Origin of the sequence: Methylobacterium sp. J-026 (assembly GCF_022829585.1) — a bacterium.
In the GTDB taxonomy this organism is placed as follows: Bacteria; Pseudomonadota; Alphaproteobacteria; order Rhizobiales; family Beijerinckiaceae; genus Methylobacterium.
The window spans coordinates 1-42,120 of sequence record NZ_JAKSYC010000238.1; the positions used below are offsets into that span (position 1 = coordinate 1).

At 71.5% G+C, this 42,120-nt stretch carries 41 protein-coding genes, 1 tRNA gene and 1 pseudogene; 20 read left to right on the forward strand and 23 right to left on the reverse strand.

Features of this window, described 5'->3' with window-relative positions; translation table 11 throughout:
- From MKK69_RS20670 to pabB, 6 genes are all read right to left on the reverse strand, one after another.
- The coding region (locus MKK69_RS20670) for a methyl-accepting chemotaxis protein (RefSeq protein WP_243970975.1) at positions 1-1,692 on the reverse strand (1,692 nt) is incomplete at its 3' end.
- A gap of 514 nt (positions 1,693-2,206) precedes the next feature.
- Positions 2,207-2,755, reverse strand: coding sequence for a ferritin-like domain-containing protein (locus MKK69_RS20675; RefSeq protein ID WP_243970977.1), 549 nt, complete (start codon positions 2,753-2,755; stop codon positions 2,207-2,209).
- A gap of 187 nt (positions 2,756-2,942) precedes the next feature.
- Positions 2,943-3,383 carry a DoxX family protein gene (locus tag MKK69_RS20680; RefSeq protein ID WP_243970979.1) on the reverse strand — a complete coding sequence of 147 codons (441 nt, stop codon included), beginning with the start codon at positions 3,381-3,383 and terminating at the stop codon, positions 2,943-2,945.
- Positions 3,380-4,243, reverse strand: coding sequence for an aminotransferase class IV (locus tag MKK69_RS20685; protein ID WP_243970981.1), 864 nt, complete (start codon positions 4,241-4,243; stop codon positions 3,380-3,382). The genes MKK69_RS20680 and MKK69_RS20685 overlap by 4 nt, the downstream gene beginning before the upstream one ends.
- Positions 4,230-4,844 (reverse strand): anthranilate synthase component II, encoded by a 615-nt coding sequence (locus MKK69_RS20690; RefSeq protein WP_243970983.1) that lies wholly within the window; start codon positions 4,842-4,844, stop codon positions 4,230-4,232. Before MKK69_RS20690 ends, MKK69_RS20685 begins: the two co-directional genes overlap by 14 nt.
- Complete coding sequence (pabB, locus tag MKK69_RS20695; RefSeq protein ID WP_243970984.1) at positions 4,841-6,217, reverse strand: aminodeoxychorismate synthase component I; 1,377 nt, start codon at positions 6,215-6,217, stop codon at positions 4,841-4,843. The genes MKK69_RS20690 and pabB overlap by 4 nt, the downstream gene beginning before the upstream one ends.
- 385 nt (positions 6,218-6,602) lie before the next feature.
- Between pabB and rimO the strand changes: the two genes are divergently transcribed.
- From rimO to MKK69_RS20710, 3 genes are all read left to right on the forward strand, one after another.
- A complete protein-coding gene (gene rimO / locus MKK69_RS20700) occupies positions 6,603-7,949 on the forward strand; it encodes a 30S ribosomal protein S12 methylthiotransferase RimO (RefSeq protein WP_243970986.1) in 1,347 nt (448 codons plus the stop codon).
- 117 nt (positions 7,950-8,066) lie between these two features.
- The gene (dinB, locus tag MKK69_RS20705; protein ID WP_243970988.1) at positions 8,067-9,149 is read left to right on the forward strand and encodes a DNA polymerase IV; all 1,083 of its coding nucleotides are present in this window, start codon (positions 8,067-8,069) and stop codon (positions 9,147-9,149) included.
- Positions 9,150-9,302: 153 nt separating this feature from the next.
- Entirely contained in the window at positions 9,303-9,560 is a 258-nt protein-coding gene (locus MKK69_RS20710; protein ID WP_243970990.1) for a hypothetical protein, read from the forward strand.
- An 88-nt stretch (positions 9,561-9,648) separates the two neighbouring features.
- Here the strand turns inward: MKK69_RS20710 and MKK69_RS20715 are convergent, their stop codons facing one another.
- From MKK69_RS20715 to MKK69_RS20725, 3 genes are all read right to left on the reverse strand, one after another.
- A complete protein-coding gene (locus tag MKK69_RS20715; protein WP_243970991.1) occupies positions 9,649-9,849 on the reverse strand; it encodes a hypothetical protein in 201 nt (66 codons plus the stop codon).
- Positions 9,850-9,948: 99 nt separating this feature from the next.
- Positions 9,949-10,575, reverse strand: a complete 627-nt coding sequence (gene pncA, locus MKK69_RS20720; protein ID WP_243970993.1) for a bifunctional nicotinamidase/pyrazinamidase — start codon at positions 10,573-10,575, stop codon at positions 9,949-9,951.
- Positions 10,576-10,585: 10 nt separating this feature from the next.
- Complete coding sequence (locus MKK69_RS20725; protein WP_243970995.1) at positions 10,586-11,563, reverse strand: quinone oxidoreductase family protein; 978 nt, start codon at positions 11,561-11,563, stop codon at positions 10,586-10,588.
- A 189-nt stretch (positions 11,564-11,752) separates the two neighbouring features.
- Between MKK69_RS20725 and MKK69_RS20730 the strand changes: the two genes are divergently transcribed.
- Together MKK69_RS20730 and MKK69_RS20735 are read left to right on the forward strand one after the other, a co-directional pair.
- Entirely contained in the window at positions 11,753-12,049 is a 297-nt protein-coding gene (locus MKK69_RS20730; protein ID WP_243970997.1) for a succinate dehydrogenase assembly factor 2, read from the forward strand.
- A gap of 12 nt (positions 12,050-12,061) precedes the next feature.
- Positions 12,062-12,292, forward strand: a complete 231-nt coding sequence (locus MKK69_RS20735; protein WP_243970999.1) for a hypothetical protein — start codon at positions 12,062-12,064, stop codon at positions 12,290-12,292.
- Positions 12,293-12,295: 3 nt separating this feature from the next.
- Here MKK69_RS20735 and MKK69_RS31385 read toward each other — a convergent pair.
- Positions 12,296-12,409 (reverse strand): annotated as a pseudogene (locus MKK69_RS31385) (BrnA antitoxin family protein); the annotation flags it as partial.
- 325 nt (positions 12,410-12,734) lie between these two features.
- On the opposite strand from MKK69_RS31385, the gene mfd reads away from it, so the two are divergent.
- Complete coding sequence (mfd, locus tag MKK69_RS20740) at positions 12,735-16,343, forward strand: transcription-repair coupling factor (protein WP_243971001.1); 3,609 nt, start codon at positions 12,735-12,737, stop codon at positions 16,341-16,343.
- Between the two features lie 125 nt (positions 16,344-16,468).
- On the opposite strand, the gene tmk is transcribed toward mfd, so the two are convergent.
- From tmk to MKK69_RS20755, 3 genes are all read right to left on the reverse strand, one after another.
- Positions 16,469-17,173, reverse strand: a complete 705-nt coding sequence (tmk, locus tag MKK69_RS20745) for a dTMP kinase (protein WP_243971003.1) — start codon at positions 17,171-17,173, stop codon at positions 16,469-16,471.
- 10 nt (positions 17,174-17,183) lie between these two features.
- A complete protein-coding gene (locus MKK69_RS20750) occupies positions 17,184-18,431 on the reverse strand; it encodes a D-alanyl-D-alanine carboxypeptidase family protein (protein WP_243971004.1) in 1,248 nt (415 codons plus the stop codon).
- Between the two features lie 169 nt (positions 18,432-18,600).
- Positions 18,601-19,941, reverse strand: a complete 1,341-nt coding sequence (locus tag MKK69_RS20755; RefSeq protein ID WP_243971006.1) for a septal ring lytic transglycosylase RlpA family protein — start codon at positions 19,939-19,941, stop codon at positions 18,601-18,603.
- A 990-nt stretch (positions 19,942-20,931) separates the two neighbouring features.
- Between MKK69_RS20755 and MKK69_RS20760 the strand changes: the two genes are divergently transcribed.
- From MKK69_RS20760 to dxs, 6 genes are all read left to right on the forward strand, one after another.
- A complete protein-coding gene (locus MKK69_RS20760; protein WP_243971008.1) occupies positions 20,932-23,076 on the forward strand; it encodes a sodium-translocating pyrophosphatase in 2,145 nt (714 codons plus the stop codon).
- Positions 23,077-23,182: 106 nt separating this feature from the next.
- Positions 23,183-23,797 carry a DNA-3-methyladenine glycosylase I gene (locus tag MKK69_RS20765; RefSeq protein ID WP_243971043.1) on the forward strand — a complete coding sequence of 205 codons (615 nt, stop codon included), beginning with the start codon at positions 23,183-23,185 and terminating at the stop codon, positions 23,795-23,797.
- A gap of 38 nt (positions 23,798-23,835) precedes the next feature.
- Entirely contained in the window at positions 23,836-24,396 is a 561-nt protein-coding gene (locus MKK69_RS20770; protein ID WP_243971045.1) for an HD family hydrolase, read from the forward strand.
- 51 nt (positions 24,397-24,447) lie between these two features.
- Entirely contained in the window at positions 24,448-24,960 is a 513-nt protein-coding gene (locus tag MKK69_RS20775; protein WP_243971010.1) for a tyrosine phosphatase family protein, read from the forward strand.
- A gap of 202 nt (positions 24,961-25,162) precedes the next feature.
- Positions 25,163-25,423: an exodeoxyribonuclease VII small subunit gene (locus tag MKK69_RS20780; RefSeq protein ID WP_243971012.1), complete on the forward strand. Its 261-nt coding sequence runs from the start codon at positions 25,163-25,165 to the stop codon at positions 25,421-25,423.
- 43 nt (positions 25,424-25,466) lie between these two features.
- A complete protein-coding gene (gene dxs, locus MKK69_RS20785; RefSeq protein WP_243971014.1) occupies positions 25,467-27,461 on the forward strand; it encodes a 1-deoxy-D-xylulose-5-phosphate synthase in 1,995 nt (664 codons plus the stop codon).
- A 144-nt stretch (positions 27,462-27,605) separates the two neighbouring features.
- Here dxs and MKK69_RS20790 read toward each other — a convergent pair whose 3' ends face one another.
- Both MKK69_RS20790 and MKK69_RS20795 read right to left on the reverse strand, forming a co-directional pair.
- On the reverse strand, positions 27,606-28,697 hold the full coding sequence (locus tag MKK69_RS20790; RefSeq protein ID WP_243971016.1) for a tartrate dehydrogenase: 1,092 nt from the start codon (positions 28,695-28,697) through the stop codon (positions 27,606-27,608).
- Positions 28,698-28,800: 103 nt separating this feature from the next.
- On the reverse strand, positions 28,801-30,732 hold the full coding sequence (locus MKK69_RS20795) for a chloride channel protein (RefSeq protein WP_243971018.1): 1,932 nt from the start codon (positions 30,730-30,732) through the stop codon (positions 28,801-28,803).
- A 170-nt stretch (positions 30,733-30,902) separates the two neighbouring features.
- Between MKK69_RS20795 and MKK69_RS20800 the strand changes: the two genes are divergently transcribed.
- From MKK69_RS20800 to MKK69_RS20820, 5 genes are all read left to right on the forward strand, one after another.
- Positions 30,903-30,979: transfer RNA gene (locus tag MKK69_RS20800), tRNA-His, on the forward strand.
- A 193-nt stretch (positions 30,980-31,172) separates the two neighbouring features.
- Entirely contained in the window at positions 31,173-31,739 is a 567-nt protein-coding gene (hpt, locus tag MKK69_RS20805; RefSeq protein ID WP_243971020.1) for a hypoxanthine phosphoribosyltransferase, read from the forward strand.
- A 168-nt stretch (positions 31,740-31,907) separates the two neighbouring features.
- The gene (locus tag MKK69_RS20810; RefSeq protein WP_243971022.1) at positions 31,908-32,273 is read left to right on the forward strand and encodes a response regulator; all 366 of its coding nucleotides are present in this window, start codon (positions 31,908-31,910) and stop codon (positions 32,271-32,273) included.
- Between the two features lie 113 nt (positions 32,274-32,386).
- Entirely contained in the window at positions 32,387-32,704 is a 318-nt protein-coding gene (locus MKK69_RS20815; RefSeq protein ID WP_243971024.1) for a hypothetical protein, read from the forward strand.
- An 83-nt stretch (positions 32,705-32,787) separates the two neighbouring features.
- Entirely contained in the window at positions 32,788-33,156 is a 369-nt protein-coding gene (locus MKK69_RS20820; protein WP_243971026.1) for a hypothetical protein, read from the forward strand.
- 269 nt (positions 33,157-33,425) lie between these two features.
- Here the strand turns inward: MKK69_RS20820 and MKK69_RS20825 are convergent, their stop codons facing one another.
- A complete protein-coding gene (locus tag MKK69_RS20825; protein ID WP_243971028.1) occupies positions 33,426-33,962 on the reverse strand; it encodes a hypothetical protein in 537 nt (178 codons plus the stop codon).
- Positions 33,963-34,011: 49 nt separating this feature from the next.
- Positions 34,012-35,022: a hypothetical protein gene (locus tag MKK69_RS20830; protein WP_243971030.1), complete on the reverse strand. Its 1,011-nt coding sequence runs from the start codon at positions 35,020-35,022 to the stop codon at positions 34,012-34,014.
- 717 nt (positions 35,023-35,739) lie between these two features.
- Here MKK69_RS20830 and MKK69_RS31390 point away from each other — a divergent pair.
- Positions 35,740-36,369 (forward strand): lytic transglycosylase domain-containing protein, encoded by a 630-nt coding sequence (locus MKK69_RS31390; RefSeq protein WP_409564854.1) that lies wholly within the window; start codon positions 35,740-35,742, stop codon positions 36,367-36,369.
- Between the two features lie 84 nt (positions 36,370-36,453).
- Here the strand turns inward: MKK69_RS31390 and MKK69_RS20840 are convergent, their stop codons facing one another.
- The 3 genes from MKK69_RS20840 to MKK69_RS20850 all read right to left on the reverse strand — a co-directional run bounded on the left by MKK69_RS20840 (position 36,454) and on the right by MKK69_RS20850 (position 37,579).
- Positions 36,454-36,615 (reverse strand): YqaE/Pmp3 family membrane protein, encoded by a 162-nt coding sequence (locus MKK69_RS20840; RefSeq protein ID WP_243971031.1) that lies wholly within the window; start codon positions 36,613-36,615, stop codon positions 36,454-36,456.
- 293 nt (positions 36,616-36,908) lie between these two features.
- Positions 36,909-37,091, reverse strand: a complete 183-nt coding sequence (locus MKK69_RS20845) for a hypothetical protein (protein WP_243971033.1) — start codon at positions 37,089-37,091, stop codon at positions 36,909-36,911.
- Positions 37,092-37,252: 161 nt separating this feature from the next.
- Positions 37,253-37,579: a hypothetical protein gene (locus MKK69_RS20850; RefSeq protein ID WP_243971035.1), complete on the reverse strand. Its 327-nt coding sequence runs from the start codon at positions 37,577-37,579 to the stop codon at positions 37,253-37,255.
- Positions 37,580-37,627: 48 nt separating this feature from the next.
- On the opposite strand from MKK69_RS20850, the gene MKK69_RS20855 reads away from it, so the two are divergent.
- Positions 37,628-37,792: a YqaE/Pmp3 family membrane protein gene (locus MKK69_RS20855; protein WP_238249468.1), complete on the forward strand. Its 165-nt coding sequence runs from the start codon at positions 37,628-37,630 to the stop codon at positions 37,790-37,792.
- A 129-nt stretch (positions 37,793-37,921) separates the two neighbouring features.
- Here the strand turns inward: MKK69_RS20855 and MKK69_RS20860 are convergent, their stop codons facing one another.
- Positions 37,922-38,128, reverse strand: a complete 207-nt coding sequence (locus tag MKK69_RS20860; protein ID WP_243971037.1) for a hypothetical protein — start codon at positions 38,126-38,128, stop codon at positions 37,922-37,924.
- A 115-nt stretch (positions 38,129-38,243) separates the two neighbouring features.
- Positions 38,244-40,676 (reverse strand): PAS domain-containing protein, encoded by a 2,433-nt coding sequence (locus tag MKK69_RS20865; protein WP_409564855.1) that lies wholly within the window; start codon positions 40,674-40,676, stop codon positions 38,244-38,246.
- Positions 40,677-40,965: 289 nt separating this feature from the next.
- Between MKK69_RS20865 and MKK69_RS20875 the strand changes: the two genes are divergently transcribed.
- Entirely contained in the window at positions 40,966-41,220 is a 255-nt protein-coding gene (locus MKK69_RS20875) for a hypothetical protein (protein WP_243971039.1), read from the forward strand.
- A 152-nt stretch (positions 41,221-41,372) separates the two neighbouring features.
- On the opposite strand, the gene MKK69_RS20880 is transcribed toward MKK69_RS20875, so the two are convergent.
- On the reverse strand, positions 41,373-42,120 hold a 748-nt coding region (locus MKK69_RS20880; protein ID WP_243971041.1), incomplete at its 5' end, for a response regulator.

Below are 42,120 nucleotides of genomic sequence, written 5' to 3' on the forward strand. Positions count from 1 at the left end.
GGCCTGGATGTCGCGGAGGAAGCCGTCGACCTCCTGCTTGACGGCCAGCGACTGCTTGGCCAGCTCGGCCGCCGCGTTCAGGACCTGCGTGGCGGCGCTGCCGGTCTCGCCCGACGCCGTCAGGACCCGGGCGACGTTGGCCGACACGTCCTGCGTCCCCTTCGCCGCCTGGCCGGCATTGCGCGAGATCTCGCTCGTGGCCGCCGTCTGCTCCACCACCGTCGAGGCGATCGCGCCGCTGATCTCGCTCACGCTGGCGATCGTGCGGGCGATCTGCTGCATCGCCTCCGCGGCCTGACCCGTGGCCGCCTGGATCGCGGCGATCTGCCCGCCGATCTCGTCGGTGGCCCGGGCGGTCTGGCCGGCCAGCTCCTTCACCTCGGCCGCCACCACGGCAAAGCCCCGCCCCGCCTCGCCGGCGCGCGCCGCCTCGATCGTGGCGTTGAGCGCCAGCAGGTTGGTCTGGGCCGCGATGCCGGAGATCAGCTGCACCACGTCGCCGACCCGGGTGGCCGCCTCGCTCAGCGCGCCCACCAGCGCCGCGGTCTGATCGGCCTCGCCGACGGCCTTCTGGGCGAGGTCGGTCGAGCCGGTCACCTGCCGGCTGATCTCCTGGATCGAGCTGCCGAGCTCCTCGGTGGCCGCCGCCACCGTGTTGACGTTGGCGGCGGCCTGCTCGGCGGCCACGGCCACGGCCGTGGATTGTTCGGCGGTCTCCTGGGCGGTCGCCGACATCCGACGGGCGGTCTCCTGCAGCGTGGCGGCCGCGGACGAGACCAGCCCGACGATGCCGGCCACCGCCCGCTCGAAGGCGTCGGCGAGGTCCATCATGGAGCGCTTGCGCTGCGCGGCGGCGGCGGCCTCGTCCGCGTGCCTGCGCTCCGCCTCTTCGGCGGCGCTGCGGGCGACCATGGCCTTGATGCCCTCGACCGCGCGGCCGACCGCGCCGATCTCGTCCCGGCGGGCCGCCACCGCGAGGGCGGTGCCGCTCTCGCCGCCCGCCATGCGCTGCAGGGCGGCCACCAGGCTGTCGAGGGGGCGCGTGACCCCGAGCACCGCGATCCCGCAGGCGACGCCGAGCGCGGCCAGCAGCCCGACCACGGCGGTGACGATCAGGATGGTGCCCGCGCGCTCGACCTCGGCCTGGGTGGCGCGCTTGCCGTCGTCGATCTGCCGTTCCACCTCCTGCATGTGGCCCTGCATCGCCGTGTGGAACGCCTGACGCATCGCCTGCGCGTCCTTCACCGAGATCTGGATGGCCCCGTCCCGGTCGCCCTTGAGGGCCGCGAGGTTGCTGCGCGCGACGATCTCGAACACCGAAGCGGCGGCCGCACGAATGGTCTCGATCTTCGCCTTCTCCGCATCGGTCTTCGATGCGGCGATGAGACGGTCGAGGTCGTCGAGCGTCGCCTTGGCGGCCTCGTCGTAGCGGCTCTTGAACGCGACGAGGTCGGCCTCCGGTTTTCCGATGATCATGTTGCGGTTCATGAGGGCGGCGTCGCCCAGATGGATCCGGGTGTTCTGGAGCCCCGTCAGGCGACCGGCCAGATAATCCCCGACGTAGCTGCTGCGTGCCTGGATCGAGGACATCGTGCTGAGCGCGTAGAAGACGGTGATCGCGCTGATCAGGGTCGTGATCGCCAGGGGCGCGACGATCTTCGTAAGAATCTTGATGTCGTCGAGGAGTCTCATCGGAAGCCAATCCAGCGGTGTCGGTCACCGTGCGCGCGGTCAATGCTGCCTGCGCCGGTCTGGCCGCTGTCGCGGTTGGCGTCGCCCTAGCACGCTGACTCTCTCTGCTCAATGAATAAGCATGATCGAATCTGCAGAACGGATTCCAATCTCGGACGAATGCAGTTGGCATCATCCGACAGGTAGGAGATATATTCGAGTATCGATTTAAATATTTTGGGTATTCGGCGGATCGATCGCGTTATTCGTCCCCGTCGGAAGATCGAGGCTGTCGTTAACCGGTCCTCTCGTCCGCGGCGCGTCCCGGCGGCGCAGGACGGGCGGGGCCGGCGGCGCCTAGCGCCGCGTCCTGGATATCGGAACCAGGACGCGGCGCTAGGCCCTTGGTTTGGCGTCATCTCTTTTCGAAAGCCGGAACGCACCGCTCGGGATGATGCGCGGGAGCGGCGCCTTCTCCCGGGGGCGTTCAGGCGGCCTTCTCGTCCTTGGCCTAGGCGGCCTTCTTGTCCTTGGCCTAGGCGGCCTTCTTGCCCTTGGCCTTCGGCGGCTCGGCCGGCGGCTCGGCATCGTCGCCGGGCGTGCCGGCGGTGTTGATCGACGTAGCGATCTTGGACAGCAGCGCGTCGGTCTTCTTCTCCTCCTGCAGGGTCTCGTCCAGGAGCTTGGCGGCGTCCGCGTAGCCGAGCTGGGACGCCCAGGTCTTCAGGGTGCCGTAGCGGGCGATCTCGTAATGCTCCACCGCCTGGGCGCAGGCGGCCAGCACCGCGTCGGCGGCGGGGCTGCCCTCGAAATCCTCGAGATCCTCCTCCATCTCGGAGACGATGCCCTGCATCGCCTCGCAGGTCTTGGCGCGGGCGGGCTTGCCGATGATCTCGAACACCTGCGTCAGGCGCTCCACCTGCTGGGCGCTCTCCTCGGCATGGGTCTCGAAGGCCTGGGCCAACTCCCCGTGCTCCGCCGCCTTGGCGGATTTCTTGAGGGCTTTCACCGACTGCTTCTCGGCGTAGTAGACGTCCTTCAGGGTCTCGTAGAAGGCGTCGTGCAGCGTCTTCTGCTTGGCCATGGCGGTCTGTCTCCGTTGCGGCGCCACCCTCGGATCGGCGGCCACCGGACGGGCAACGCCGGTCCGGCCAAGCGTATCCGGCCGATCTCGTCCCCCGCCGGAGGAATTTTTCGCCCGGCGGCACCGGGTCCTGTCCCCGGCCCGGGATCCCGGGATCAGGGCCTGCCAGGATCCTGGGATCCCGGGATCACGGTTTTCGGGCGATCCCGGCCGGTCTGCGGGATCGGCGGAACGGCCAGTCGATCAGGCCGCCGGCCCAGAGCGCCGCCCAGACGAAGACCGGCTGAAAGGCGAGCCGCGGGCCGTGGTACCACCAGGAATCCGGGATGCCGTCGACGTGGACATGGTCGAAGGCGTGCTTGAGGTTCGCCGGGTAGACGCAGACCGCGTAGAGGGCGAGGCCGATCGCCGCCGCCCGGCGGAACCGCCCGGTGAGGAGGCCGACCGCGCCGGCGATCTCGCACAGGCCGGTGGCCTGGAGGACGAGGCGCGGCGCCGGCACCCAGTCGGGCATCAGCGGCAGCATCGCGTCGGTGGCCACGAGGTGGACGACGCCGATGAACAGGTAGACGGCCGCGAGCCCGTAGCGCAGACGCCGCCGCCCCGTCTCGATCGCCTGATCGGTCATGCAACCCCGTCCTCCGGTACGCCGCAGGCCCGGGCCACCCGGGCGCGCAGCGCCGTCATGAGCCGGGCCGAGGCCGGGTGGCCGGCGCCGGGAAACGCCCTGTCGCCGATGGCCGTCACGGGCGCCAGCAGCCGCAGGGAGTTGGTCAGGAACACGGCCTCGGCGCCGAGGAGGTCGGGCAGGCTCAGGGACCGTTCCTCCGCGCGCAGGCCGCAGCCGGCGGCGAGCCCCAGAACCTCCGCCCGCACGATCCCGGCCAGCACCCCGTCGGTCAGCGGCGGCGTCGCCAGGGTCTGCCCGAACAGCGCGAACAGGTTGCCGGTGCCCGCGCAGGCGACGCGGCCCCGTGTGTTGCGGAACAGAGCCTCGTCGAAGCCCGCGGCGGCGGCCTCCCGGGCGGCCAGCACCGCGTCGAGGTAGCCCAGCGTCTTCAGCCGGGCGGTGGGCGCCGTGTCGTTGCGGGCGATGGCCGTGGGCCACAGGCGCAGGGGCGCGAAGGCCGCGCTCCGGGCGCTCGGCGCCGCGGTGGCGAACAGGGTCGGGTGCGGATCCTCCGGGGGCTTCAGGCCCCGCGGGCCGGAGCCGCGGGTGAGGGTGGTGCGGATCGCCAGCCTGTCCGTCTCCCCCCTGCCCTGCCCGGCGAGCGACCGCATGGCGGCGCGGATCCGCTCCGGCTCGGCCGGGATCCCGAGCGTCGCCGCGGAGGCGACGAGCCGGTCGACATGGGCGTCCTCGAAGGCGACGCGGCCGCCGAGCGCCAGCGCCGTGTCGAACAGGCCGTCGCCGAGCGTCAGGCCGCGGTCGGTGTGGTCGAGGGGCGCGTGCGTCCCCGGGACGATCGCCCCGTCACGCCACAGCATCGCGGCGTCCCTCCGGCTGCGCGCGCCAGGCGCGGGCTAGGCCCAGGAAATTGGCGAACAGGGCGTGGCCGCCCTCGGTCAGGACCGATTCCGGGTGGAACTGGATGCCGTAGGTCGGGTGGGTCCGGTGCGAGAGCGCCATCACCTCCCCCTCCGGCGAGACCGCGTCGACGGTGAGGTGCTTCTCCATGCCGGGCTCCGGCGTCACCACCAGCGAGTGGTAGCGCCCGACCGGCATCGGCGCCGGCAGGCCGGAGAACAGCCGCTCGCCCCGGTGGTCGATCGGGGTCGCCTGCCCGTGCAGGGGGCGGCGGGCGCGCGCGACCCGGCCGCCGAAGGCCGCGCCGATGGCCTGGTGGCCGAGGCAGACCCCGAGGATCGGCACCGCACCCGACAGCTCCCGGATCGCCGGCAGGGAGATTCCGGCCTCCGCCGGGGTGCAGGGGCCGGGCGAGACCACCAGGGCCTCGGGGGCGAGCGCCCGGATGCCGGGGACGTCCAGCGCGTCGTTGCGCACGACCCGGACCTCCTCGCCGAGTTCCTCCAGGTAGCGGACCACGTTGAAGACGAAGGAATCGTAATTGTCGAGGACGAGGATCATGCGAAGGCCTCGAACACCCGGGCGGCCTTGGCCAGGGTCTCGTCGTATTCCGGCCCGGGCTCCGACAGCAGGGTCACGCCGCCGCCGGCCTGCAGCACCGCCTGCCTGTCGTCCATGAACACGGTCCGGATCGCGATGGATGTGTCCAGCGCCCCGTCGAAGCCGATCCGGCCGATGGCGCCGCAATAGAGCTCCCTCGCGTCGCCCTCGATCTCCGTGATGATGTCCATGGCCCGGATCTTCGGGGCGCCGGTGATCGAGCCCCCGGGGAAGGTGCCCTCCAGGAGGTCGAGGGCGTCGAGCCCGTTGCGGAGTTGCCCGGTCACCACCGACACCAGATGGTGGACGTTGGCGTAGGTCTCCAGCCCGCAGAGCGTGGGCACGGCGACGCTGCCCGGCGCGCAGACCCGGGACAGGTCGTTGCGCAGCAGGTCGACGATCATGACGTTCTCGGCCCGCTCCTTGACGGAGGCCTGGAGCGCGGCGGCCGCCGCCCGGTCGGCCTCCGGATCGTCGAGGCGGCGGGCGGTGCCCTTGATCGGGCGCGTCTCCACCTGCCGGCCGTCGAGGCGGATGAAGCGCTCGGGGGAGGAGGAGGCGACGCGCAGCCCCTCCAGCTCGAGATAGGCCCCGAAGGTCGCCGGGTTGGTGGCGCGCAGCCGCCGATAGAGGCCGAACGGATCGAACCCGGCCGGCAGATCGGCGGTGAAGCGCTGGGCGATGTTGGCCTGGTAGATGTCGCCGGCGCGGATGTAATCACGGACCTTTTCGACAGCCAGCTTATAGCCTTGCCGGTCGAAGTTCGAGCGCCACGCGAGCGGTGTGCCCGGCCGGTCCGGTGCCGCATCCGCGGGCTCGGCGCTGCCGAGCCGGTCGGCGAAGCCGGCGAGCCGCGCCGCCGCCCGGGCCTGCCGGGCCTCCGGGTCGCGCTCGGGAAAGCCGGTGGCGACGAGCCGGCCGGTGCCGGCGGCGTGGTCGATCACCAGGGCCGTGTCGTAGAGGTTCAGGGCGATGTCGTCGGTGAGCCCGGCCCGCCGGGCCGGGGCGGCGACGCGCTCCAGGGCCGCGCCGAGATCGTAGGCGAGATAGCCGATCGCCCCGCCCGGGAAGGGGTTTTCGGGGTCGGGCGCGATCCGGTAGGGCGCGAGGCAGGCGCGCAGGGCCGCGAAGGGACCGCCCGGCACCGGGCGCCCGTTGAGGGTCGCGCGCCCGTCGCGGTAGCGGAAGCGGGCGAACGGGTCGGCGGCCACGATCGACTGGCGTCCCAGGGACTCGTGCCGCATGGCGCTGTCGAGGAAGGCGAGCCCGGGCAGGGACCGCAGCCGGGCCGCTGCCGCCACCGGGTCGATGAAGGGGATCTCTCGGGTCCACATGGCCGGGTTCGGGGCTGATGTCCTTGGAGACCGGGACGGCGCGTCGCGTCACGCTGCCGTCGCACAGGCGATGCCGTGGGGGAAGCGGCAGTTGCACGCAGGGGCGGCCGCGGCCCACGGGCGGGATCGGTGTCCGGGGCGCGGGACGGCTCCGGCAGGACTTGATGTGGCATCTGAAGAATCTCGCGCAAGACCTTGCCGTTCAAAAGAATTCGGCGTTTGCCAGCGGATTCGCGCCCGGGGCCGGTCTCCCCTGCGGCAGCCGGCCTCGCGCGAAGGCGCGGGAGCGGGTATAGGGGCGCGACCCCGAATTCCCGTCCTCGCGCTCCGGTCGACCGCGCCGCGGTTGCCCGCGCGGGACCGTCCGATCCGTCAGACTGTGCCCATGACCGCCACGCCCGCCCCCCAAGGCTCCGCTCCCGGAGCCGCCCCAAAGATCTCGTTCGTGTCGCTCGGCTGCCCGAAGGCGCTGGTCGATTCCGAGCGGATCCTCACGCACCTGCGCGCGGAGGGCTACGAATTGGCCCGCCGCCACGACGGGGCCGACGTGGTGATCGTCAACACCTGCGGCTTCCTGGATTCGGCCAAGGCGGAATCGCTCGCGGCCATCGGCGAGGCCATGGCGGAGAACGGCCGGGTGATCGTCACCGGCTGCATGGGCGCCCAGCCGGAGGAGATCCGCGAGAAATACCCCGACCTCCTGGCGGTGACCGGGCCGCAGGCCTACGAGTCGGTGGTGGCCGCCGTCCACGAGGCGGTGCCCCCGGCCCACGACCCGTTCCTCGACCTCGTGCCGCCGCAGGGGATCAAGCTCACCCCGCGCCACTACGCCTACCTGAAGATCTCGGAGGGCTGCAGCAACCGCTGCAGCTTCTGCATCATCCCATCGTTGCGCGGGAACCTCGTCAGCCGCCCCGCCGCAGACGTGCTGCGCGAGGCGGAGAAACTCGTCACCGCCGGCGTGAAGGAGCTGCTGGTGGTCTCGCAGGACACCAGCGCCTACGGGGTCGATATCCGCTACGCCGAGAGCCCCTGGCGCGACCGGAGCGTGCGGGCGAAGTTCTACGATCTCACCAAGGAGCTCGGCGAACTCGGGGCCTGGGTGCGGCTGCACTACGTCTACCCGTATCCGCACGTGGACGAGGTCATCCCGCTGATGGCCGAGGGCAAGGTGCTCCCCTACCTCGACATGCCGCTCCAGCACGCGAGCCCCTCGGTGCTCAAGCGCATGCGCCGGCCCGGCAACCAGGAGCGCCAGCTCGACCGGATCCGCAGCTGGCGGCAGGTCTGCCCGGATCTGGCGATCCGCTCGACCTTCATCGTCGGCTTCCCCGGCGAGACCGAGGCCGAGTTCGAGGAGTTGCTGGCCTGGCTCCAGGAGGCCAAGCTCGATCGCGTCGGCTGCTTCGAATACGAGCCGGTGGCGGGCGCCACCGCCAACGCGCTGGGCGACCTGGTCCCGCCGGCGGTGAAGGCCGAGCGCAAGCGCCGGTTCATGGAGACGCAGAACGGGATCGCGCTCCGGCTGCAGCGGGCCAAGGTCGGCAAGCGGCTGGCCATGATCGTCGATGCCGTCGAGGGCGGCGTCGCCCGGGGCCGGTCGAAGGCCGACGCGCCGGAGATCGACGGCACCGTCCACGCCGCCTTCCGGCGCCCGGTCCGGGTCGGCGACATCGTCACCGTGAAGGTCGACCGGGCCGAGGCCTACGATCTCTACGGCAGCGTGGCCTGATTTCTTCGGACTTCACGCGATCCCCTGTGCGCTACGGGACCGGGCCGGTTGACCCGGGCCTCCAGTCCTGTGTGTTTGGAACATAACAGGAACTCAAGCCCGGCACCCGAGGCGGCGATGGATCCGGAGGTCGCGCTCCGAAAGATCATCCACATCGACATGGACGCGTTCTACGCCTCCGTGGAGCAGCGCGACGACCCCGCCCTGCGCGGGAAGCCGCTGGCGGTGGGCGGCTCGCGGGAGCGCGGCGTCGTGGCGGCGGCGAGCTACGAGGCGCGGACGTTCGGCGTGCGCTCGGCCATGCCGTCGGCCACCGCCCGGCGGCTCTGCCCGGACCTGCTGTTCGTGAAGCCGCGCTTCGAGGTCTACCGGGCGGTCTCGGAGGAGATCCGCGACGTCTTCGCCCGGCACACGGCGCTCATCGAGCCGGTGGCGCTGGACGAGGCCTATCTCGACGTCACCGAGAATTTCTTGGGGCTGCCGACCGCCACCGCGGTGGCGAAGGCGATCCGGGCCGAGATCCTGGAGCGCACCGGGCTCGTCGCCTCGGCCGGGGTCTCGTACAACAAGTTCCTGGCCAAGGTCGCCTCCGACCACCGCAAGCCGAACGCCCTGTTCGTGATCACCCCCGCCATGGGACCGGACTTCGTGGCGGATCTGCCGATCGGCCGGTTCCACGGGGTCGGCCCGGTCACCGAGGCCAAGATGAAGCGCCTCGGGATCCACACCGGGGCGGATCTGCGCGCCTGGACGCCGGAGCGCCTGCGCGAGATCTTCGGCTCGTCGGCCGCCTACTATCACGCGGTCGCCCGCGGCATCGATCACAGGCCGGTTCGGGCCCACCGGGTGCGCAAGTCGATCGGGGCGGAGACCACGTTCTCGGAGGACACCGCCGCCTTCGCGGTCCTGGCCGCCCGCCTCGCCCCGCTGTTCGACAAGGTCTGGGCCGGGGCCGACGCCAAGGGCATGCGCGCCCGGACCGTGACCCTGAAGCTCAAATTCTCGGATTTCGCCCAGGTCACCCGGGCGAAGTCGCTCGCCGCGCCGGTCGCCGACCGGGCGAGCCTGGAACGGATCGGCCTCGACCTGCTCGCCGGCCTGTTTCCCCTCCGGCGCAGCGCGCGGCTGGTCGGCGTCTCGCTGTCGGGCTTCGCGCAGGGGGAGATCGAGGGGCCGATGCAACTCGGGTTAGAGCTATAGAGAGGCGATCAATTTTAGGTTACGGGTCCTATGCTGCGACGCAACGCCCATTGTGCGATGCCGCACTTTCGGTTCGGCAGGGCAACACCAGATTGGCGGCACGGCGTGCAGCACCGTACGGACGGGCGCCGCCGAGAGAGAAGGACCCTGTCCATGACGAAGCCCACTGCGCTGGTCGCGACCGCTGCCCTGACGCTGGCCCTGTCGGCCGGCGCCGCCCTCGCGGACGGCAATTCCGCCTTCAGCGCCTCCAACACGGCGCTGCTGATGGGCAACACCGCGAGCCCCGGCCGCCTCTATGTGCCGACTGAGAGCGACGAGGACCGGCTCTTCACCAACTCCATCGCCGCCCCCGCCCCTGCCGCCGCTCCGCATGGGCAGAAGGTGCCGGCCCGCATGCCGGCCCGCTGAACGAACCGCAGGCCCGGGCGCCTGCTCGACGCCCGGGACAACGTGAGGTTTGCATCGTTCGGGCGTTCTTGGCTCGGGCGTTCTTGGCTCAGGCGTTCTTGCGCGGCCGGTGGTTCGGATCGATGCCGCCGTCGAGCTTGGTCTCGTTGTCCACGTCGCCCTCGAAGGTCGAATCCGCCTGCAGATCGGCGGGGTCGGCGCCGCTCATGCCCTTCGAGGTGCCGATGCCGGGATTGCCCTTGAGGTCGGCGTCGGTGGGCGTCTCGGTCTTGGGGTGCTTGCCTGACATGCTGGCTCCTGTCGCGTTCCGGAGCGAGGCCAACGCGTCGGGGCCGATGCGGTCGCCCGGGGGCCGTGCGGCGGTTCGCCTCCGGGGCCGTGCGGGCGCTCAGCCGATCTCCGCCGCCGCGATCCGGTGCACCCCCGCCGCCCGCATCCGCGCCCAGGCCTGCGCGAGGGATCCGTCGACGTCGATCCCGCGGACGGCATCGTCCACCACCCAGACGTCGAAGCCCGCGTCGCGGGCGTCGAGCGCGCTCCAGGCGACGCAGAAGTCGGTGGCCAGCCCGCACAGGACGAGGCGGGTGATCCCGCGCTCCCGGAGCGCCCCGGCGAGGCCGGTGCGGGTGGTCCGGTCGGCCTCCAGGAAGGCCGAATAGCTGTCGACCCGGGGATCCAGCCCCTTGCGGATCACCAGCCCGGCCCGGTCGGTGTCGAGGCCCGGCGCGAAACCCGCCCCCTTGCTGCCCTGGACGCAGTGCCGGGGCCACAGCACCTGCGGACCGTAGGGCAAAGCCACGCTCTCGAAGCTTGCCCGTCCCGGATGATTGTCGGCGAAGGAGACGTGGTCGGCCGGGTGCCAGTCCTGCGTCAGGGCGACGTGCCGGAACTGTTGCTGGAGCGCGTTGACCGGGCCCACCACCGCGTCGCCCTCCGGGACGGGCAGCGCCCCGCCCGGCAGGAAATCGACCTGCACGTCGATCACGAGGAGCAGGTCGGCGCCGCCGGGCGTCACGGCTTGAGCCCTACGGCAGCATCACGATCGAGCCGGTGGTCTCCCGGCCCGCGAGGTCGCGGTGCACCTGCTGCGCCTCGGAGAGCGGGTAGGTGGCATTGACGGCGATCTTCACCGCACCGTCGCCGACCACCTTGAACAGGCGGGCGGCCGCCTCCTCCAGGGTCGCGCGGTTCGACGAGAAGGTCGCCAGCGTCGGGCGCGTCACGTAGAGCGAGCCGCGCGGCGCCAGCAGCCCCAGGTCGAGCCCGGTGATCGCCCCGGAGGCCGAGCCGAAGCTCGCCAGCAGGCCGAGCGGCGCGAGGCTGTCCAGCGAGCCCATCAGGGTCGCCTGCCCGACGCCGTCATAGACCACCGGGACGCCCTTGCCGCCGGTGATCTCGCGCACCCGCTTGGCCACGTCCTCCTCGCGGTAGAGGATGACGTGGTCGCAGCCGTTCCGCTTGGCGAGTTCCGCCTTCTCGGGGCTGCCGGCGGTGCCGATCACCGTGGCGCCGAGGTGCTTGGCCCATTGGCAGGCGATCAGGCCGACGCCGCCGGCCGCCGCCTGCCACAGGATCGTGTCGCCGGGCTTCACCGCGTAGGTCCGGTGCAGCAGGTACTCCACGGTGAGGCCCTTCAGCATCATCGCGGCGGCGGTCGTCGCGTCGACGCCCTCCGGGATCGGCACGGCCGCCGAGGCCGGGATCACCGGCTCCTGCGCGTAGCAGCCGTCCGCCACCGAGCCGTAGGCGACCCGGTCGCCCGGCTTGAACTGCGTGACGCCCTCGCCCACGGCCGTGACGGTGCCGGCGCCCTCCTTGCCGGGGGTGTAGGGCAGGTGCGGGGACTTGTAGGCGCCGGTGCGGAAGTAGATGTCGATGAAGTTGACGCCGATGGCCGCCTGCTTGACGCGGATCTGCCCGGGGCCCGGCTCGGCCAGGGGCACGTCCTCGAACTGCATCACCTCGGGGCCGCCATACGCGTAGACCCGGATTGCCTTCGGCATCGTCGTACTCCCGCTCGCCGCCCCGTTCGGGGGCGTTGCAGCCGCAGATAACGGAGCGGCCGCCGGAGGCAATTTCTTTTTGCTGTTCGCCCTGCGGTTGTGGCCCGATCCGGGCCCGGATCCTGGATCCGGCGCCCCCGGCCGCCTATCTTGGTTCTGCCCGCCCCTCCGACGCAAAAGCCCCAAACAATGTCCGGCACCACCCGCACCAGCGCCGATCTCGATCCGCGCCGCCGCCGCCTGCTCTTCCGGTCCTGGCACCGGGGCATCCGCGAGATGGACCTGATCATGGGCCGCTTCGCCGATGCCGAGATCGGCACCCTGACGGAGACGGAACTCGACCAGTTCGAGGCGCTGATCGAGGTGCCGGACCGCGACCTGTTCAAGTGGCTCACCGGCGAGGCCGAGACGCCTTCAAACTACGACACGTCGGTCTGGCAGCGCGTGCGGGCGTTCCACCGGCACGACGCGCCGATCCATTCCTGACGCGAGGCCGCCATGGACGAACCGAAGCCCAATTACGACCACCCCGCCCGGTCGATCGCCACCGAACTCGTGGTGCGCATCATGCTGGAGATGATGGAGCGCTCGGATCCGGCGCTGCGCGGCGCGATCCTGCGGCAGGCGACGGACCGGGCCGCCGCGATGACCGCGCACATGCCCAACGCGGATTTCTTCCGCGGCCGGGTCGAAGCGGCGCTGGCCGAGATCGTCGGGCCCGACGCGTAGGGCTCAGCGCCCCTTCCCGGCCGCCCGCATGTGGTGCCGCAGCACGGCGTTGATCCGGGCCTGATAGCCGCGGCCGGCTTTTCGGAAGTTTTGTAGCACGTCGCTGTCGAGCTTGAGCGAGACGGCTTCCCAGCGCCCGGCCGACGGTCACGCGGCGTTCCCCGCCGTACTCGCGTCGATCGTCCAACAGATCGAGCCGCGCGTCGTCGGCGAAAACCTCGGCCATATCCAACAGGTCGAAGTGCCGCGCCTCCAGCAGGAGCGCACGCTGTCCCGAATTGCAGCCAAACACGCGTTCCATGCTGGAGCGTCGCCGCCATATAGGGCACCGTCAGCCACCCCAACGCCGCCGGCGGGATGCTTTATCACGACGGCTCAATGGGCTAACGCCGGCCCGCGTCAGCCCTCCCTGTGCCCGGCGGGACTCCCCGCGAAAGACCCGATGGCCAAGCCCCAGCCGAAATCGTCCCCGAAGCCCCCTGCCCCCGCCGCCAAGCCGCAGGTCGCGCGCTTCGCCCTCCCGAAATCCTCGGCGCTCGCCCAGGCGATCGACGCCCTGAAGCGCGGCGACAGCCCGGTCCTGGCGAGCGCCCCCGAAGGGTTCGATGCCCTGGCGCTGGCCGACCTCGCCCGGGCCTTGGCGCCGACCGTCGACGCCCCCGCGGTGCTGGTCCACGTCGCCCGGGATTCCGGGCGCTCGGCGTCGTTCCAGGCGGCGCTCGGCTTCGTCGCGCCCGAGATGGACGTGATGAACCTGCCGGCCTGGGACTGCCAGCCCTACGACCGGGTCTCGCCGACCACGGCCACGGCCGCCGCCCGGATGACCGCTCTGGCCCGCCTGGCCCGGACCCGCTCCGCCGAGGACCGCCCGCGCATCCTCTGCACCACGGTCAACGCGCTGGTGCAGCGGGTGCCGCCCCGGGCCCACATCGCCCGGGAGGCGCTCTCGGCGGCGATCGGCAACGTCATCGCCATGGACGACGTGGTCGCCTGGGTGGAGGCCAACGGCTTCCTGCGCACGGGGACGGTGCGGGACACCGGCGAGTACGCGGTCCGCGGCGGCATCCTCGACCTGTCGCCGCCCGGCCTGCCGGCGCCGATCCGCCTCGACTTCTTCGGCGACACGCTGGAATCGATCCGCGCCTTCGACCCGGAGACGCAGCGCACCACCGGCCAGCTCCGCTCGCTCGACCTGATGCCGATGAGCGAGGTCCAGCTCACCACCGAGACGATCCGGCGCTTCCGCCAGGGCTACATCCAGAGTTTCGGCGCCGCGACCCGGGACGACCGGCTCTACGAGACCGTGAGCGAGGGGCGGCGCTACGCCGGCCTCGAGCACTGGATGCCGCTGTTCTACGACCACCTCGACACGCTGTTCGACTATCTGCCCGGCGTGCCGCTGGTGTTCGACCCGCAGGTGGAGGACGCCGCCGCCGAGCGGATCAGCCTGGTCCAGGACTATTACCAGGCCCGCGAGGGCGCGATGAAGACGCCGCAATCGGGCGTCGCCCCCTACAAGCCGCTGCCGCCCCGGGCCCTCTACCTGACGCCGAACGAGCTGAAGGAGCGGATCGGCACCGCCACCGTGGCGCGGCTGACGCCCTTCGCGCAGCCCGAATCGCCTGAGCGCGCCGTGATCGATTGCGGCGCCAGGGCCGGACGGACTTTTGCGCCGGAGCGGGCCGACGAGAACGCCAGCGTGTTCGACGCGGCGGTGGCCCATATCCGCGACCTCCAGGGATCCGGTCATCACGTGATCCTGGGAGCCTGGTCCGACGGCTCCCGCGACCGGCTCTGCGGCGTGCTCACCGACCACGGCCTCAGGAAGCCCGTGGCGATCACCCGGCTGACCGACGTCTACGCGCTGAAGCGCGGCACGGATTCGGCCGTGGCGGTCTGGGGCCTGGAGGCGGGCTTCGTCGCGGGCGACCTCGCGGTGGTGTCCGAGGGCGACATCCTCGGCGACCGGCTGGTGCGCCAGAAGCGCAAGGCCAAGCGGCCCCAGGACGTGATCCTGGAGGTCCAGGCGCTCCAGCCCGGCGACCTCGTCGTCCACGCCGACCACGGCATCGGCCGGTTCTCCGGCCTGAAGACGATCCACGCCGCCGGCGCCCCGCACGATTGCCTGGAACTCGCCTATACCGGCGGCCTGCTGCTCCTGCCGGTGGAGAACATCGAGCTCCTGACCCGCTACGGCTCGGAGGATTCCGAGGTCGCCCTCGACCGGCTCGGCGGCGGATCGTGGCAGGCCCGCAAGGCCAAGATGAAGCGCCGCATCCTCCAGATGGCGGGCGAATTGATCAAGGTCGCGGCCCAGCGCTTCGTCCGGAAGGCCCCGTCCCTCAAGGCGCCCGAGGGCCTGTACGAAGAATTCGCCGCCCGCTTCCCGTTCGAGGAGACCGAGGACCAGGCCAACGCCATCGACGCGGTGCTGGACGACCTCAATGCCGGCCGTCCCATGGACCGGCTGGTCTGCGGCGATGTCGGCTTCGGCAAGACCGAGGTGGCGCTCCGCGCGGCCTTCGCGGCGGCGATCTCCGGCAAGCAGGTGGCGGTGATCGTGCCCACCACCCTGCTTGCCCGCCAGCATTTCCGGACCTTCGCCGAGCGGTTCAAGGGGCTGCCGGTTCAGGTCGCCCAGCTCTCGCGCTTCGCCAGCGCCGGGGAGATGAAGCAGGCCCGCGCGGGTCTGGCCGACGGGACCCTCGACATCGTGGTCGGCACCCACGCGCTGCTCGCCAAGAACATCGCCTTCAAGGATCTCGGCCTGATCATCGTGGACGAGGAGCAGCATTTCGGCGTGGCCCACAAGGAGCGGCTGAAGGCGCTCCAGGCCGACGTCCACGTGCTGACCCTCTCGGCGACCCCGATCCCGCGCACGCTCCAGCTCGCCATGACCGGCGTGCGCGAGCTCTCGATCATCGCCACGCCCCCGGTGGACCGGCTGGTGGTGCGCACCTTCGTGACGCCGTTCGACCCGCTGACCATCCGGGAGGCGCTGCTGCGCGAGCGCTACCGCGGCGGCCAGGCCTTCTACGTGGTGCCCCGGATCGAGGACCTGGCCGAGGTCAAGAAATTCCTCGACGCCGAGATGCCGGAGATCAAGGTCGCGGTGGCGCACGGCCAGATGGCGGCCGGGCAGCTGGAGGACGTGATGACGGCCTTCTACGAGGGCAAGTTCGACGTGCTGCTCTCGACCACGATCGTGGAATCGGGCCTCGACATCCCCACCGCCAACACGCTGATCGTCCACCGGGCCGACATGTTCGGGCTGGCCCAGCTCTACCAGCTGCGCGGCCGGGTCGGGCGCTCCAAGGCCCGGGCCTACGCCCTGTTCACGACCCCGGCCAACCGCCAGCTCACCGCCCAGGCCGAGCAGCGGCTCAAGGTGCTGCAGAGCCTCGACACCCTGGGGGCGGGCTTCCAGCTGGCCTCCCACGACCTCGACATCCGCGGCGCCGGCAACCTCTTGGGCGACGCCCAGTCGGGCCACATCAAGGAGGTTGGCTACGAGCTCTACCAGCAGATGCTGGAGGATGCGGTCACCGCGCTCAAGGCCGGCATCGAGGACCTACCCGAGGAGGCGTGGTCGCCGACCATCGCGCTCGGCGCGCCGGTCACCATCCCGGAGGATTACGTCGAGGATCTGGGCGTGCGCCTCGCCCTGTACCGGCGGCTCGCCACCCTCCAGGACGACGCCGAGATGGAGAGCTTCGGGGCCGAGCTGATCGACCGGTTCGGGCCGCTGCCGCCGGAGGTGGAGCAGCTCCTCAAGATCGGCACGATCAAGATCCTGTGCCGCAAGGCCAATGTCGAGAAGGTCGAGGCCGGCCCGAAGGGCGTGGTGGTCCATTTCCGCGACCGGTCCTACGCCAACCCGCAGGGGCTGGTGGCCTACGTCGCCGAGCAGGCCTCCTTCGCGAAGGTGCGGCCCGACATGAGCGTGGTGTTCGTGCGCGAACTCAACACGGTCCCGGCCCGGCTCAAGACCGCCACCGAGGTGCTGCGCAGCCTGGTCAAGATCGCCGAGCGGGGGAAGAAGGCCGCCTGAGGGGGCGGGGGGCGGTGCAACATCCCGCCCGGCAATCCCCCTCCTCCTGAGGTGTGGCGAAGCCGCCGCGAAGGAGGCCTCCAGGGATCGCGCGATCCCCGGGAGCCTTGACCTCGGCGGCGCCCTCACGCCGCATCGCCGCGGCTGCCCTCCCCCGGGAGCAGGTCCGGCAGCCGGGTCGCGACGGCGGCGCGGATCGCGGCCTCCACCGCGTCGGGGTCGCGGGCCGCGTCGATCACCGCGCAGCGCTCGGGCTCCGCCCGGGCGATGGCCAGAAAGGCCGCCCGCAGCCGGACGTGGAAGTCGAGGGCCTCGGCCTCGAACCGGTCGGCCCCCTGCCCGCCGCCGCGCACCGCCGCCCGGGCGAGCCCGACCTCGGGGGGCAGGTCGAGGATCAGGGTCAGGTCCGGCCGGGTCGGGCCGACCACGACCCGCTCCAGGGCGGTGAGGACGCCCGGATCGAGGCCCCCGGCCGCGCCCTGATAGGCCCGGGTCGAGTCGATGAACCGGTCGCACAGCACCGTCTCGCCCCGCTGGAGCGCGGGGCGGATCAGCCGGTCGAGGTGGTCGATCCGGGCGGCGCAGAATAAAAGGGCCTCGGCGAAGGGGCCGTAGGGCTTGGCAACGCCGCCGAGCAGGGCGGCGCGGATCTCCTCCGCCCGGGGCGAGCCCCCCGGCTCGCGGGTCACGCAGACGCCCCGTCCGGACCGCGCCCGCAGGGTCTCGGCGAGGCGGGCGATCTGGGTCGACTTGCCGGCCCCCTCCCCGCCCTCGAAGGTGACGAAGGCGCCCCGCGCCTCCGCGGGATCCCCGAAGCGTGGCACGATCACGGCTGCGCGGTCACGACGGGTTGGCGGCCCCGGCCCCGGCCTTGTCGCCGCTCTTGTCGCCGCCGCCCCTGTCGCCGCCCTTGCCGGCCCGGTCGAGGGCCTTGCGCACGAGGCCGGTGCCGAATTCCAGCGCGGCGTCCATGGCCCGCTGCGGCAGCGTGCCGGGCTCCACCGCCGCCCCGGCGTAGAGCGGCTGGTCGAGGGCGACCGTGTCCCCGCGCTGGATGCGCAGGGCGCCGACCGGCTGGCCCTCCGCCACGGGGGCGACGAGCGGCCCGGTATAGATCGCCTTGGCGCTGACCCGGTCGCTGGAGCCGCGGGGCAGCAGCACCCGCACCGGCTTCTTCGCCACCAGCGGCACGGAGCCCGCCTGGCCGCCATACACGGAGGCCTCGGCCACCGTCTCGCCGGCCCCGAAGATCTGCCGCGTCTCGAACGCGCGGAAACCCCATTCCATCAGCTTGCGCGCCTCGGAGGCGCGGTCCCGGGCGGTCTTGAGGCCCGACACCACCAGCACCAGCCGCTGGCCGTTCTGCACCGCCGAGCCCGTGAGCGCGTAGCCGGATTCCTCCAGATAGCCGGTCTTGAGCCCGTCCGCGCCGATGTCGAGGGTCAGCAGCGGGTTGCGGTTCTGCTGGCGGATCTTGTTCCAGGTGAACTCCTTCTCGGAGAAGATCTTGTAGTAGTCCGGGTAGGTGTCGATGATGTGCAGCGCGAGCTTGGCCATGTCCCGAGCCGTGACCTTCTGGTCGGGGGCCGCGTAGCCGGTGGCGTTGCGGAAGGTCGAGTTGGTCAGCCCGATCTCCTTGGCGCGCTGGTTCATCAGCCCGGAGAACGCCTCCTCGGAGCCGGCCATGTTCTCGGCGATGGTGATCGCCGCGTCGTTGCCCGACTGCACGATCAGGCCGCGCAGCAGGTCCGACATCCTGATGCGGCTGTTGACCTGCGCGAACATCGACGAGCCGCCGCCCCCGGCCCCGCCGCGCTTCCACGCGTCCTCGGTGACGGTGAACTCCGTGTCCATCGACAGGCGGCCGGATTTCAGCGCCTCGAACACGATGTCGGTGGTCATCAGCTTGGCCATGCTGGCCGGCGAGAACCGCTCGTCGGCGGCCTTCTCGAACAGGACCGAGCCGGAATCCGCGTCGATCAGGATCGCGTGCGGGGCCGCGGTCTGGAAGCCCTGCGCGGCGGCGCCGGCGAGGCCCACGCCGAGCGCGCAGGCGGCTGCGAGAAGGGTGAGAAGGGTCCTGCGCATCGCCGCTCCGTCCCGCGCCTGTCGTCCGGCCGGAGGAGACCCCGGCCCTATCCCAATAACAAGCGTAACCATATTACGGTTTCGGCGCCGGATCGAATGCGAAATGTCTCATCGGCGGCCGGATCCGCCCCCGGGCTCCTCCCCCGGGCGGTCGGACGCCGCCGGGGCGTCAGTAGATCCCGGCCATCCGGGACGGCCGGGTTCCGGCGGCCGCCGTCCGGGTCGGTGCCGCGTTGGCCGGCGTGGCCTTGATCGCCGCCGCCTTGACGGCCGGGGCGGCCTGCGGGGCGGCCCCATGCACCGCCGTCCCGCGCGGCGCCGCGCCGGCCTTGACCGCCGCGTCCTTCACCATCGCGATCTTGACGGTCGTACCCCTGCCCGGCGCCGCCGCGGAGGCGAGGCGTGCCATGGCCTGCTTGGCCGGACCCGGCATCGCCGCCGGTGCCGCCTGGGCGAGCCGCGTCGGAACCGGGGCCCGGGCCGGGCCGGAGACCGCGGACGGCCGCCGGCCGGCCTCGGCCAGGGCGAGGCGGCCCGGTGCCGCGGCCTTCGGGGGGGCGCCATGCCCGGCCGCCTGCGGGGCGGCCTCGATGGCGGCCGGGTTGAGCCCCGCGACCTTCAGGTTCGCGCCTCTGGCGGCGATCGGGGCCGGGTGGAACTCCCGCACCCGCGGGGCCGTGGGCTGCACCGCCGCCGGGACCGTCACGGCGGCCGCGGCGAGCACGATCGGGGCCCGGACCGGCGCGGGCCGCGGCGCCGGAGACGCGGCGGGCTCCTCGGGCTCGGGGGCGGGCTTGAAGGCGAGGGGCGCGGGGGCGGAGCGTTCGTAGCGCTCCGGCTCCTCGGAGGGGCCGAGATCGGCCATCATCACGGCCGAGCGGCCGGCCGGGCGTCCGTCGGTGCGCAGGCTGGCCAGCAGCTTGCGGTCGTCGCTGCCGGCGACCGAGGCCTTGCCGACATACTCGACGCGGACATGCGCGGTGCCCTGGCGGTGGAAGCCCAGCGCGTCGGCGGCCTCCTCCGACACGTCCATGACCCGGCCCGCATGGTAGGGGCCGCGGTCGTTGACGCGCACCACCATCGAGGAGCCGTTGTCGAGGTTGGTCACCCGGGCGTAGCTGGGCAGCGGCAGGGTCGGGTGGGCGGCCGCGATCGAGTGGCGGTCGAACACCTCGCCGTTGGCGGTCATGCGCCCGTGGAAGGCGGAGCCGTACCAGGAGGCGAGGCCCTCGCGCACGTAGCCCTGCGGGTTCTCCTTGGGCACGTAGGTCTGGCCGGCGACCACGTAGGGCTTGCCGGTGTAGCGGCGGCCGCCGCCCTTCGGGATGACGTCGCCCTCGTTGTAGAGGCGCGGGCTCGCCTTGACCCCGTATTTCGGGTCGACCCCGTTGCCGGCTGCGAGCTTCTGCTGGGGCGCGGTGGCGCAATTGGCCGTGGCTAGGGCCACGCCCGAGACGGCCAGCAGCCGCAGGGCGACGCGCGCAGGCCGGGAAAGGGTCGTGCGCACCATCGTGGACTTCACCAAACTCTACGCGTGACCGGGGTCCGGACCGGACCGGACCCGGCCGCGCCAAGAGGGTCGCGACCGGGTCCACCCAGAATTGTAGCGATCGCGTAAAGGAAGCCTGAACGCTGCCGGCGGCGGGGGTTCGGGGGGGGGGGCGCGGCGGTGCCGAACGCTTCGCGCGCGATCTCAAGATCGACGGATAAGTCTTCATCTTAGAAGGAAAAAAATTGACACGGTGCAGCGCGCGTGCCTTCCGCATCTGCGGACATCTTTCCCCGCTGAGGCTATCGGATTCACACGTCCCGGTGTGGCACCAGCACTTGGAGAAAAGCGCGCCTTTCCCCGGCCCGCAGGGCTATGGTCGACACAGGTTTGAGCGGGCTCGCCTGTCCGCTTGAGGAGGCACGGGGGCCCTCTCGCGTGCCGGTCTGCGGAGTCACATAGCTGGCTCGGGGGCCATCGTTCGGTCTCTCGAAGGGGCGGTCCTGACTTCCCACGCGCCCTCCCTCCCCCCTCTGCGGGGGAGGGTGGCCCCTGCTTCAGCAGGGGTCGGGAGAGGGGAGCGCGGCTTCAGGAAATTGCGCGACCCGCATGACGGGCACGGCCCAATTCTGCACCGTCGCGCTGCCCCTCTCCCGACCCCCTTCGGGGGCCACCCTCCCCCGCAGAGGGGGGAGGGAGACGCGCTCGCACCCGAGCATTGCCCTCATCCGCCGCCCGCGGGGCCCGCATCCGATCACGGCCATCGGCTCGAAAACCGGCAGGATAATTCTCGATCGTCACCGCCTGCCTATCGCGCGGCGCGGCTTCCAGTTTTCGCGCTGCAACGAAGTGCAAGACAGCGTTTGCGCTCACCGGCGAAGTTTGGCAATCAAGGCATTGTTCTGGGAAGGAAAGCCCCAAAACCGCGCGCCACATCCCGTGACCGCTCTCAGCGGTCACGCTCGACACGCACAAGCCCCCGCCAGGCACGATAAGAACAAGGATGGTCGAATGATTCCCTTGATCCTCATCATCGTGGGCGGGCTCTGTGCCGTCGCCTACGGCATCGTCACGATCCTCGACGTGATGCGGCGCGACGCCGGTACCCAGCGCATGCAGGAGATCGCCGCCGCCATCGCGGAGGGCGCGCAGGCGTACCTGCGCCGGCAATACACGACCATCGGCCTGGTCGGTGTGGTCCTGTTCGTGCTGCTCGCGGTGTTCCTCGGGATCAAGGTCGCGGTGGGCTTCCTGATCGGCGCCGTGCTGTCCGGCGCGGCCGGCTTCATCGGCATGAACGTCTCGGTGCGGGCCAACGTGCGCACCGCCCAGGCCGCCGCGACCTCGCTCGGCGCCGGGCTCGACATGGCGTTCAAGTCCGGGGCGGTGACCGGCATGCTGGTGGCCGGGCTCGCGCTCCTGGGGGTGGCCCTCTACTACCTGTTCCTCACCCGCGGTGCCGGGCTCGACCCGTCGAGCCGCGAGGTGATCGACGCCCTGGTGGCGCTCGGCTTCGGCGCCTCGCTGATCTCGATCTTCGCCCGGCTCGGCGGCGGCATCTTCACCAAGGGCGCCGATGTCGGGGGCGACCTCGTCGGCAAGGTCGAGGCCGGGATCCCGGAGGACGACCCCCGCAACCCGGCCACGATCGCCGACAATGTCGGCGACAATGTCGGCGATTGCGCCGGCATGGCGGCCGACCTGTTCGAGACCTACGCGGTGACCGTCGTGGCCACCATGGTGCTGGCCGCGATCTTCTTCTCCGGACCCACCGGCAGCGGCCGGGCGGTGCTCGAGCCGATGATGCTCTACCCGCTGGCGATCGGCTCGGCCTGCATCCTCACCTCGATCGCCGGCACCTACGCGGTGCGGCTCGGGGCCAATCAGTCGATCATGGGGGCGCTCTACAAGGGCCTGATCACCGCGGGGCTGCTGTCGGTGGTGGCGATCGCCATCGTCAACCTGACCCTGCTCGGCGGCTTCTCGACGTCCTTCACCACCTCCACCGGGGTGACCTTCACGTCGGGCGGGCTGTTCGGCTGCGCGGTGATCGGGCTCGCCATCACGGCGCTGATCGTGGTGATCACCGAGTACTACACCGGCACCAACTTCCGCCCGGTGAAGTCCATCGCCGACGCCTCGGTCACCGGCCATGGCACCAACGTCATCCAGGGCCTGGCGATCTCCCTCGAATCGACGGCGCTCCCGGCCCTCGTGATCGTGGCCGGCATCATCGCGACCCACGCGCTCGCCGGCCTGTTCGGCATCGCCATCGCGGTCACCGCGATGCTGGCGCTCGCGGGCTTCATCGTGGCGCTCGATGCCTTCGGGCCGGTCACCGACAATGCCGGCGGCATCGCCGAGATGGCCGGCCTGCCCGCCGAGGTGCGCAAGTCCACGGACGCCCTGGACGCGGTCGGCAACACCACCAAGGCGGTGACCAAGGGCTACGCGATCGGTTCGGCCGGCCTCGGCGCCCTGGTGTTGTTTGCCGCCTACACGTCGGACCTGAATTACTTCATCGCCAATGCGAGCCCGACGCAGTACCGCTTCTTCCAGGGCGTCAGCGTCGATTTCTCCCTGTCCAACCCCTACGTGGTGGTCGGGCTGCTGCTCGGCGGCCTGATCCCGTTCCTGTTCGCCGGCATCGCCATGACGGCGGTCGGCCGGGCGGCGGCCGCGGTGGTCGAGGAGGTCCGGCGCCAGTTCCGGGAGAAGCCCGGGATCATGCAGGGCACCGACCGGCCGGATTATGGCCGGGCGGTCGACATGCTGACCCGGGCGGCGATCAAGGAGATGATCGTGCCCTCGCTGCTGCCGGTCCTGTCGCCGGTGGTGCTGTTCTTCGTGATCCAGCTGATCGCGGGCAAGAGCCAGGCCTTCGCCACGGTGGGGGCGAGCCTGCTCGGCGTCATCCTCACCGGGCTCTACGTGGCGATCTCGATGACCTCGGGCGGCGGCGCCTGGGACAACGCCAAGAAGTACATCGAGGACGGCCACCACGGCGGCAAGGGCTCCGACGCCCACAAGGCCGCGGTGACCGGCGACACGGTCGGCGACCCCTACAAGGACACGGCCGGCCCCGCCGTGAACCCGGCGATCAAGATCACCAACATCATCGCCCTGCTGCTGTTGGCGATGCTGGCGCATTATTGAGAGGCGGGAACCGCGCCGGGTCCGCTACCCGGCGCGATGCGCGTACGCCGGCACCCGCCCCGGTTCGGCGGTGGCGTTCCTCTCCTGTTCTCGCTACACCGGTCCGATGTCCGAGACCGGCCTGATCGCGCATCCCGATGGCTGCCCCCGCTGCTGGTGGGCGGGCCTCGACCCGCTCTACGTCGCCTATCACGACACCGAATGGGGCGTGCCCGAGCGCGACGGACGGGCGCTCTACGAGAAGCTGATCCTCGACGGCTTCCAGGCCGGCCTGTCCTGGATCACCATCCTGCGCCGCCGCGACGGCTTCCGCGACGCCTTCGCGGGCTTCGACCCGGAACGGATCGCCCGGTTCACGGAGGACGACGTGGCCCGTCTGATGGGGGATGCCCGCATCATCCGCAACCGCGCCAAGATCCTCGGGACGATCGCGGGGGCCCGGGCCTGGCTGCGGATCGAGGAGAGCGGCCCCGGCTTCTCCCGCTTCCTCTGGGACTTCGTCGACGGCCGCCCGGTCCAGGGCGCAGCCCGGAGCCGAGCCGAGATCGCCACCGAGACGCCGGTGTCGCGCGCCCTCGGCAAGGCCCTCAAGGCGGAGGGCTTCTCCTTCTGCGGCCCCACGATCGTGCACGCCTTCATGCAGGCGGTGGGCATGGTCAACGACCACCTCGTCGGCTGCCATCGGCACGGGCCCTGCGCCGGGCTCGGGCGGGCGCCGTGAGCCCGGCGCAGGACCCGCCGCCCCGGGCCTGGCAGCGGATGCTGTCCGGGCGGCGGCTCGACCTCCTCGATCCCGCGCCCCGGGACATCGAGATCGCCGACATCGCCCATGGGCTCGCCCGGGTCGCCCGCTGGAACGGCCAGACCCGCGGCCCGCACGTGTTCTCGGTGGCCCAGCACAGCCTGCTGGTCGAGGCGGTGGGCCGCCACCTCGCCCCGGGCTGCACCGATCCGGACAGCCTGGAACTGCTCCTGCACGACGCCCCGGAATACGTGGTCGGCGACATCATCTCCCCGCTGAAGGCCGCGATCGGCGACGCCTATCGCGGCGTTGAACTGCGCCTGCTCGACGCCATACGCCGCCGCTTCGACCTGCCGGCCCCGGCGCCCACCCTCGCCCGGCTGGTGAAGCGGGCCGACCGGGTCGCGGCCCATCTGGAGGCGGTCCGGCTCGCCGGTTTCGCCCCGGACGAGGCCGCGCTTCATTTCGGCCGGCCGGAAGAGTTGCCCGAGGCGGTCGTCGCCCTGGCTGAGCCCTGGCCCACCGCCGAGGCCGAGGCCCGATTCCGCGCGCGGTTCCAAACGCTCCGCCCGGGCTGACGGATCTCCGCCCTCGATCCGTCACGATCGCACGGCAGAGGCGCGCCCATCATGTCGACCCTCCATGTCTGCCCGCTCTCGCGCCTGCCCGAGACCGTCGCCGCCACCGGCGCGAGCCACGTGCTCACGCTCGTCAATGTCGGAACGCCCCTGGAGCGACCCGCTCTGATCGCGGCCGACAACCACGTGGTGATCGGGGTCAGCGATATCGCGGCCCCGCGGGAGGGCCACGTTTTGCCGGCTGAAGACCATGTCGCCGGCATCCTGGCCTTCGTCCGGGCCTGGCCCCGGGCGCAGCCGCTGGTCATCCATTGCTATGCCGGAATCAGCCGCTCGACCGCGGCGGCCTATATCGCGGCCTGCGCGCTGGCACCGGAGCGCGACGAGGGCGCGATCGCCGAGGCCCTTCGGGCGGCCTCCCCGTCCGCGACGCCCAACCCCCTGTTCGTGGCCATCGCCGACCGCATGCTCGGCCGCGCCGGCCGCATGGTGGCGGCGATCGAGCGGATCGGCCGCGGCGCGGACGCCTTTGAGGGCGTGCCGTTCTGCCTCACGCTCACGTGACCGGCCGCGCAGACAGACCCGGCGGCGGCCCCTGGACGACGGTGGGGCGGCGGTCTCGACCGGGGGGCGAGCGTGGCGGACAGTGTGGCGGAAACGTCGCCGCGCCGGGCCAAAACGGCTTTCGGCCGCCTTGCCCCCCGGTTGCCTGGGTTGTGGCGGTGGGGGCTGGCGCCGTAGAACCTGTCCAAAGGAAGTATCTGGGATGACCGTGAGCAGACCCGAGGCGGCCCCGGCCGCCGGCGACCTGCCCTTCGAGAAGGCGCTGGAACAGCTCGAGGAAATCGTGCGCCGGCTGGAGCGGGGCGACGTCCCGCTGGACGAGTCGGTGGCGATCTACGAGCGCGGCGAGGTGCTGAAGAAGCATTGCGAGGCGCTCCTGAAGCGGGCCGAGGCGCGGATCCAGCGGATCACCCACGGCTCCGACGGGCGGCCCGAGGGCGTCGCCCCGCTCGATATGTCCTGAGGCTCGGCGGTCCGACCGATCCCGTCCGTTAGAGGTTGATGCCGTGGCGATTACCCCCGAGCAGAGCGCACTTCTCGACCGTGTCCCGAATCCGGCGGCGTTGCGCCGTCTTCCGGAATCGGAGCTTGCGGCGGTGGCGGAGGCGGTGCGCGCCGAGATGATCGACGCGGTCTCGGTCACCGGCGGACACCTCGGCTCGGGGCTGGGCGTGGTCGAACTCACGGTCGCGCTGCACCACGTGTTCGACACCCCCGACGACCGGATCGTCTGGGATGTCGGCCACCAGTGCTACCCGCACAAGATCCTCACCGAGCGCCGCGACCGCATCCGGACGCTGCGCCAGGGCGGCGGCCTGTCGGGCTTCACCAAGCGCTCCGAGAGCGTCTACGACCCGTTCGGCGCCGCCCATTCCTCGACCTCGATCTCGGCGGCGCTCGGCATGGCGGTCGCCCGCGACCTCGACGCGGCCGCCGCCAAGGCCAAGGGCCGCGGCGTGACGCGCCGCAACGCCATCGCGGTGATCGGCGACGGCTCGATGTCGGCCGGCATGGCCTACGAGGCGATGAACAATGCCGGCGCCCTGCATTCGCGCCTGATCGTGATCCTCAACGACAACGACATGTCGATCGCCCCGCCGGTGGGCGCGATGTCGGGCTACCTCGCGCGGCTGGCCTCGGGGGGCACCTACCAGTCCCTGCGCGAGACCGCCAAGCAGCTCGGCAAGCTCCTGCCGAAGGCGCTCTACCAGCGCGCGGCCGCGGCCGAGGAATATGCCCGCTCCCTCGTGGTCGGCGGCGGCACGATGTTCGAGGAGATGGGTTTTCACTATGTCGGCCCGGTCGACGGGCACAACCTCGACCAGCTGCTGCCGGTCCTGAAGAACGTCCGCGACGCCGAGCACGGCCCGATCCTGCTCCACGTCGTCACCCGGAAGGGCAAGGGCTACGCCCCGGCCGAGGCCAGCGCCGACCGCTATCACGGGGTGGTCAAGTTCGACGTGGTCTCGGGCGTCCAGGCCAAGGCCAAGCCGAACGCCCCGGCCTACACCCGGGTGTTCGGCGAGAGCCTGATCAAGGCGGCCGACGCCGACGACCGGGTCGTGGCGATCACCGCGGCGATGCCCGGCGGCACCGGGATCGACCTGTTCGGGAAGGCGCACCCGGACAAGACCTTCGACGTCGGCATCGCCGAGCAGCACGCGGTGACCTTTGCCGGCGGCCTGGCCACCGAGGGCTACCGGCCGTTCGTGGCGATCTACTCGACCTTCCTGCAGCGGGCCTACGACCAAGTCGTGCACGACGTGGCTTTGCAGAACCTGCCCGTGCGGTTCTGCCTGGACCGGGCCGGGCTGGTCGGGGCGGACGGGGCGACCCATGCCGGGGCCTTCGACCTGGCGTATCTGTGCTGCCTGCCGAACATGACCGTGATGGCGGCCTCCGACGAGGCCGAGCTGGTCCACATGGTGGCGACCGCCCACGCGCACGATTCCGGCCCGATCGCCCTGCGCTACCCGCGCGGCGAGGGGGTCGGGGTCGAGCTGCCGGAGCGGGGCGAGGTGCTTCCGATCGGCCAGGGGCGCATGGTGCGGCGGGACGCGGAGGCGCGGGTGGCGATCCTCAGCCTGGGCACGCGCCTGTCCGAGGCGCTGAAGGCGGCGGACACGCTGTCGGATCAGGGCGTCGGGGTGAGCGTCGCGGATGCGCGCTTCGCCAAGCCGCTGGACGAGGCGCTGATCCTGGATCTGGCGCGGGACCACGAGGTGCTTCTGACGATCGAGGAGGGCTCGCGGGGCGGGTTCGGGGCGATGGTGCTGCATCTCCTCTCGGAGCGGGGCGCGCTCGATGCGGGCCGGGTCCGGGTGCGGACCCTGACGCTGCCGGACACCTATCAGGACCACGACAGCCCGGAGAAGATGTACGCCGAGGCCGGGCTCGACGCCGCCGCCATCGTCAGGATGGCGCTCGATACCCTGCCGGCGGCGGCCGGCAAGGCCGAGGCGGCCAGCAACGTGGTGAGCGTGCGCCGCCGCCCGGGTTGAGTTTTCGAACTCAGCGTCCATCCAGTCCAATTCCCTCATCCTGAGGCGGCGAAGCGCAGCGTAGCCCTCGAAGGAGCCCTCCAGCGGTCTCACGATTTCCGGAGGGCTCCTCAGGATGAGGAGAGTGGATGGGAAAAGCCGTCCCTACCCCAAAGCCTCGGCAACCGCCTTGCCGCAGGCCTGCGTGTCGGCATTGCCGCCGAGGTCGCGGGTGCGCAGCGTCCGCTCGGACAGGACCCGCTCGATCCCGCTGACGATCTCAGCCGCCGCCGCGTGCTCGCCGAGATGCTCCAGCATCATCGCCCCCGACCAGATCTGCCCGATCGGGTTGGCGATGCCCTGCCCGGCGATGTCGGGGGCCGAGCCGTGGACCGGCTCGAACACGGACGGGTGCACCCGCTCCGGGTTGATGTTGCCGGACGGCGCGATGCCGATCGTGCCCGTGCAGGCGGGCCCCAGATCCGACAGGATGTCGCCGAACAGGTTGGAGGCCACCACCACGTCGAACCGGTCCGGATTGAGCACGAAATGCGCGGTCAGGATGTCGATGTGGTACTGGTCCCACCGCACGTCCGGGTAGCCCTCGGCCATCGCCTTCACGCGCTCGTCCCAGTACGGCATCGTGATCGAGATGCCGTTCGACTTCGTGGCCGAGGTCAGGTGCTTCTTCGGGCGCTTCTGCGCGAGCTCGAAGGCGAATTTCAGGATCCGGTCGACCCCGTGCCGGGTCATGATCGTCTCCTGCAGGGCGAATTCCCGGTCGGTGCCGGCGAACATCCGCCCGCCCGCGTTCGAGTACTCGCCTTCGGTGTTCTCCCGGACCACCCAGAAGTCGATGTCGCCGGGCTTGCGGTCGGCGAGCGGGCACTTCACCCCCGGCATCAGCCGGACCGGGCGCAGGTTCGCGTACTGGTCGAACTCGCGCCGGAACAGGATCAGCGAGCCCCAGAGCGAGATGTGGTCGGGCACCCGCTCCGGCATGCCGACGGCGCCGAAATAGATCGCGTCGTGGGTCTCGATCTGCGCCTTCCAGTCCTCCGGCATCATCCGGCCGTGTTGTTCGTAGTAGTCGCAGCTCGCGAAATCGAACCAGTCGAGCTGGAGCGCGAAGCCGTGCCGCTTCGCGGCCTGCTCCAGCACGCGCACGCCCTCGGGCACCACCTCCTTGCCGATCCCGTCGCCCGGGATCACCGCGATGCGGTAGCGGCGCTGCTGGCTGGTCTCTGGACCGGGCATGAATCCTCCACGCGTTTCGGAAGAGCGGGCCTCGCTGAGCCCGGATCGTCGGCGTCAGGTGATTGGTCCGCGCCGGTATCCGGTCAACACCCCGGCCTGACAATCAGTCGATTTCCCCCGCCATGGCCCGGCGCTGGCGGTCGAGTTCCTCGCTGTAGCGCTTGAGCGTGTGGCTCTCGGTGAGCAGGCCCAGCACCCGGCGGGTCTCGGGCCCGTCGACCACCGCCAGCGCCTCGCTCTCGGTGCGGTCGAAGGCGGCGGCGGCGTCCTTGGCGTTCATGCCCGGGGTGAGGAAATCCGCGCCGTGCAGCAGGAGGTCGACCAGCACGGGCTGCGCCGCGGCATCGGCCTCCCGCGCGGCGGCATGCGCCTCGGGGACGTTCACGATCCCGGCATAGCGCCCGCGCCCGTCCACGGCGATCACCCGGGAGGGCGAGCCCAGGGGGTGGGCGCGCAGGAAAGTGGGCAGCGGCGTGTCCACCGCCACGGTGCCGGGATCGCGGCGCATCAGCCGGCCCACGGTCAGCGAGCGGATCCAGCCGACATCGTGGGGGCTGCGGATGCTCTCGCCGCGCAGGTGGAAGCGCCAGGTGGCGAAGGAGTAGCCGAAGGTCTTGCGCACGGTGAGCGAGGACGCGATCACCGCCGCCAGCACCAGCCCGGTGATCGGCAGGCTGCCGGTGATCTCCAGGGTCAGGAACGTCATGGTCAGCGGCCCGCCGATGACCGCCACCGCCAGCGCGCTCATGCCGATCACCGCGTAGGCGAGCGGCGTGAGTCCGAATCCCGCCAGCGGCGGCACGAGCGCGGGAGCCAGGGCGGCGAACAGCTTGCCCGCGATGGCCCCGAGCAACAGGGATGCGAAGAACAGGCCGCCCCGGAAGCCGGAGCCGATCGAGATCGCCGAGGCCACCGCCTTGGCGGCGAACAGCCCGGCCAGGGCCGCGATCCCGTGTCCCTGCCCCTCGGCGGCGAAGTGCAGGTGCAGGGCGCCGTGCCCGCCCGAGAGCACCTGCGGCGTCGCCAGCAGCGCCAGCGCCCCGACGCAGAGCCCGCCCAGGGCCGGCGCCGCCGCCCGCGGCACCCGCGAGGCCTGGACCAGCCGCTCCACCAGGGTGACCCCGCGCATGATCAGGATGCCGAGCCCCGCGCAGACCAGCCCCAGGGCGAGGCTCGGCAGGATCTCCATGCTGGTGACGTGCGAGGTGGTGATCGCCTGCACGTCGCCGAAATCGACCAGCGGCTGCGTCTCGATCAGCGACTGCGCGATCAGGTTGCCGCAGAGCGCCGCGACCACCACCGGGGTCAGCGTGGCGATGGAATAGGTGCCGATGATCAGCTCGAAGGCGTAGAAGGCCCCGGCCAGCGGCGCGCCGAAGCCCGCCGCGATCGCCCCCGCGGCCCCGCAGCCGACCAGGGTCCGCAGGTCGCTCCGGCGCACCTCGAAGGCGATCCCGAGCCGGGAGGCGAGGCCGGAGGCGAGCTGCGTGTAGCCGGCCTCCAGCCCCACCGAGGCGCCGCAGCCGTTCGAGATGACGTTCTGCAGGGCGAGGTAGAGGCTGTCGCGCAGGGACAGGCGGCCGCCGTGCAGGGCGTTCGCCTCGATCGGATCGATGGCGGGGCGCTTGCGCGGGCCGCGGATGAAGCCTGCCGCGACGATCACGAGCCCGAGCAGCCCGCCGCCCAGGCAGGGCCCGACGAGCAGGAGCACCGGCGAGACGGTGTCGGCCGCGCTGAGCCGCATCCCCGGCGGCAGGAGGAAGAGCAGCTCGCGCAGGCTCTGGGTGGCCCAGTTCATGCCCGAGACGGCCACCCCGGCGATGCAGCCCACCAGGGTCGCCAGCGCGATGAGGCCGCCCTCGCTCCGGCGGACGAGGCTGCGCAGCTGCCCCGGCGCTTGGACGATGCCGGCGCCGGTCCAGCGGCGACGGCGGCGTCCCTGCGGCCCGGCCGCATTCCGGGCCGGCGCGTCCGCCGACCGGTCCGCGGGGGCCTGGTTCCCGCCCTTGGCCGCCGCTGGCTGTCGCGCGCTCACGGTCCGTCCGTTCACCCCGGTCCGCCCCGGCCGCCGCATCACGGCTCGGCCTTGCGGCCTCACTTAGGGGCCGAACCCGGCCTGCGTCCACCGATCCGGGGCGCCGACCCGCACAACCCCGCGCACATCGCTTGAAAACCGCCGCGGCCCACGATACACCGCCCGCCAGTGCCGCCGTAGCTCAGTTGGTTAGAGCACCAGATTGTGGATCTGGGGGTCCCCCGTTCGAGCCGGGGCGGTGGTACCATCCATTCAGCTCGACAGCGCAAGGGGTTGGCGGATCGCCGGCCCCTTTTGCTTGTGCGGAGGCGGTCGGTTCGGTGACGCTGCGGCGGCGCCGTCGTGCATCCGCGGTTTCCCCCGCGATCCGGGGAGGCTAAGACCGGTGCCGAGCGCGGCGGCGGGTCCCGTCCCGCGGCCGGACTTCCGGGACACGTGAGATGAGCATCCCTGAACGGCGCGTCCGAACCCTGTTCGACGAGGCCGCCATCGCCAAGCGCAACGACGAGCTCGCCCGGGAGATCCTGGGGGCGCGGCCGGAGAATCTCCTGGTCGTGGCCGTGCTCAAGGGCAGCTTCATGTTCGCCGCCGACCTGCTGCGGGCGCTCCACCGGGTCGGGCTCGCGCCGCAGGTCGAGTTCGTCCACCTGTCGAGCTACCGCACCGGGACGGTCTCCAGCGGGCAGGTCGAGATCCTGCGGGACGTGCAGAGCGAAGTGCGCGGGCGGGACGTGCTGCTCGTCGACGACATCCTGGAATCCGGCCGGACCGTCGTCTTCGCCAAGGACCTGCTGATGGCGCGCGGCGCCCGGCGGGTGCTGACCGCGGTGCTGCTGGAGAAGCCCGGCAAGCGCGCCGTGACCATCGACGCCGATTTCGTCGGGTTCACCTGCCCCGACGTGTTCGTCGTCGGCTACGGGATGGACGCGGCCCACGCCTTCCGGCAGCTGCCCTTCGTCGGCGTGGTCGACTTCGGCAGCGGGGATCCGGATCTGTTCGATCCGTAGCCGGACATCCGTCCGGCGCGGCATTTTCGCCGCGGGCCGCGACGATCCGGCGGTTTTGACCGCGCCCCATCTTGACATGGTGCGGATCGGTCTGCGTCTGTCGTGCGTCGGAGGGTCTGACGTCGTCACGGCGGGAGGCTCGCGGGGCGGGGACGTTTACGGGACCACATGGCGCGCATCCTCCTGGTGGATGACGAAGAGACCGTCCGGGGCTTCCTCAAGCGAGGTCTCGAGATCGACGGGCATGCGGTCGTCACCGCCAACGACGGGAGCGACGGGCTCGACCGCCTCAACGAGGCCCATGGCGGCTTCGATCTGATGCTCACCGACATCCGCATGCCGCTCATGGATGGCATCGCCCTGGCGCTGGCGGCCAAGCGCGACTTCCCGGACCTGACCATCCTGCTGATGACCGGCTTCGCGGACCAGCGCGAGCGGGCGCGTGGACTCGATGCCATCGTCACCGACGTGCTGACGAAGCCCTTCTCGCTGGCGGACCTGCGGGCGACGGTGAGGCGGGCGCTGGCCGCCTGACCCCTGGCGGACGCGCGGTCGGCGTTCAGGCAACCTTAAACATTCGCCTTAGGCCAAGCTTCACGAAGGCATGGCACCGTGTCTGACCGGATCAGACCGAGGCCAGACTTGCCATGTACCGCCGGGATCGGGACATCGACGCGGATCGCCACGGATGGGATCCGGAGGATGCGGGCTGGGACGCGGAGGACGACGCGCCGCCCCGCGCGCGCCGCGGCGTCTTCGGGCGTCTGTTCGCCTGCGTGAAGTTCGGCCTGCTGGCGCTGCCGGTGGCGCTGTTCCTCTACGGCAGCTACGCCGATTGCAGCGGGCCCCCGGCGGCGGGCTGGCTCGGGCTCCTCGGGAGCGGCGCCTGCGCCCGGCACGCGATGTTCGGCAGCGTCACGTCCGTGCAGGACAATTTCGCGCTCCTGAAGCGGATCACCGAATGAGCCGCCCGGGCCCTCGGCGCCCGGCATCCGGGACGAGGCCCGAATCCCCTCCGATCCGCACCTGACGACCCCGCGAGCGCGCCATGTCCAGCCGCCCCCTCCTCCCCGCAGCCGGCGACACCCCCGACAGGCTCGAGGAAGCCCAGTTCCGCGCCCGCATGGCGCGGGTCGGACCCGATCCGTCCCGTCGGCGGGGGTCCCGCCGCCGCCCAGGCCAGGGCGGCTTTCGGCTCGGCTGGAAGGGCTGGCTCGGCGTCGACAGCGTGGTGGTGCTCCTCGTGGTGGCGGGGGTGATGGCCTGGCCGCCGGTCCTGTCCTGCCGGCATCAGGAGCAGACGATCGGGTTCTATACCGGCGATTCCATCGGCCGGTGCATCCGGCGGGGCATCGCCGACCGCCTCGACAGGGCCGACCAGCGCCTCAAGAGCCTGATGCGCGGCTCAGGTCACTGAGGCGACGGGGCCGGACGCGGCCGCCCACGGGTCGGGCGGCGGCCGGCGCGACAGGGGGCCGCCGCACCGGGACCGAGGATCGGCAAGCCGAGCCGTGGTTTCGTGCGGTCCGAGACCCTTCGCGGACGCAGGGCGCATGCCCTGCGAAAGCCTCGGGGCTCTGCCCCGGGACCCCGCCAAAGGGATGATCCCTTTGGGATCTACGGGATCGGGTCGGCATGCGATCCCGCGCAGCGACCTCGACCGGGTATCGGAGCCGGGGCGATGCTCTAGCGGCCGAGCGCCGTCCACTGCGTGAGGACAGCCTCATCGGCCGGCATATAGGCGTCGACGATCGCGCCCTTGCGGCTCACGACGCAGATCATCGCCGCCTCGCGCACCTCGTACATCATCGGCCGCTCGTAGGTGATGCGGAACAGCACCGGCGCGAAGTAGTCGCCCTTCTTGTCGGTCCGGTCCGCCCCCACCGAGACCGCCTCGACCTGCTTCGCCCCGGCCTTGGTGGCCTCGCTCATCACGGTGCTGCGGCAGGTCTCGACCGTGCGGTTGCGGCCCGGAACCTCGGCGAGCGGCTGGCCGATGGTCTGCAGGGCCGCGGAGGTGCCCTTCACCAGACCGGTGCCGGGGACCATCGACAGGATGGTCTGCTCGCCGGCCGCGGTCGAGGCCGGCCCGATCGGTGCGATCTGCCAGGGCATCTGCCACGTGGCGGCCGAGCTGTCCGGCGGGGCAGCCGCCTCCTGGGCCAGGGCGGGCCCGACCAGGGCGGACACGAGGGTAGCGCAGCAGATCGAACGACGGAACATCACGGCTCTCCTTCTTCGCGGGGGGTGAACGGGGGGCCGCGGCATGGATCTAATCCGACGGCGCAAGGGCGGGTGGCAGCGTCCACACGGCGGACGGCGCGGGCGCGGTCGCCGGGGCGGCGGAGCGACCGCGGTGGATCGTGGCGTAGGCGACCGCGCCGGCATCGATCCGCGCACGGAGCGCGCGCGGCGCGCCCGTGATGCTCGCCGTCTGCTCGGCGTCGCGGTACGGCACCCGGGCCCGCGCGGCCGCCACCGCCGCGGCACGCGGCCGTCTGAGCGACCGCGCGTGGCGGGCGGGTCCGGGGTTCAGGATCGGCGCGACCACGCCCCCGGCTTCGCGCGGCGGCGTGATCGGGATCGTTCGATCCACTACCGGCTGCGCCGGATCCGGGCCGAGTGTCGCCACGCGTCCGAGCGGGGGTGCGGCGGCGACCGTCGGCGCGGGACGAACAACGACCTCGGTCGGAGGCCGCGCCTGGGCCGGCCCGGGCGGCAGGATCGGCGTGGGCGTCGGATCCGCCGGCCGGGTTCGCGTCGTCCCCGTCTCGGCGCGACCCTGGAGCGGTTGCGGCGCGTCCGGTTCGAGGGTCGCGACCGCGGAGGGCGGGACCGCCCTGGCGATGTCCCGGAATCCGGTGCGTTCCGTCCAGGCGGGCGGCTGTTCCTGCGTCAGACGCGCCGCATCGAGGGGTGCGCGGCCGATCAGCGGCTGGCGCGGATTGGCCCGCGGCGGCAGGGATGCGGGCGGCTCCGCCGCATCCGCGGGGTTCGGATCCAGGAAGGTGCGGGGCCCCTCCGCGGACGGGGGAGCCTCCGGATCGTCCCCGGCCGATGGGCCCCGTGCCAGGTGCGGGACCTCGACCCACGACGGAAAGACGGCCGGCTGCGGCGACTCGGCGGGCATGACCGAGGCCGTGCGGCGCGACGACATCGGTGGGATCCAGCCGTTGCGCGGCCCCAGCCAGGCCGCGCCCGAGGCGAGCAACGCCAGGGTCGACAGGCAGGAGATCGAGATCGTGGCCCAGGACGACAGGTGATCGTCGCGCCGGACGACCATGAGGTGTCTCGGCACGCCGACGGGCTGCAGGTCCCCCACCGTAGCTGGGCAACGACGTACCATATCCTGGAAACTGCGTTGGGGGACAAACAGTTCAAGGCGGCGGTGATTAAGGTTTGGCCACGCGCGAATACCGATCGGGCCGCGCCGACGCGGCTTGGTGCTTCGGACGTTTCAGATCCTTCGCACCGACAGGCCCTCGCGGTGCCCGAGCATGTTCCGATCGCGCATCCCCGCCGCCGCCATACCGATCGAGGACCCTCGCCCCCCGGCACTGTCCGCGCGAATACACGCGATGTCCGCGGGATCACGTTCGCCCGCTCGCTGCCTGGGTCGGACGCCGGGATGCCGCGCCGGGGATGCCGCAGGGCGCGGGTAGCAAAGGCCTCGCTGCCACGTCACCACAATCAACAGGATTGGAACCTCGGTCCGGCGCCGATTACCGTTCTCCGGATCTGCTGTGGTAGATAAAGCTGAAGATCCACCGGTCTTCAGGATGGCTGCATGCCGACGGCAGCCCGAACCGCGCGCGCCAAGGCGAGGATGCAGGCTCCGAGATCGATCGCTCAGCCTCGGTTCCGGGCGCAAATCCCGGGCGGCGACCCCAACGGGCTCGTCGGGCCGCGTCCCCGAACCGCCGCCCGAACCGTCGTTTTTTCAGTGGCGGCACTGCTGGGAGCCGGGCTGACGGTCCCTCCTCCCCGACCGGAGGCAGGTGTGGTCGCGCCGGTCGCGGCCCTGGTGTTGCCGGCACCGCGGCCGCCCTGTTTCGTCGTGATCATGTCGCTCGACGGCGTGACCGCCGATTTCATTCGGATCCGCATGCGGGCCGACACCGCAGCGGCCGCGATCCCGCAGGTCGATGACGCGCTACAAGATACGTGGCTGAACGCCTTCTATGGCGATAAACAGCGCCTGAGGGCGTTCATCGGGCAGGCGGCCGATGCCAGCGGCCTGCCGGTCGACTTCTTCCTCCGGCTCCTCGAGCAGGAGAGCGGGCTCGATCACCGCGCGGTCAGCCGCGCGGGGGCTCAGGGCGTCGCGCAATTCATGCCCGCGACCGCGGCCGAGCGGGGCCTGACCGACCCCTTCGACCCCTTCGAAGCGATACCCAAGGCGGCGGCGTTCCTGCGCGAACAGCGCGCGGCGTTCGGCAGCCTCGGCCTGGCGGCGGCCGCCTACAATGCCGGACCCCAGCGCGTGAGGAACTGGCTCGCCGGACGGGCGCCGCTGCCCAAGGAGACACGCGCCTACGTGGCGACGATCACGGGACGATCCGCGGACTCCTGGCGGCAGGGGGATGACACGTTCGCCCTCGCCGAGCCGTCGATCCGGGACGGCTGGTGATCGCGGCCGGAGGGCCCGACCTCCGCCGCCGGCCCGCTCCGGGCGGATGGGCGGGAGACGTCGGGTCCCCGCAGCGCGCGCCCGTCAGGCGGCTTCCCGGCGCGTGACGACCAGGGCCCAGATGGTCGCGGGGATCCAGCCGATGAGCGTCAGGTGGAGGATGATGCAGAGAATGCCTTGGATCACCTTCCCGCGCAGGAACATGGCGAGCCAGGGCGCGAGGAAGCAGATGATGATCATGATCATGGGTCGGACAGCTCCTTGACCACCGACATAGGCACCCGCCGCAATTCAGGTAGCCCTCCGCCTCCAGCCGTCCTGTGAGGCGTGCCGCGGCGCGCGTCCGCGTTGGTCCGGCTCCATCCCGGCATCGCATGGCCTGCGCCGCATGTCCGCGAGTAGAGACACAGACCCTGAGCCGGCGACGGTCGCATCGAGCCGCTGATGCCTGCCGCGCGTCCCCGCGGGCCAAAATGCGCCTGGCCGGCGCGGCGGCAACGCCGCATCAGGACATGCGGCGGGAGATGCTGAGACTACGCTCAGGCGGTGAACACCTGCACGAGCGCACCGAGACCACCCAGGGCCGCAGCGCTGACGCCGCTCACGAAGGCGACGTCCCAGCCCGCGATGCGGGAGGAGACCGGGGCGTACCGGTAAGCCGAGACCGTCGTCGCGACGCCGACCGACGCGACAGCGAGGGCAATAGCCATCAGGATAGTCATCTTGGTGATCCTCGTCCGCCAGCGGCAGGACTGACCAACCATCGCGCGGATCAGTACAACGGATCGGAGACGCGAAATATCCGCGTGCGACAAGGGCGATCCCCGGCAGGCGCGGCCGAGCCGTATCCGCGCCGGACTTCCGGTTGCGCGTCGTCGTCGCGTCAGGATGCCAGTGCGAAGTCCGCGCCCGCGAAACCGAGGCCGGCCAGGAACAGGCTTCCGCCGATCACTTCGAGGATCGCGCGGTAGCGCGGCGACCACAGGGAACCGGCAGCCATGCCGGCGCCGGCCATGACACAGAACACCCCGAGCGCCATCATGATGGCCTCCGCACCGAACCAGGACGGGAAGTCTACCGCGGCGAAGCGCGACGGTTCCAACCCGTCGAAGCTGTCGACAGGATATTTGGCGCGCCCGTCGCGGGCGGACCCGCACGCGCGATCAGGGATCGCGCGATGCGGCCGCGATGACGTGAGGGGCGGGAACATCTAGGCGGTGTGACGGTTCGTCAGCGTCGCTGGAGACCCGATACCGCCATGGTCATGATCATCATCTGCATCCTCGCGCCATGGCTCGCCATGTTCCTGCGCGGGAAGGTCCTCCAGGGGATCCTGTGCATCCTCCTCCACATCACGCTGATCGGCTGGATCCCGGCCACGATCTGGGCCCTGGTGGTCACCCGGCGCGAGAGCGCGGCCTGACGGACCGCCGCGGATCACGACCGGCGGAACGAAGGGCACCCTGCGGGCCCGTCGCTGGACAGGAGGCGAGCCCGCTTCGCGACAGCGAACGGGCGATGCCCGGGGTCGAGGACGGGAGCCGCGCGCGCCTCAGTGCGTGATCATCAGCGCGATCGCCACGATCCCGCAGATGCCGGCGATCGCAGCACTGGCCTGGCCGATGGCGACGGTGAGGGCCTCGGCCCGGTCCGGTGCCGCGTTGTCGTTGGCCGCGCGGTCCCGAGCCCCCCGCGGCCGGACCCACCGGTCGAGGCCGGCATCGTATCGGCCCTGTGCCTGCTTGGGGGCCGCGCGCATCGCCGGGTCTCCATGGTCCGCGTCTGGATGAAACGGCGGCGCCGGAGATCGGATCCCGGCCCGCCCCCGAACGCCGTGGATGACCCCTCCCCTGCGCCCCGAAAGACACAGGCGCCTACGGCCGGCGTGCCTGCTCCTTGTCGGCCTCGATGATCTCGCGGATCCGGGTGGCCATCGCCTCCATGGCGAACGGCTTGGTCAGCACGGCCATGCCGGGCCCGAGCTGGCCGGGCCCGAGGACGGCGTTCTCGGCGTAGCCGGTGATGAACAGCACCCTGAGGTCTGGCCGGGTCTCGCGCCCGGCATCGGCCATCTGGCGGCCGTTCATCCCGCCGGGCAGGCCGACATCGGTCACCAGCAGATCGATGCGCACGTCCGATCGCAGGACCTTCAGCCCGGCCGCGCTGTCGGCCGCCTCGATCGCCGTGTAGCCGAGCTCGTCCAAAATATCGGTGAGCAGCATGCGCACGGTCGGCTCGTCATCGACGACCAGGACCGTCTCCCCCTGCTCGGAGCGCGGGAACTTCGGCGGCGTCGCGGCGGCGCGCGGACCGGGCACCGCGCCGTGGTAGCGCGGCAGGTAGAGGCACACGGTCGTGCCGTGACCGACTTCGGAATAGATGCGGACCTGACCGCCCGATTGCTGCGCGAAGCCGTAGATCATCGACAGGCCGAGGCCGGTGCCCTGCCCCAGCGGCTTGGTGGTGAAGAACGGCTCGAACACGCGGCCGATCACCTCCGGAGGCATGCCGGTCCCGGTGTCGGTCACGCACAGGGCGAGGTACTGCCCCTCGGGCACGTCGTGCTGCCGGGCGGCCGGTCCGTCCATCCACTTGTTGGAGGTCTCGACCGTGATGTGTCCGCCCTCCGGCATGGCGTCGCGGGCGTTGATGCACAGGTTCAGCAGCGCGTTCTCGAGCTGCGACGGATCGACCAGCGCCGGCCAGACGCTCGCCGCGCCGACGACCTGGAGGGCGATCGACGGACCGACGGTGCGCTGAATCATGTCCTGCATGTCCAGCACCAGCCGGTTCACGTCCGTCGGCCGCGGATCGAGGGTCTGGCGGCGCGAGAACGCCAGCAGGCGATGGGTCAGGGCCGCGGCCCGCTTGGCCGCGCCCTGGGCGGCCGCCATGTAGCGCTCGACGTCCTTGAACCGCCCCTGCTGCATGCGGGCCTGCATCAGTTCCAGCGATCCCGAGATGCCGGCGAGCAGGTTGTTGAAATCGTGCGCGAGGCCGCCGGTGAGCTGGCCGACCGCCTCCATCTTCTGCGACTGGCGCAGGGCGTCCTGGGTCTCGGCCAGTTCGGCCGCGGCGCGCAGCCGATCGGAGATGTCCTTGGCGAAGTGGAACGCGCCGATCACCGCGCCCTCGGCGTCGCGCAGGGGCGCGTAGGAGACTTCCCAGACCGGCTTGGCGAGGTTCGGGTCCCCGAACGCCTCCGTCACGGTGTAGCATTCCCCGGCCAGGGCCCGGTCCATGAGCGCGCGCATGACCGGGGCCTGGTCGGACGGGAACAGGTCCGGAAAGACCTCTCCGAGCGCCACGCGGTGGCCGAAGATCCGGAAGAACGCGTCGCTATGCGCCGGGTTGAACGCGATCAGCCGGTAGCCCGTATCGAACGCGCAGATCGGGGCGGCGCTCGACTGGACGATGTCGCCGTAGAGGCGCATCTGCGCCGTCCGGTCGGCGACCTGCGTCTGCAGGGACAGGGTGCGGTCGCGCGCGGCAAGTTCGCTCCGCTTGCGGTGGGTGATGTCGGTGGCGGCCCCGTACCATTCGGTGATCGCCTGCTGCCCGTCGAACACGGGTACGGCGCGCGACATGATCCAGCCGGTCGTCCCGTCGGCGGCAAGGACCTGATGCTCGAGGCTGAACGGAGACTGTGTCTCGATCGCGCGCCGGATCTCGGCGGAGACGGCCGCGCGCGCCTGGGGCGGGATGTAGTCCGCGAGCCAGTGCGGGTTGTCCTGCGTCGTATCGGCGAGGACGTCGCCGCCGACGAGCTGGAACATGCTGCCCCAGTCGGCGCTCATCCGGTAGCGGACCTCGGAGGACGAGCGCAGCAGCGCGTCGAGCATCTGCTCGCGCTTGTGAAGCGCGGCGTTGAGGTCGCGCAGGCGCTCGCGCTCCAGCGTGACGTCGAACTGCGATGCGAAGAAGTAGGTGAGCGCCCCGTCCGCGTCGAAGACCGGGGAGACCAGCAGGCGATTCCAGAACCGCTCGCCGCTCTTCTTATAGTTGAGAAGATCGATCTCGATCGCCTCGCGCCCTGCGATCGCCGCACGGATCCTGTCGACGTCGTCGCGATCGGTCTCCGGTCCCTGCAGGAACCGGCAGTTGCGCCCCAGAATCTCGTCCCGGCCGTAGCCGGTCAGCCTGCTGAAGGCGGCGTTGACGAAGACGATCGGGTTGTCGGGCTGATGCGGGTCCGTGATCAGCATCGGCATCCGTGTCGCCCGCACGGCGGCGGAAAACGGATCGTGGCTGCGGTCGGACCGGTGGATTTCCGCGTCGATGCGGTCGTGTTCGAAACGATCGGGCAATGGAGGCGTCGGCTCGCTCGCGACCTCTGGGGCGTGGCGTGCCGGCCGCGGGACGCCGCGATAGCATGCGCGGCCGCGGGTCTGGGTGATCGAACCTGCGACCAAGCGTCCGAACGGGTCCTGCCTGCACCGGACTTTGGTCCAACGGGGGCCTCCGGGGGCGGCTCAGGCGGGTGATGCGCCGGCGGCCGACCCGATTCCGCGCGGAGCCCCGTTCCCGCATCCTGATCCGGAACGGGATGCGGGTGCGCCACGTTTCTGGGCAACATCCAATCCCAGGAGCGACCCCATGCGTATGTTGACCGCTGTTTCACTTCTCGCTCTGACGGCCCTGGCGGGCGTCGGCCAGGCCGAAGCCAAGGGCTGCCTGAAGGGCGCCGTCGTCGGCGGCCTGGCCGGGCACATGGTCGGGCACGGGGTGGCGGGCGCCGCTGCCGGCTGCGCGATCGGCCATCACCGCGCCAACCGCGCGACGACCACGGACGGGACCGTGCCCACCTCCACCGGGACCGCGCCCACGACGACCAACACGCGCTCGTACTGATCGCGCCGACGCCGAATCCCGGCGCGGAGGGGCCCCGGTCGACGACCGGGGCCTTTTTCATGGTCTGCTGCGCCCGCGATGCCGATCGGCCGGTGACGGGCTGACCGGACGGGCTTCGAGGCAGCCGCCCGGCCCCGCTGTCGGACGGCGGCTCAGGCGCCGCGACCGCGGTCCGAGACCAGCCGCAGGCCGGGGGCGAATTGCGCCGCGAGGGCGGCGGCGACCTTGCGTTCGAGCTCGCCGTTGCGGAACGGCTTCTGCACGATCCCGTCCGACCCGACGGTCCCCGCCTTCATCAGGATGGCGGTGTCGGCGAAGCCGGTGACGAACAGGATCAGGAGCGACGGCCAGCGCTTGCGGATCTCGACCGCGGCCTCGGCGCCGTTCATCCCCGGCATGGCGAAGTCGAGCACGACGAGGTCGACGCACGGATCCGCCTCCAGGGCGGCCAGCCCCTGAAGGCCCGAGGACGCCTCGCGCACGGCGTACCCGGCCTCCCCCAGCCGCGTCGCGGTGACCTCCCGGACATTGCCGTCGTCGTCGATCACGAGGATGACCGGCATGCTCCCGGGCGGGTGCGCGAGGGCGCAGTCGATGGGCGCCATCGCGGTCGGCCTGTCGGCCTCGCCGGTTGCGACGCGGGGCAGGTACACCTTGATCGAGGTGCCCTCGCCGAGGACCGTATCGATGCGGATGCCGCCGCCGGACTGCTTCACGAAGCCGAACACCTGGGCGAGGCCGAGGCCCGACCCCTTGCCGACCTCCTTGGTGGTGAAGAACGGTTCGAACACCCGCGCTAGCACCGCCGGCGCCATGCCGGTGCCGGTGTCGCTCACCGAGACCATGACGTACTCGCCGGGCTGCGGCTGCTCGGGCCGGCTCGGCGGCCCCGTGACGGTG

Excerpts from the sequence above, each read along its gene's own strand:
- MKK69_RS20675 (WP_243970977.1), bottom strand. The coding sequence starts at position 2,755 with ATGGCCAAGCAGAAGACGCTGCACGACGCCTTCTACGAGACCCTGAAG.
- MKK69_RS20680 (WP_243970979.1), bottom strand. The coding sequence starts at position 3,383 with ATGACCGATCAGGCGATCGAGACGGGGCGGCGGCGTCTGCGCTACGGG.
- MKK69_RS20685 (WP_243970981.1), bottom strand. The coding sequence starts at position 4,243 with ATGCTGTGGCGTGACGGGGCGATCGTCCCGGGGACGCACGCGCCCCTC.
- MKK69_RS20690 (WP_243970983.1), bottom strand. The coding sequence starts at position 4,844 with ATGATCCTCGTCCTCGACAATTACGATTCCTTCGTCTTCAACGTGGTC.
- pabB (WP_243970984.1), bottom strand. The coding sequence starts at position 6,217 with ATGTGGACCCGAGAGATCCCCTTCATCGACCCGGTGGCGGCAGCGGCC.
- rimO (WP_243970986.1), top strand. The coding sequence starts at position 6,603 with ATGACCGCCACGCCCGCCCCCCAAGGCTCCGCTCCCGGAGCCGCCCCA.
- dinB (WP_243970988.1), top strand. The coding sequence starts at position 8,067 with ATGGATCCGGAGGTCGCGCTCCGAAAGATCATCCACATCGACATGGAC.
- MKK69_RS20710 (WP_243970990.1), top strand. The coding sequence starts at position 9,303 with ATGACGAAGCCCACTGCGCTGGTCGCGACCGCTGCCCTGACGCTGGCC.
- MKK69_RS20715 (WP_243970991.1), bottom strand. The coding sequence starts at position 9,849 with ATGTCAGGCAAGCACCCCAAGACCGAGACGCCCACCGACGCCGACCTC.
- MKK69_RS20725 (WP_243970995.1), bottom strand. The coding sequence starts at position 11,563 with ATGCCGAAGGCAATCCGGGTCTACGCGTATGGCGGCCCCGAGGTGATG.
- MKK69_RS20730 (WP_243970997.1), top strand. The coding sequence starts at position 11,753 with ATGTCCGGCACCACCCGCACCAGCGCCGATCTCGATCCGCGCCGCCGC.
- MKK69_RS20735 (WP_243970999.1), top strand. The coding sequence starts at position 12,062 with ATGGACGAACCGAAGCCCAATTACGACCACCCCGCCCGGTCGATCGCC.
- mfd (WP_243971001.1), top strand. The coding sequence starts at position 12,735 with ATGGCCAAGCCCCAGCCGAAATCGTCCCCGAAGCCCCCTGCCCCCGCC.
- MKK69_RS20750 (WP_243971004.1), bottom strand. The coding sequence starts at position 18,431 with ATGCGCAGGACCCTTCTCACCCTTCTCGCAGCCGCCTGCGCGCTCGGC.
- MKK69_RS20755 (WP_243971006.1), bottom strand. The coding sequence starts at position 19,941 with ATGGTGCGCACGACCCTTTCCCGGCCTGCGCGCGTCGCCCTGCGGCTG.
- MKK69_RS20760 (WP_243971008.1), top strand. The coding sequence starts at position 20,932 with ATGATTCCCTTGATCCTCATCATCGTGGGCGGGCTCTGTGCCGTCGCC.
- MKK69_RS20765 (WP_243971043.1), top strand. The coding sequence starts at position 23,183 with ATGTCCGAGACCGGCCTGATCGCGCATCCCGATGGCTGCCCCCGCTGC.
- MKK69_RS20770 (WP_243971045.1), top strand. The coding sequence starts at position 23,836 with ATGCTGTCCGGGCGGCGGCTCGACCTCCTCGATCCCGCGCCCCGGGAC.
- MKK69_RS20775 (WP_243971010.1), top strand. The coding sequence starts at position 24,448 with ATGTCGACCCTCCATGTCTGCCCGCTCTCGCGCCTGCCCGAGACCGTC.
- MKK69_RS20780 (WP_243971012.1), top strand. The coding sequence starts at position 25,163 with ATGACCGTGAGCAGACCCGAGGCGGCCCCGGCCGCCGGCGACCTGCCC.
- MKK69_RS20790 (WP_243971016.1), bottom strand. The coding sequence starts at position 28,697 with ATGCCCGGTCCAGAGACCAGCCAGCAGCGCCGCTACCGCATCGCGGTG.
- hpt (WP_243971020.1), top strand. The coding sequence starts at position 31,173 with ATGAGCATCCCTGAACGGCGCGTCCGAACCCTGTTCGACGAGGCCGCC.
- MKK69_RS20810 (WP_243971022.1), top strand. The coding sequence starts at position 31,908 with ATGGCGCGCATCCTCCTGGTGGATGACGAAGAGACCGTCCGGGGCTTC.
- MKK69_RS20815 (WP_243971024.1), top strand. The coding sequence starts at position 32,387 with ATGTACCGCCGGGATCGGGACATCGACGCGGATCGCCACGGATGGGAT.
- MKK69_RS20820 (WP_243971026.1), top strand. The coding sequence starts at position 32,788 with ATGTCCAGCCGCCCCCTCCTCCCCGCAGCCGGCGACACCCCCGACAGG.
- MKK69_RS20825 (WP_243971028.1), bottom strand. The coding sequence starts at position 33,962 with ATGTTCCGTCGTTCGATCTGCTGCGCTACCCTCGTGTCCGCCCTGGTC.
- MKK69_RS20830 (WP_243971030.1), bottom strand. The coding sequence starts at position 35,022 with ATGGTCGTCCGGCGCGACGATCACCTGTCGTCCTGGGCCACGATCTCG.
- MKK69_RS20840 (WP_243971031.1), bottom strand. The coding sequence starts at position 36,615 with ATGATCATGATCATCATCTGCTTCCTCGCGCCCTGGCTCGCCATGTTC.
- MKK69_RS20845 (WP_243971033.1), bottom strand. The coding sequence starts at position 37,091 with ATGACTATCCTGATGGCTATTGCCCTCGCTGTCGCGTCGGTCGGCGTC.
- MKK69_RS20850 (WP_243971035.1), bottom strand. The coding sequence starts at position 37,579 with ATGTTCCCGCCCCTCACGTCATCGCGGCCGCATCGCGCGATCCCTGAT.
- MKK69_RS20855 (WP_238249468.1), top strand. The coding sequence starts at position 37,628 with ATGGTCATGATCATCATCTGCATCCTCGCGCCATGGCTCGCCATGTTC.
- MKK69_RS20860 (WP_243971037.1), bottom strand. The coding sequence starts at position 38,128 with ATGCGCGCGGCCCCCAAGCAGGCACAGGGCCGATACGATGCCGGCCTC.
- MKK69_RS20875 (WP_243971039.1), top strand. The coding sequence starts at position 40,966 with ATGCGTATGTTGACCGCTGTTTCACTTCTCGCTCTGACGGCCCTGGCG.